Source organism: Actinomycetospora straminea, assembly GCF_028737255.1.
Taxonomy (GTDB): Bacteria; Actinomycetota; Actinomycetes; order Mycobacteriales; family Pseudonocardiaceae; genus Actinomycetospora; species Actinomycetospora straminea.
Map to the genome: position 1 here is coordinate 113,795 of NZ_JAQZAN010000006.1, position 56,294 is coordinate 170,088.

Here is a 56,294-nt window from a genome sequence, read left to right on the forward strand (position 1 = left end):
GGCTCGGTGTTGTCGGCGAACGTCTCCGCGCAGTCGCCGCCCTGGAGCAGGAACGCCTCACCCCGGGCGACGGCGGCGAGCTGCGTCTGCAGCCGGTCGACCTCCGCGGGCACCGTGATCGGCGGCACGTGCTCGAGCACGGTGCGCACGTCGGTCACGGCCTGCGGGTCGGGCCAGTCCGGCTGCTGCGCCGCAGGGCGCGCGAGCGCGTCGTCGAGCCGCTCTCGGAGGTGCGAGGGCAGCGGGGGCAGGCCGGGCAGGGCCTCCACGGGAAGGTCGACGGACCACACGGGTCACAAGCCTACTGGTGCGGTTGTGGCCCACCGACGTGTTCCCCGTGACGGCCGTCGGGGCTCGGGCGCTCAGCCCGTCGCGGACGGACCAGCGGAGTGCAGACGCCGCCAGTGCTCGTCGATGACGCGCCAGCGGGCGAGGTTGTGGCGGGCGTCGGCGAGGGCGTCGTGGGCGTCGGCCGGGGGCGTGGGCAGCTCCGGGCGACCGACGTCGTCCCAGCGCTGGCGCAGGTCACGGGTGAACCGCGGCAGCGCGCGCGGGAGGTCGGGCATGGCGCCCCAGAGCTGGGCGATCGCCACGTGGTCGTAGGCCGCGTACCAGGCCCAGAGCTCCACCGGGCCCTCGCCGGCGGTCACGAACTCGTAGAACTCCTCGCGGATCCGCAGGCGGCTGCGCCACGCCGGGTCGGACATCGAGGGCAGCTTGTCCAGCACGTTCCTGCGGACCCACGGCCCGGCGCGCATCGGGTCGAACTGGGTCGAGATCGCGTAGAACTCGCGGCCGTGCTCGTCCACCACGCCCACCGAGACCAGTTCGATCGTGGTCCCGTCCTCGATGAACTCGCAGTCGTAGAAGTACCGGGCCACGGGTCCATCCTGTCGCGGACGACCGGTCAGGCGGCCTGCGGGGTGCCGCGGTCCTTGACGGTGCTGGCGTAGACGTCGACGTACTCCTGCCCGGAGAGCACGCGCAGGGCGTCCATGATCTCGTCGGTCATGGCCCGCTCGACCTGCCGGTCGTCGGTGATGCCGTGGTAGCGCGAGAAGTCCAGCGGCTCCCCGATGCGGATGCCGATGCGGCACGGGCGCCAGAACCGGGAGCCGACGGGGTTGGCCCGGTCCGTGTCGATCATCGCCACCGGGACGACCGGCACCCCCGCCTCGAGCGCCATCCGGGCGACGCCGGTGCGCCCCTTGTACAGGCGGCCGTCGGGCGAGCGGGTGCCCTCGGGGTAGATGCCGAACAGCCGGCCCTCGCGCAGGATCCCGATGCCGGTGTCGAGCGCGGCGCGCGCGGCCCGCCCGCTGCCCCGCTCGATGGGCACCTGGCCCATGCCGGTGAAGAACCAGCGCTTGAGCGTGCCGACCACCCCGGGCTGGGTGAAGTACTCGGACTTCGCGGGGAACGCCATCCGACGGGGCACCATCAGCGGCAGCACGAACGAGTCGAGCACCGCGAGGTGGTTCGACGCCACGAGCGCCCCGCCGCGGCGGGGCAGGTGGTGCGCCCCCTCGACCCGCGGGCGGAACGCCACGCGCATCAACGGCCCGAGCAGGACGTACTTCATGATCCAGTACAGCACCCGGGGCCTCCCGTCCCTCGCCGCCCGCCGCGCCGGAGCCTAGGGGCCCGTCCGCGTGCGCGGCACCGTCGCGCGGCGGCGTCACACCGGTGACGTGGGCGTCTCTCCCGGCGCCCGATCACCCGATTACGAGCGTCCTCTCGGGGGCGTCCGGTACCCCTCGGACCCCTCGACGGAACCGTCCGGCGCGACACGACCCCCACCGCGTGACCCGACCGTGTGGGACGTGCCACGATGGGGTTCCCGAGTCCGCTCTCCCCCGCCTCACCACGAGGCGGGCCTGACGCGGCGCCACCCGCGCCCCGGAGGACCCCGTGCCCGTGCTGCCCGGCGCCGAGCCCTTCGCCTCGGATCCCGAGGAGGGCTCGCGGGAGATCGGCGTCGTGCTCAGCCACGGGCTGACCGGCACGCCGCAGAGCATGCGGGCCTGGGGCGAGCACCTGGCCGCGGAGGGCATCGGCGTGCGCGGGCCCCGCCTGCCCGGGCACGGCACCCGCTGGCAGGACCTCAACCGCACCCGCTGGCCCGACTGGTACGGCGAGGTCGAGCGCGCGGTCGACGACCTGCGCCGCGACTACCGCTCGGTGTTCGTCTTCGGCCAGTCGATGGGCGGCACGCTGACGCTGCGCCTCGCCGAGGAGCGCGGTGACGACCTCGCGGGGATCGCGCTGGTCAACCCCTCGGTGACGACGCTGCGCAAGGACGCCCTGGTCGCGCCGTACATCCAGTGGGTCGTGCCCTGGGTGCCCGGCGTCGCGAACGACATCAAGAAGCCCGGCTCCGTCGAGCTCGCCTACGACCGCCTGCCCACCCGCGCGGCCGTGTCGCTGACCGCGCTGTGGCGGCTCGTGCGCGCCGACCTCGGGCGGGTCCGCTGCCCCGTCCTGCTGTTCCGGTCCCCCACCGACCACGTGGTGGAGCCCGTGAACAGCGAGCTCGTCCTCGACGGCGTGGGCTCCGACGACGTCACCGACGTGGTGCTCCACGAGAGCCACCACGTCGCCACGCTCGACAACGACGCTCCCCGGATCTTCGCCGACAGCACGGCGTTCGTCCGCCGCGTGCACGCCGCGCGCGCCGACCGTTCCGGCGCCGCCCGCTCGACCCCAGGGACCCCCGCATGACCGCGCCCGATCCGGACCCCGTCGACCCGGCCCGCCCCGACCCGGCGCGACCCGACACGGCGGGCCCCACCGGTCCCGCCGGTCAGGGACCCGACGCGACCCGCCGTCCCGACCTGCCCGACGACGTCGACGCCGCCTTCGCCTCGATCGTCGCCGACTGGGCCGCGGAAGGCGCCCCGCGCTGGCCCGACGAGGAGGCTCCGGAGGCGCCCGAGGCGCGCACGGACGGGCCGTCCTCGGGGCTCGGCACGGCCACCCCGCCCCACGACGCCCGTCCGCCGGCCCCCGAGACCCCCAGCCCGGGCGTGCGCCGACGTCCCGAGCCGCCGGCCGGGCCGGCTGCCGGGCCGCCCGCCGGGCCCCCGCGGGGTCAGCGCCCCACCCCGCCGCGCCCGGCCGAGGACGAGCACTTCGTGCCGCCGGAGCCGCCGCCCCTGCCGCGCCTGGGGCTGAGCAGCCTGCTCGGGCTGGCGCTGCTGGTGGTCGGGGTCGTGCTACTCGCGGTGCCCGGGCTGCTGGGCGGGCCCGTGGGCCTCGGGATCATCCCGGGCCTGCTGGCGATGACCGCCGGCCTGGGCTGGCTGGTGTTCGGGCTGCGCCGGGGCCGCGAGCCCGAGGGCCCGGACGACGGCGCGGTGCTCTAGGGGGCCCGACTCCCCGGCCGCCCCGTGTCCTCGGGACACGGGTCGTCGTCGGCGGTCCCGTCGTCGGTCGGGAAGGGCGTCGCCGGGGGGCCGAGCAGTTCCTGACCCGTGTCCTCGGGACACGGTCGTCGTCGGCGGCCCCGACGTCGGTCGGGGAAGGCGTCGCCGCGGGAGCCGAGCAGAGCCCGACCCGTGTCCTCGGGACACGGGTCGTCGTCGGCGGTCCCGCTGTCGGGTCGGCCCGAGGCGCCCGGAAAAGCCTCAGCCCTGGACCCCGGCCCGCTCCCGCGCGTCGAGCGCGGCGCCGACCATGCCGGCGTGCCCGCCGAGCACCGCCGGGCGGATCTCGGCGAGGCGACGGTGGCCGCCGCCGGTGACCTCGTCGGCGTACCGGCGCCGCGCGCCGTCGAGGTAGAGCGACGCCGACGCCGACACCTCCCCGCCGATCACCACCACGTCCGGGTCGAACACGTCGGCGACCAGCGCCAGCCCCTGGCCCAGCCACTCGGCGAACTCGTCGACGACCCGCCGGGCCAGCCCGTCGCCGGCCTCGGCGGCGCGGGCGACGTCGCGCCCGGTGACCGGTTCGGCGCGCTCCCACGCGGCCCGGAGCAGCGAGAAGTCCTCGGACGCCGCGATCAGTTCCTCCGCCGAGCGCCCGAGCGCCGTCCCGCTGCAGTAGCGCTCGAGGCACCCGCGCTTGCCGCAGGGGCAGGGACGCCCGCCCCGGACGACGGTGAGGTGGCCGAGCTCGGGGGCGACGCCGTACGCGCCGCGGAACACCGCGCCGTCGACGAGCAGCGCCGCGCCGATGCCGGTGCCGAGCGCCACGAGGACCGCCACCGACGCGCCCGCCGCCGCCCCGACGCGGTGCTCGGCGAGCCCCGCGGCGTTCGCGTCGTGCTCGAGGACGACGGGCAGCCCGAGGCGCTCGGTGAGGCGGTCGACGACGTGGTCGTCGCGCCAGGGCACGTGGGCGCCGAAGGCGACGGTGCGCCGGTCGGGGTCGACGAAGCCCGCCACCGCCAGGCCGACCGCCGTCACGGGGTGCGCTGCGGCGAGGCCGCCGACGAGCTCGGCGACGGTGTCGTCGAGGACCGCCGCGCGGTCGGGGGTCGGGGCGGCCCGCACCTCGGCCACGATCGAGCCGTCGGGGTGCACGACGGCGGCGCGCACCGAGGTCCCCCCGATGTCGACGCCGACGGTCAGCACGACGCGTCGCCGCCGGGCCCGTCCGCCCCGTGCTCGCGCCCGCGCGCGGGGCGGCGGATGGCGATGCGCTGGACCGACGGCCGCGCCGCGCTGCCCGTCGTCGCCGGGCCGGGCGGGGCCGCGGGCTCGGCGGCGGGACGGGGCGCGCCGGCCACGGGTGAGGTCGGCGAGGCGGTCGGAGCGGGTCCCGGAGACCCGGCCGGCTCGGCCGAGGCCGCGGACCCCGCGGTGCCGGGCGTCGCGTCGCGGAAGGTCGCGGAGCGGGGCGAGGCGCGGCGGATCGGGACACGCCGGCCGCCGGGCGGGCCACCGGCCGCGGGTCGCCGGGGTCGGGGCCCGCGCGCGCCCGCCGGCGGGCCCGGCTCGCGCTCCACCCGACCGGCACCGCGACCAGCCGGCCGATCGGCGCGCTCGGCCCCGTGCTCGGCCTCGTGCTCGGCCTCGTGCTCGGCAACGTGCTCGCCCCCGCCGACCTCGTCGACGGACGGGGACTCCGGTGTGGGGCCGGCCGCGCTCGCCGGCGCCACAGGGACAGCGGGGTCCGTGGGGACGCCGTCCTCGCGATCCCGTCCACCCCGGGGCGGGTCGGCGCGGGAGGGCTCGGGCCCGTCCGGCGGGATGCCGCCCCACCCGTCCCACGGACCCCACTCCCGGGGCCACCCGGGCGGCGGGCCGTCGTCGGCCCGCCGCGCCGCCCCGCCCGGTGGCGGCGGGGCGTGGTGCGCGTGGGTGTGGCCCGGCTCCTGGTGCGCCTGCACCATCAGCCGCAGCAGCATCATCAGCCCCGAGGCCTGCTCGGCGAGCCGCGCGGTGAGCTCGGGCTGCTCGCCGCGCAGCGCCGCCACCAGCGCGCAGACCGGACACCACGAGCACGGTCCGGGGCTCTGCGGCGGCCGCATCCCGAGCCGGGAGCGACGGGAGCCAGCACCGGCAGGCGGCGTCGCCCGCGGCGCCTCCACGCGCGTGCCCAGCCAGTCGATCAGCGCCGACGCCGTCGCGCGCGCCTCCTCGGTGAGCCGTTCCTGGGCGGCACGCCCGGCCGAGAAGTCTCTTCCCGCCCCTCCCCCCGGCGTGCTCATCGCATCCACACCGCGGGGTCGGGCCGGAAGACGACCGAGAGCAGGTCGTCGTCGAGGTCGGCGCCCGTCACCTCGCACCGGCGCAGCACCGGCGGCAGCGCGACCGCGCGGCGGCGGCCGTCGACGGTGACGGCGAGTTCGTCGCCGATGCGTGCGAGGTCGACGTCGGCGTCACCGATGCCCGCGATGTGCAGGTCGAGCACGAACTCGGAGTCGGTCGCGGTCCCGACGCCGGCGGTCCGCCGGACCGCGATGAGGGCGCGGCCGACCGGCCCGTCGAGCGGGTCGTCGTCGCCGTAGAGGGTGTCGGCGAGGTCGGCGAGGCCCTCGACCCCCACCGGCTCGCCGGCCCGGTGGGGCACCCGGCGTACCGGCACGTCGCCGCCGGCCCCGGTGAGCTCGGCGAGCACCGCCTCCTGCTCGGCGCGGCGGGCGCGCACCCACGTCGCCGCCTCGCCCCGGCCCTTGCCGGCGTCGGGCACGAGCCGGTTGGCGACCATCCCGTCCACGTGCAGCCCGTGCAGCGCCAGCGCGGTGAGGGTCCGCCGGGTCTCGGCCGCGACCATCCGCTCGGGGGTGAGCACGAGGCGAATGGTGGTGGTGCGGTGGTCGGCGAGGAGGTCGCGCAGGCCCGCGAGCTGCTCGGCGAGCCGGGAGAGCGACGCGGCCGCGGCGTCCCACTTCGCCACCGTGGCGCTGCTGCCCGCGAGGCCCGCGAGCACGCCGCGGACCGCACGGCGGTGGGTCGGGAACAGGCGCTCGAGGTAGGAGCCGAGCGCCTCGGGCAGCGCGAGCAGGCGCAGGGTCTCAGCCGTCGGGCCGCAGTCGACGACGACGACCTCCCACGGCCCGTCGACGGTCGCGCGGCGCACGTCCTCGAGGGCGAGCAGCTCCTCGACGCCGGGCAGGACGGTCAGCTCGTCGGCGACCATCTCGTCGACGCCGGCGCCCGCGAGCAGCGTGCGGAGCTGGGCGCGCAGCGGCTCCCAGGCGTCGTCCACCAGCGCGCGGGTGTCGATGTGCGCCGCGAACAGCCCCGGGTACGACTCGGGCGCGACCTCGCGCGCGGTGCCGTCGAGGCGGGCGGCGAACGCGTCACCCAGCGAGTGCGCGGGGTCGGCGGACAGGACGAGCACCTTGCGCCCGCCACGGGCCAGCGCCACGGCGGTCGCCGCCGCCGTCGTCGTCTTCCCGACCCCGCCCTTGCCGGTGAACAGCAGGACCCGCACTCAGCCCTCCACGCGACGCTTCAGCCCGGTCAGCGCCTGGTCCATGATGCGCTTCTCGGCCCGCCGCTTGAGGAGGCCGGGCAGCGGCACGGCGAGATCCACCGAGAGGGTGTACGTGACCTCGGTGCGGTCGCCGGCCTCGGCCAGCCGGTAGCGGCCCCGCTGCTGACGCTGCATCTGCCCGGACACGAGGTCCCAGGTGACGCCGTCGTCCACCCAGTCGTAGGCCAGCACGTAGTTGTCCTTGATGGGCCCGGCGTCGAGGTTGAACCGGACCTGCTCGGGGCGTCCCTCGTCGTCGTGGGTCAGCACCGTGGCCGCGGTGATCGAGTCCGCCCACTCGGGGTAGGAGTCGAAGTCCGCGATGACCCCCAGGACGTCCGAGGCCGGCGCCGCGATCGTGATGGACTGGGTCGACTCGTCGGCCATGGCGCGGAAGGTTACCGCCGCCCCCGGCGTGGGCGGCACGCCCGGTGCTCCCCCCGACGACCCGCCGTGACCGGGCCCTCACGTGCCGGCGCCGGCGTGACCGGGCGCTCAGATCCGCCGGGTGCCCGACCGGTCCCCCGACCACTGCTCCGGCGGCACCCCCGGGGGGCGCCCGGCCTCGAGCCGGTCCTTGAGCGCGAACGCGACGGCCTTGGCGGCTCGCTGACGGCGGACCGCCTCCCGCGTCGCCGCGCGCCGCGAGAGGGCGGCGCCGACGGGGTCGACCCGCAGGAACCAGTGCAGCACCGTGCCGTCGCCGACGGCCTCGAGCCACACCTCCATGCTGCCCCGCCACGCGTCGCCGACGACGTTCCAGCGCACGCCCTGCACCCCGCGGTCGGTGAACACCTGCAGCGCGAGGTCGGGCCAGAGGCGACGCCAGGCCGCCGGGTCGGCGAACTCGGCCGCGAGCCGCTCGGGCGGCACCGCGAGGAAGGTCTCGTCCACCACGTCGACGCTCGCCACCCACCCAGCGTGGCAGGGCCCGCCCGTGACCCCTCCCGGGCGGTCCGGTGGGCGGATTGTCCGGCTACCGAGAGGTAGACCCCGCGACTATGGTCACAGCCGACGCAGCGAGGCGCGGGCAGGAGTGTGGGACGAGATGCAGCAGTACACGGAGCCGGCGACCGCCAAGGTGGCCGACGACGACAACCTCACCGCCGCGCCGTGGGGCAACGCCGAGGCCCACGGCAGCGACGTCGCCTACCGCCGCCTGGTGGGCGACGACTGGCAGGACGTCACCTTCGCCGCCTTCCGCGACGAGGTCGCCGCGGTCGCGAAGGGCTTCCTCGCCGCGGGGCTGCAGCCGGGCGACCGTGTCGGGCTCATCTCGCAGACCCGCTACGAGTGGACGCTGATCGACTACGCGCTCTGGGCGGCCGGCGCGGTGACCCTGCCGATCTACGAGACGTCGTCGGCGGACCAGGTCGAGTGGTGCCTCTCGGACTCGGGCGCGCGCGGCGTCGTCGTCGAGTCCGACGAGCACCGGTCCATCGTCGAGGACCTGCGCGAGAAGCTGCCCGACCTCGGGCACGTGTGGCAGATCGACGGCTCGGGCGGCACGGGCGGTGCTGGCGGTGCCGTCGACGCGCTGCGCGAGGCGGGCGCCGGGGTCGACGACGCGACGCTCGAGCAGCGGCGCACGTCGGTGCACGCCGACGACCTCGCCACGCTGATCTACACGTCGGGCACCACGGGCCGCCCCAAGGGCTGCGAGATCACCCACCGCAACCTGCTCTTCGAGGTGCGCGCGGTGGCCGACACGTTCAGCGACCTCATGCAGCCGGGCAACTCGACGCTGCTGTTCCTGCCGCTCGCGCACATCTTCGCGCGCGTGATCCAGTGCGCCGCGATGGAGTACCGCTACGTCATCGGGCACTTCGCCGACACCAAGAAGCTGACCACCGAGCTGCCCCGGTTCCGGCCGGACTTCCTGCTCTCGGTGCCGCGGGTGTTCGAGAAGGTCTACAACGGCGCGAAGGCCAAGGCCCACAACGAGGGCAAGGGCCGGATCTTCGACATGGCCGAGGCCACCGCCGTCTCCTACAGCGAGTCCCTGGACACGGGCGGCCCGGGCATCGCGCTGCGCTTCCAGCACGCCCTGTTCGACAAGCTCGTCTACGGCAAGCTGCGGGCCGCGCTCGGCGGGCGCTGCGTCGGCGCCGTGTCCGGCGGGTCGGCGCTCGGGGCCCGGATCGGGCACTTCTTCCGCGGCGTCGGCGTCCCGATCCACGAGGGCTACGGGCTCACCGAGACCAGCGCGGCGATCACCGCCAACCCCAACCGGGCGGTCAGGATCGGCACGGTCGGCAAGCCGATCCCCGGCGTGACCATCGCGATCGCCGAGGACGGCGAGGTGCTCGCCAAGGGCGACGTCGTGTTCCGCGGCTACTGGAACAACCCGGAGGCGACGAAGTCGACGATCGTCGACGGCTGGTTCCACACCGGCGACCTCGGCAGCCTCGACGACGACGGCTACCTCTCGATCACCGGGCGCAAGAAGGAGCTCATCGTCACCGCCGGCGGCAAGAACGTCGCCCCCGCGGTGCTCGAGGACCGCGTGCGCGCCCACCGTCTCGTCAGCCAGGCCCTCGTCGTCGGCGACAACCGGCCCTACATCGGCGCGCTGATCACCCTCGACCCCGAGGCCCTGCCCGGCTGGAGCTCCGAGCACGGCAAGGACGCCTCCGACGCGGCCTCCCTCGCCGAGGACCCCGACGTCCAAGCGGAGATCTCCGGCGCCATCGAGGAGGCGAACAAGGCGGTCTCGCGCGCCGAGGCCATCCGCCAGTGGCGCATCCTGGCCAGCGACTTCACCGAGGAGAGCGGCGAGCTGACCCCCACGATGAAGCTCAAGCGCAACGTCATCGCCGAGAAGCGGGCCGACGACATCGAGGCGGTCTACCAGGGCTGAACTCGACGCGCGTGGAGGCAGCGAACGTGCTGTTCGCTGCTTCTACGCGCGCGAACTCCCCGTTGATCTAGCCGGCGGCGAGGGCGCGCAGGCGGGCGGCGCGGGAATCCCAGGTCCAGTCGGCGCGCATCCACCGCCGCCCGGCCTCGCCCATGGCGGCGGCGCTGTCGGGGTCGGCGAGGAGGTCCGCGAGGGTGTCGGCGACGTCGGCGGGGTCGCGGCCGTCGACGAGGCGCCCGGTCTCGCCCGGCCGCACGGTCTCGGGGGCACCGCCCGCGCGCCCGGCGACCACGGGGACGCCGCACGCCTGCGCCTCGAGCAGCACGATGCCCAGGCCCTCGACGTCCAGTCCCCCGCCGAGCGTGCGGCAGGGCAGCGCGGACACGTCGGCGGCGGCGTGGTGGGCCGGGACCTCGTCGGGGGTCATGGGCCCGGTGAGGACGACGTGGTCGGCGACGTCGTGGGTGCGGGCGAGCCGCCGGAGGCGATCGCGGTCGGGGCCGTCGCCGGCGATGAGCAGGGCGGCGCCGGGAACCGCGCGGCGCAGCCGTGGGAGCGCCGCGATCAGGACGTCCTGCCCCTTGCGGCGCACCAGGCGGGACACGCAGCCCACGACCGGCCGCTCGCCCAGCCCGTAGCGCCGCCGGATCGCCTTTCGCCCGGCCGGGTCGGGACGGAACCACGCGGTGTCGATGCCCGAGGGCAGCGGCTCCAGGGCGACGTCCGGGCCGAGCGCCGCGGCGATCCGCCCGCGCGTGTAGCGGCTGACGGTGGTGACGACGTCGCTGTCGCGCCCGATGCGCTGCAGCGCCTGGCGGCTGCCCGGCAGCATCGACCAGCCCACCTCGTGCCCGTGGGTGCTCGCCAGCACCCGCGCCGCGCCGGCCCGCCGCAGCGCCGGCGCCATGAGGCCCAGCGGTGCGGCCGCCCCGAACCAGACGGTGTGGGCGTCGTGGGCGCGCACCAGCTCCGCGGCCCGCCGCGTCGCCCCGCGCGTCGGCAGCATCATCGTCGTCGGCAGGCGGTGGACCTCGAACGGCTGCTCGGCGTCGAAATGCCGGCACGCCGCGCGCCCCTCGTCGGTGTCCCGCCACGTCGACGCGAGGACGACGAGCTCGTCGGCCGGCAGGTGGGTGGCGAGCGCGTGGAGGTAGGACTGGATGCCCCCGGGCCGGGGCGGGAAGTCGTTGGTGACCAGCAGCGTGCGCGCCACCGCGGGAGCCTTGCACGCGGCCCGGCGGGGCCCCGCGACCGGCCCGTCAGCCCCAGCGCCGCACGAACTCCACGGTCGCGGCGTCGACGGCGGCGGGGTCCGAGGCACTGAGGAAGTGCTGCCCGCCGTCGACGACCTGCAGCTCCGCGTGCGGCGAGCTCGTGAAGCGGCCGATCTCGTCCTGCGCGTTGGCCACGGAGTACACGCGGTCCTCGGTGCCGTGCAGCCACAGCACCGGGCAGCGGACCTCGTCGAGGCGTCCGTGCAGCCCGTCGCGGTCGCGCAGGTTGATCGTGCTCGTGCGCAGCCGGCGGCGCCCGTCGTCGCCGGTGTAGTGCTGCTGGTGGGTCGCGTGCCAGAACGCGCGGGTCTCCTCGTCCACCTGGTCGCCGAGGCCCTCCGCGAGCACGGCGTCGACGAGGTCGGTCGGGATCACCCAGTCGTCGCCGACGGGCGTCGCGAGCGCGTCGATCGCCGGGGTGCAGAAGGTGACCCCGTCCCAGCACCCCAGCTCGCGGCTGCGGGGGCTCTCGGAGTCCATCGACGTACCGAGCGCGACGACGCCCTGCACGACGTCCGGGGCCAGCAGCGCCATCCGCACCGCGATCCACCCGCCCTGCGAGGTGCCCAGCACGAAGGCCCGCCGGACGTCGCGGGCGTCGAGGACCTGCAGCGCCGCGATCGCGGTGTCCCAGTAGGTGAAGTCGGCGTACCGGGCGCGCGTGCGGCCGTGGCCGTAGGGCTCGATCGCGAGGAGGTTCGCGGTCCGCGCGAGCTCCTCGTCGGCGAACTGTGGCCGGTAGAGATCCGCCGACGTGGTGAAGGAGTTGACCATGACGAGCGTCGGGCGCGAGGCGTCGACCGGCCCGCTGGTGGCGTACCCGATGGTCGAACCGCCGAGGTGGGGCACGCTGATCGTCTGCGGGGAGGTCATGCCCCGATCGTGTGATCGGGGCCACGATCCTGTCAACGGCGCTCGAGGACGATCCGACGGACCCCGCTGATGTTGCTGCGGACCTGGGAGACCTTGACGACGTCGCCGGACTGCGGGGCCTCGAGGAACTGGCCGCCGCCGACGTAGATGCCGACGTGGCTGACCGGCTGGTTGAAGAACAGCAGGTCGCCGGGGCGGGCGTCCTGGTAGGGCACCGGGATGCCGACGAGCGCCTGCTGCCGCGAGACCCGGGGCATGCCGACACCGACCTGGCGGTAGGCCCACTGCACGAGGCCCGAGCAGTCGTAGGTGCTCGGACCGGTGGCGCCCCAGAGGTAGGGCTTGCCCTGCTGGGTGAGCGCCACCCGCAGCGCCTCGATCGCGATGCCGGCGCCGGGGATGTTCGTCGGGAAGTCGGTGGTGCCGCCGCGGCGCAGCGCGGCGAGCGTCGCCGGCGAGGCGTCGGCGAGGGCCTCCTCGGCCGCGGCGACCTCACGGTCGGCGTCGGCCTTGCGCCGCTCCGCGTCGTCGGCGGTGCGCTGGGCGTCGGAGGCCGCACGGTCGGCGTCGCGGGCGCGGGCGTCGGCGTCGCGCTCGGCGGTCTCGGCGACCGCGGTGGCGTCGAGGAAGCGCTGCACGAAGCGCTGGTTCTCGGTGGAGATGGTGTCGAGCAGCGAGGTGCGGTCGAGGTAGGCCTGCGGGGACTCGCTGCCCAGCAGCGCGGCGAGCGCGTCGAGCTGGCCGCCCTGGTAGGCCGCGCGCGAGACCTGGTCGATGTCGACGAACGCCCGGTCGCGCTCGGCGCGCGCCCCGTCGGCGGCCTCACGGGCGCCCTCGGCCTCGCGGCGCGTGCGGTCGGCCTCCGTGCGCCGGACCCCGAGCTGCTCCTCGGCGTCCAGCGACGCCTCCGTGGCGTCGGCCGCGCGGGCGTTGGCCTCGGCGAGCTCGGTGACGGCGTCGGGGGCTCCGGGCGGGACGATGGGGTCGGCCCACGCGGCCGGGCCCCCGAGGCCCGCGACCCCGGCGAGCAGGGCGCCCACCACCGGCGTGACCAGCACCGTGACGAGCCGGGCCGTCCACCCGGGACCGGGACGCACACCAGCGGCTCGGGGCGACACCACGTCCTCGTCGGGTCCTCTCTGCGCAGCCCGGCCCCGCCGCACCCCCGGACCCGCGGGCGGGCCTCGGGCGCCGCCCCCGCGCCGGACGCGTCGGCCCCCGACGGCCTCCATCCGGTGTCCGACGCGGCCTCGCCGCCCCGGCGAGCGCACCCTACTAAGCCGTAACCGACGGCCCCGACCGACCCGTGCCGGACGGTCGGCGCCCGGGCGGCGGAGGGCCCGGCGCGCGGTGGGCGGTGCGCGCTCACCCGACGCCCCGGGCCCGGCGCGGCCGCTCGGCCCGCCCGTCCCGCTGACGGGGCGGCGCCCCGGGCGCTGTGGGCGGCACCAGCCGGAGCCGCGGGATGAGCCCGTGGTCGGCCAGCACCTCGAGCGCCCGCTGCTCGACCGGCCCGAACTCCAGCGGCAGCGGGCCGCCGGGCGCGGCGTCGGAGGGGCGCACCCCGGCACCGGCGCCGGCCGGGACGCCGGGCGTGCCGAGGAGCACCCCGACGACGCAGTCGTGGCAGGCGACGTCGCGGACGGCGCAGGTGTCGCAATCGATGAGCACGGGGGCCTCCGGGGCCTCGCTCCCCGGCCGGTCCGGGGTCGTGGCACGCACGCTAGGAGCGACCCCCGACAACGTCGGGCCGACGACGGTGGTTCCGCAGGTCAGATGCGGGACAGGCGCGCCAGCAGCACGCTCGACGGGACCGGGTGCGCAGCCCGGCGCACCGATTCCACGACCGCGCGGTCCGAGGTGACGACCACCAACGGGCGACCCTCGGGCTCCGCGCCCACCAGCGAACGGATGAGGTCGTCGGCGAGCACCCCGGGGTCGCTGAAGAGCACCCGCACCCCGCGCACCGAGTGCGTCGGCACCCCCGTGATCCCGGCGCCGTCGAACACGAGGGTGGTCTCGGCGCCGGTCCGCGCCGTCAGTGGCGCCAGGGCGGCCACGAGGCGCTCCCGCTGGGCGGCGAGCGAGAGCTCCGGCCAGCCCGTCTTCGTGACGTTGTAGCCGTCGACGACGAGGTGCACCTCGGGCAGCGCGAGCAGCCGGTCGAGCGCCGCGGGGTCGGTGACGCGGGCCTTCGGCGACGTCCCGGACCCGGCGCCGACCAGCTCGGCGGGCCGCGCACCGGCGTCGACGCGGCGCAGCCCGAGCTCCTGGCGCAGGCCCTCGGCGGCGCCCGCGACGGTGTCGACGAGCAGCGCGAGCCGGGCGTCGTCGGCGCGCCGGGCCTCCACCGACGCGCGGCGGGCGCTCGCGAGGTCGTCGGCGGCGCGCCGGGCCCGGTCGTCGGCGGCCGCGGCGAGCTCGCGCTGGCGGTCGCGGTCGCGGCGCAGCTCCTCGAGCTCGGCGCGCAGCCCGCCGTGGCCGGCCTCCTGGGCGTCCCGCAGCGCGGCGGCCTCGTCCTCGGCCCGGCGGACCCGCACGCCCTGCTCGCGCAGGCGCGCGCGCAGCTTGGCGACCTCCTCGCGACCCTCCTCGGCCGCGGCGTCGACGGCGGCGCGCGCCGCGTCCCGCTCGGCGGTCAGGCGCTCCACGTCGGCCTCGAGACGGTCGGCGCGCGCGACCGCCGCGTCGCGCTCCGCCCGCGCGCGTCCCGCGTCCGCGCGCTCGCCCACGTCGCGGACCAGCCCCGAGCCCTCCTCCCGGCCCTCGAGGACGGCGACGGCGGCGGCGTGAACCGGGTCGGGCACGGGCGGCTGCCAGTCCCCCGGGCGCTCCTCGGCCCACCACTCGACGACCTGGGCCGCGAACCCCCCGGCCGAGCCCAGCGCCCCGAGCAGCGGGCCGGCGCCGACGCGGGCGCGCTTGGCCGGCGCGAAGCGCGCGACCGGACGCACGGGCGGCGGGAGCTCCGAGACCGGCAGGTTCCCGACGGCCACGGCCACCAGCTCCGCGACCTTCGCCCGCACCGCCTCCGGCGCGGCCTCGAGCAGCCGGACCCGCACCGCGGCGCGGGCCGCGTCGTCCCCCGTGTCCCCCGGCTCCCCCGACTCCCCCGGCTCCGGGACGTCCACGGCGACGGGCGGTTCGACCTCCGCGTCGCCGCCGCCCTCGTCCATGACCGGTGAGGCTAGACCCGTGGCGCGCGACGGACCGGGCGTCGGCCGCGCACGGACGGGGCGCACGGGAACGGACTGTCGGGGGTCGCCCCTAGCGTCCGACGGCGATGGACGCCCCCGCCCGTCCGGTCACCGGCCCGGACCCCCAGCTCTCGTTCGGCGAGCTCGGCACGCCGCTGTCCGCGGTGACGTTCGTGGTGCTCGACCTCGAGACCACGGGCGGCCCGCCGGACTCGGACGCGATCACCGAGATCGGGGCGGTCAAGGTGCGCGGCGGGGAGGTGATCGGGGAGTTCGCGACGCTGGTCGACCCGGGGGTCGCGGTGCCCCCGCAGATCGTCCAGCTCACCGGCATCACCACGGCGATGGTGCGCGACGCCCCGCGCCTGCCGGCGGTCCTCGGCGCGTTCCTGGAGTTCTGCGCGGGCGCGGTGCTCGTGGCCCACAACGCCCCGTTCGACATCGGGCACCTGCGCGCCGCCTGCCGGCGCCACGGCCCCTCCTGGGCGCGCCCCGCCGTCGTGTGCACGGCGCGGCTCGGGCGGCGGGTGCTCAGCCGCGACGAGGCGCCGTCCTGCCGCCTCTCCGCGCTCGCGACCCTGTTCCGCGCGCGGACCCGCCCGGTCCACCGCGCCCTCGACGACGCGAAGGCCACCGTCGACGTCCTGCACGGGCTGCTCGAACGCGTCGGCGGGCGGGGGGTCTCGACGCTCGAGGACCTCCTGGCGCTCCAGGTCGAGGTCAGCCCCGCCCAGCGCGCCAAGCGCCACCTCGCCGACGCCGTCCCCGAGGAGCCCGGGGTGTACCTGTTCCGCGGCCCCGGCGACGAGGTGCTCTACGTCGGGACCAGCGCCGACCTGCGCCGCCGCGTGCGCTCCTACTTCACCGGCGGCGACAAGCGGGCGCGCATGAAGGAGATGATCGGCCTCGTCGAGCGCATTGACTGGGTCGTCTGCGCGACCTCGCTGGAGGCCGAGGTCCGCGAGCTGCGCCTGCTCGCCGGGCACGCGCCGCGCTACAACCGCCGCTCGCGCTTCCCCCACCGCGGCTGGTGGGTCGCGCTCACCGACGAGCCGTTCCCGCGCCTGTCGGTGGTGCGCACCCCCCGCGCCGACGCCGTCGGGCCGTTCGGGCGGCGACCGGACGCCGTCCGCGCGGTCGAGGCGCTGCAGGACGCGCTGCCGCTGCGCCCGTGCACCCAGCGGATCCCGGCGCGCGGGGCGGCGGGCACGCCCTGCGCGCTGCACGAGATGGGCCGCTGCGCCGCGCCGTGCGCCGGGCACCTCGACGTGGAGGCCTACCGGCCGGTGGTCGCCGACGCCCGGGCCCTGGTCCGAGGCGCCGACGACGCCGGGCTGCGCCGCCTGTCCACGACGGTCGGCGAGCTCGCGGCGGCCGAGCGTTTCGAGGACGCCGCCGCCCACCGCGACCGCCTCGCCGACCTCGCCGCCGCGCTCGGCCGGGTCCAGCGGCTCTCCGCGGTGGCCGCGGCGCCGGAGATGATCGCGGCGCGGCCCGATGGCGCGCGCGGGTGGGACCTCGCCGTCGTGCGCCACGGCCGCCTCGCGAGCGCCGGGCGCGCTCGGCGGGGGACGCCGCCGATGCCGGTGGTCGAGGCCCTCGTCGCCTCGGCCGAGACCGTGCTGCCCGGCGACGGGCCGCTGCGGGGCGCGCCGCCCGAGGAGGTCGCCGTCGTCACCCGGTGGCTCGAGCGGCCCGGCACGCGCATGGTCCGCACCACCACGCCCTGGGCGATGCCCGCCGCCGGCGCCGGGGCGTGGGCGGGCTGGGTCGGCCGCGCCCGGGAGGCGCGCCGCGGTGCGGGCGAGGCGGTGAACGCTCCGGGCGAGCCGCCCTAGACTCCGCGGAGCCGGGGACCACAGGTCCCGTCGAACGCTCCCGCCGCGACGAGGAGGACCCGTGATCACGGCCTTCGTGCTGGTCCACGCCGACGCCGACCGCATCCCCGAGACCGCGCAGGCCATCGCCGACCTCGACGGCGTGGCCGAGGTCTACTCCTGCGCGGGGGACGTCGACCTCGTCGCCGTGGTCCGCGTCCGGGAGCACGAGCAGCTCGCCGACGCCATCGCCGGCGGCCTGTCGAAGGTCGAGGGCGTGCAGAGCACCACCACCCACATCGCCTTCCGGTCCTACTCGTCCCGGGACGAGGCGTCGGCGTTCGCGGTGGGGCTCGACTGACTCCGGTGACGACCGGCCGTGGTCGTCAACTCTCGAGGGCGCGTCGGACTAGTCGCGGAGGGCGCGGGCCACGGCCGACCAGCGCTCCAGCAGTGCGGTCGCCGCGCCCGAGTCCACGGCCTCGGCCGCCCGGCGCCGCCCGGCCGCCACGCCCTCGTGCAGATCGGTCATCGCCGTCCCGGTGACGGCCTCCTCGTAGGCGGCGAGCGCCGCGCCGGCGTTGAGCAGCACCGCGTCGCGCACGGGCCCCGGCTCGCCGGCGAACACCGCCCGGGCCACCGTGGCGTTGTGGGCGGCGTCGCCGCCGCGCAGGTCGCCCGGCCCGGAGACGGGGACGTCGAGCGCGGTCGGGTCCAGGGTCTCCACCCGGACCCCGCCCGGCCCGGCGTGCCAGACGGTGGTGGTCGTGGCGGTGGTGACCTCGTCGAGCCCGTCGTCGCCGCGCACCACCACCGCGCGGTCGCCGCGCGCGGCGAGCACCTCGGCGAGGATCGGCGCGAAGCGCTCGTCGGCGCACCCGATCAGCGCCGCGCCCGGGCGTGCCGGGTTGGTCAGCGGTCCGAGCAGGTTGAACGCGGTGGGGACGCCGAGCTGCCCGCGCACGGGGCCGGCGTGGCGCATCGCGGGGTGGAACACCTGCGCGAAGCAGAAGCCGATCCCCACCTCGTCCACGCAGCGCGCGACGGCGTCCGGCCCGAGGTCCACCGGCACGCCGAGCGCCTCGAGCACGTCCACCGACCCGCTCTGCGACGACGCCGCGCGCCCGCCGTGCTTGACCACCCGCGCGCCCGCGGCGGCCATCACCACGGCGGACATCGTCGAGATGTTGACCGTGTGCGCCCCGTCGCCGCCGGTGCCGACGATGTCGACGACCGGCCCCGGCACGTCGACCCGCCGGGCGTGGGCGAGCATCGCCGTCGCGAGCCCGGCGATCTCCGGGGCCGTCTCGCCCTTCGCCCGCAGCGCGACGACGAACCCGGCGACCTGCGCGGGCGAGGCCTCGCCGGACATCACCTGGTCCATCGCCCACTCGGTCTCGTCCGCCGCGAGGTCCCGGCCCGCGAGCAGGCGCCCGAGGAGCCCGGGCCAGCTCGGTGCGGTCACCCGCGGACGACGGGACGAGCGCGCTCGCGCAGCACGGTGGCGACCGTCTCGGCCGCGGTCACCGGGTCGAGCGGCTGTACCAGGACGGCATCGGCCTGTGACCACGTCGCGAGCCAGTGGTCGTCCCGACGGCGCACGACGACGATCACCGGCGGCGGGTCGTCGCTCTCGTTCTTGAGCTGGCGGCACACACCCATCCCGCCCGTGGGCTGCGCCTCGCCGTCGAGCACCGCGAGGTCGATCTCGCCCGCGTCGGCGGCGCCGAGCACCTCCGCCACGTTGCTCGCCTCCACGAACCGCAGCCGCGGCAGGTCCGGGGCGGGGCGGCGGCCGACGGCGCCGGTGATCGCCTCGCGGACCTCCGGGCGGTGGCTCATCACCACGACGGTGAGCGTGGTCGCCGGGGCGGTCATCGCGTGGCTCCGTCGCGCTCGGTGTCCTGCATGCGCCGGATGTTAGCGGTCGGCACGGGACGTCGGCACGGAACGTCACGACCACCGGGCGCCCCCGCCACGGCCCGCCCGCCGACGGTTCACGGATCGGTACGACGGCCCGACGTACGACGGCGGGTAGGAGAACCCGCAGGTGAGGGGCGGTGCAGGTCGGCGCGGGTCCGCACCCCGTCGCGACGACGGCCGCGGATCGACGCGCCGGGGTCCGTGCGACGCCGCGCCCCAGCGGGCTGGTGTCGGCCGGAGGTGTCATCATGACGCCCGTGACGACCGCCCAGGGTGCGCCGGCGCCTTCCTTCAGCGCGAGGATTCACTCCCTCAACCGGCCCAACGTCGTGAGCGTGGGGACCATCATCTGGCTCTCCAGCGAGCTGATGTTCTTCGCCGGGCTGTTCGCCATGTACTTCGTCGCGCGCGCGAACGCCGAGGAGTGGCCCCCGCCGCCCACCGAGCTCGACGTCCCGTACGCGCTGGTGAACACCATCATCCTGGTGGCCTCGTCGTTCACCTGTCAGTACGGCGTGTTCGCGGCCGAGCGGGGTGACGTCTTCGGCCTGCGGCGCTGGTACGCCATCACCTTCGTGATGGGTCTGATCTTCGTGCTCGGCCAGGTCGTCGAGTACCACACGCTCGTCACCGAGCACGCCACCACGATCGCGAGCAGCTCCTACGGCTCGGTCTTCTACATCACGACCGGTTTCCACGCGCTGCACGTCACAGGTGGCCTGATCGCCTTCGTCCTGTTGGTGGCGAGGACGTTCCTGAGCCGGTTCACCCCGGCGCAGGCGACCGCCGCCATCGTCGTCTCGTACTACTGGCACTTCGTGGACGTGGTCTGGATCGGCCTGTTCGCCGTCATCTACTTCATCCGCTGATGGCCACCACGGGCGACACCCCGCACCACCGCCAGGACCACCACCCACGGCGAGGAGAGCTCGAGGTTGGGCACCCCATGACTGACGAGAAGCCCCGCCCCGCCCGTCCGCGGGCACGGCGCGGGTCGAAGATGCGCCGGCGCCTGTCCGGGCTGCTCGCGCTGGGCGTCGCGCTGGTCGCCGTCGGCGGCCTCTACACGGTGTTCACCCCGCAGCCCGACCAGGCCGTCGCCGCGGACCCCGCGATCGTCCGCGAGGGCCAGCAGATCTACGACAACTCCTGCATCACCTGCCACGGCACCAACCTGCAGGGCGTCCAGGGGCGCGGTCCCAGCCTCATCGGCGTCGGCGAGGCCTCGGTCTACTACCAGGTCTCGACCGGCCGCATGCCGCTCGCCGCCCAGGGCGCGGCCGCGGAGCGCAAGCCCCCGCGGTTCGACGAGGCCCAGATCGACGCCCTCGGGGCGTTCATCCAGGCCAACGGCGGCGGGCCGCAGACGCCCGTGGTCGCCAACGGCGAGGAGCTGCGCGGCGAGGACGTCGGTCGCGGCGGCGAGCTCTTCCGCCTCAACTGCGCCTCCTGCCACAACTTCACCGGCCGCGGCGGCGCGCTGTCCTCGGGCAAGTTCGCCCCGAACCTCGACCCCGCGTCCGAGGAGCAGATCTACGCGGCGATGCTGTCGGGCCCGGCGAACATGCCCACGTTCGCCGACTCCCAGCTCTCCCCCGAGGAGAAGCGGGACATCATCGGCTACATCAAGTCGGTCTCCAGCAACAACACCGGCGTCAACCCGGGCGGCAACGGCCTCGGCGGCTTCGGCCCGGTGCCCGAGGGCATCGTGGCCTTCTTCGTCGGTCTCGCGGCCCTCATCGGTATCTCCCTCTGGATCGGATCCCGCCAGTGAGCACGCGCCCTGCCGACCACGGCGCCAACGCCCCCACCGAGCCCCACCCGTCGGACGCGACGCCGCGCATCCCCTCGGACGAGGAGCTCGCGCGGATGAGCACCGACGACCTCGTCCGCCTGGGCAACCAGATCGACGACCTCGAGGTCGTCTCGTCGCGCGAGCGCTTCCCGGTGCCCGGCACGCGCGCCGAGAAGCGCGCCGAGCGCCAGGTCGCCGGCTGGTTCATCCTGGCGGTCATCGCGGGGATCGCCTTCCTCGTCGCCTTCATCTGGTGGCCGTGGGAGTACCGGTCGCCCGAGGAGGAGGGCGCGTGGGTGTACGCGCTCTACACGCCGATCATCGGGGTCACCTTCGGCCTGTCGGTCTTCGGCGTGGGCATGGGCGTCATCGCCTACTCGAAGAAGCTCCTGCCCGAGGACCTCACCATCCAGCAGCGCCACGACGGGCGCTCCAAAGAGATCGACCGCCGCACCGCCGCGGCCCGGCTCGTGCAGACCGGGCAGCAGAGCGGGATCGCCCGCCGCAAGCTCATCTACCGGTCGCTCGGGGCCGCCGGCGGCGTGCTCGGCCTGGGTGTCCTCGTCGCCGCGTTCGGCGGCCTGGTCAAGAACCCGTGGAAGGAGGGCCCGGAGTCCGCGCTGCTCGTCACCGAGTGGAAGTCGAAGCACGGTGAGCGGGTCTACCTGCGGAAGAACTCCGGCGTCCCGAGCGACGTGGTCCTCGTCAAGGCCGGCGACCTCGAGCCCGGCTCCATGGAGACGGTCTTCCCCTTCCGCGAGGAGGAGCGCGAGGACCCCGAGCACCTCGCCGAGGTCCTGCGGTCGGCCGACTCGCCGGTCATGCTCATCCGGCTGCGCCCGAACGTCGCGGTCATCAAGCGCGAGGGCCAGGAGGACTTCAACTACGGCACGCTGTTCGCCTACTCGAAGATCTGCAGCCACATGGGGTGCCCCACGTCGCTGTACGAGGACCAGACGAACCGCATCCTCTGCCCCTGCCACCAGTCGCAGTTCCAGGCCAACGAGTACGCCAAGCCCGTCTTCGGCCCGGCTGCCCGTCCACTGGCGCAACTGCCGATCGCGGTGGACGATCAGGGTTACCTGTACGCACGCAGTGACTTCATCGAACCGGTGGGTCCGGCGTTCTGGGAGCGGAACTCATGAGCTCGATCACCACACCGACCCGCAAGGGCGGCGGCCTGGCGATGAAGCTGGCCGGGACGGCCGCGGACGAGGCGGACAGCCGTTTCCACCCGGCCGGACCGCTGCGGCGACAGATCAACAAGGTCTTCCCGACGCACTGGTCGTTCATGCTCGGCGAGATCAACATGTACGCGTTCATCGTGCTGCTGCTGTCGGGCACGTGGCTCGCGGTGTTCTACGACCCGTCAATGGCCGAGACGACCTACGAGGGCGTCTACCCCGGTCTGCGCGGCGTGACGGTGTCGATGGCGTACGAGTCGACCGTCAACATCTCGATGGACGTCCGCGGCGGCCTGTTCATCCGCCAGGTGCACCACTGGGCGGCGCTGCTGTTCGTCGCGGCGATGATCGCGCACATGATGCGGACGTTCTTCACCGGAGCGTTCCGCCGCCCCCGTGAGACGAACTGGGTGCTCGGCGTCGTCCTGCTGCTCACCGGCATGATCGAGGGCTTCATCGGCTACTCGCTGCCCGACGACCTGCTCTCCGGCACCGGGCTGCGCACCGGCCTCTCGGCGATCATCATGTCGATCCCCGTGATCGGCACCTGGTTGCACTGGGCGATCCTCGGTGGCGAGTTCCCGGGCGACATCATCATCCCGCGCCTCTACATCGTCCACGTCTTCCTGCTGCCCGGGATCATCCTGGCGGTGATCGCGCTGCACGTGGCGCTGGTGTGGTTCCAGAAGCACACCCAGTTCCCCGGCCCGGGGCGGACCGAGCGCAACGTCGTGGGCGTCCGCATCCTGCCGACGTTCGCGGCGAAGGCCAGCGGCTTCACCATCGTCTCGGTCGGCGTCATGGCGATCATGGGTGGCGCGTTCCAGATCAACCCGATCTGGAAGCTCGGCCCGTACGACCCGACGCAGGTGTCGGCAGGGTCGCAGCCCGACTTCTACATGGGCATCTTCGACGGGGCGGTCCGCCTGTGGCCGTCGTGGGAGATGTACCTGTTCGGCCAGTACACGATCCCGGCGATCTTCTTCCCGGCCGTGATCGGGATGGGCATCCTCACCACGCTGCTCGCGCTCTACCCGCTGATCGAGCGCAAGCTGACCGGCGACGAGGCGCACCACAACCTGCTGCAGCGCCCGCGTGACGTGCCCGTGCGCACCGCCACCGGCATGATGGCCATGTTCTTCTACTTCTGGCTGCTGCTGGCGTGCGGCAACGACATCTTCGCCTACACGTTCGACATCTCCCTGAACGTGATGACGTGGGTCGGGCGCATCGGCCTGCTCGTCGGACCGCCGATCGTGTACTTCGCGACCTACCGGATCTGCCTGGGCCTCCAGCGCAGCGACCGCGAGGTGCTCGAGCACGGCATCGAGACCGGCCACATCAAGCGCTTGCCGCACGGCGAGTTCGTCGAGGTGCACCAGCCCCTCGGCGGCGTGGACGACCACGGCCACGCGGTCCCGCTCGCCTACCAGGGCGCCAAGGTGCCGAAGCGCATGAACGACCTGGGCTCGGCAGGCTCGCCCCTCAAGGGCGGCTGGTTCCGCCCCGACCCGCCCGAGGAGCAGGACGCCCTCACCGGCGGGGCCCACGGCGGCGACCCGCTCCAGGTCGAGCCGGGCGAGACCCGCGAGCTCGCGGGCCGTCCGGACGCGGGACGTCCCCGCGACATCCAGGAGTAGGCAGCCAGCACGACCCTCGACGGGCCGGGAGCGTCAGCGCGACGCTCCCGGTCCGTCGTGGTTTCGGGGCCTATGCTTCGTCGCCGGCGCCGCACGGGCGCTCTGCGGCTCGACGGCGGGCCTCCGGGCGGGCGTTCTCGCAGGCCTCATCGGCGCACGGGGTGTGCCAGCGGTGCGTCCTTGCTGGCGTTCAACGCCAGGATCGCCACATCCTCGATCGCGCGACACGCCGTGTGCTGCGCCGAGCACCACCCGCGCCGCGCTCCTGCCCCACAGCGACTGGCGCACCCGACTCGATGCCGGGGCGCTGCGCCCAAGGGCCCGCGAACCGGACCGAGGGCGTCACCGGCTGCCTGGGACGCAGCGAGGGCGTCCCTCGCTCCCCCACCAGCCGCGCACGCGCACCCCGGCGACGCGGACCGAGGGCGCCACCAGCTGCCTCGGACGCAGCCAGGGCGTCCCTCGCTCCCCCGCCAGCCGCCCGCCACCCGCACCCACGCCGCCGTACGCCCCAGAACGCCGGACGATGGACACGAACGCGCCGTTCGCTCGCCTAGAAGCCACGAACAGCGCGTTCGCTGCCCCAGCACGCCGCCCCCACGCACGCCGCCCCACCACGCCACCACCCACGCACACCACGGCCCCGCCCCGGAGCACCGGGACGGGGCCGTGGAGGGCCTTGAGGAGGGCGGGAGGGCGAGCGGCGCCTAGTGCGCCTCGGGACCCGCGTGGTACTCGAACACGAGGCCGCAGATGGCGATGAGCAGCCCGATGCCGGCGAGGACGATCAGCCACCACTGCCACAGGGCGACCCCGAGGCCGGTCATCGCGGTGCCGCCCGCGACCGCGAGGGGCCAGTAGCTCCCGGGGCTGAAGAAGCCCACGTCGCCGGCGCCGTCGGACACCTCGGCCTCGGGGTTGTCCTCGGGGCGCTCCTCGAGGCGGCGGGCCACGAAGCGGAAGTACGTCCCGACGATGAGGGTGAGGCCACCGGTCAGCGTCAGGGCGACGATGCCGACCTCCTCCGCGGAGAGGATGCCGTACACGATCGCGCAGACGAAGCAGAAGACCGTGAGGATCTCGAAGATGCGGGATTCGACTCTCATCGGGTCCTCGCTGACGTCGGGGTGGTGCGGGCGAGCCAGGTCATCGGACGGCGAGCTGGGCCGTCGGGTCCGGGTTGATCACGCGGGTGGTGATCGACTCGGGGTTGCAGAGCTCGCCGCAGTTCAGCGTGGCGAGGGCCTCGTTGGTGGTGAAGCCCTGGCCGGTCTGCGGGTTGATCTGCGTGCGCAGCTGGAGGAACTGGTCGAACTGCGCCGGCGGCAGCGCGCGCACCTCGAAGTTCATCATCGAGTGGTAGGCGCCGCAGAACTCGGCGCAGCGGCCGACGAAGGCGCCGGGCCGTTCGATCCGGTCGATGACCCAGGTGTTCTTCTGGTCGTTCGCCGCGGGGTCGGGGATGACGTCCCGCTTGAACAGGAACTCCGGCACCCAGAAGGAGTGGATGACGTCCTTCGACTCCTGGGTGAACTGGATCGGCCGGTCGGTCGGTAGCACGAGGATCGGCACCGACTCCGTCGTGCCCACCACGGAGGCCGGCAGGCCGTTCGGTCCCGGCGTCTGGGGATAGGTGAACTCCCAGTTCCACTGGAACCCGGTGACCTGGATCTGCAGCTCGTTGCCCTGCGCGTTCCGGTCGACGACGTTCTGCACGACGACGGTGAAGTAGAACAGCACCGCGACGATGATCAGCGGGATCACCGTGAGCACGAGCTCGAGCGGCAGGTTGTACTGGAACTGGCGCGGCAGGTCCGACGCGCCGGCGCGGCGGCGGTGGAACGCCACGGTCCAGGCCGTCGCCCCCCACACCAGGACGCCGACGACGAGCGCGGCCACCGCGGACCAGGTCCAGAGCGTGCGCATCTGGGTGGCCTCGGGCGTCACGCCGACCGGCCAGCCGAAGCGGAGGACCTCGTCGACGGAGCAGCCGGAGGTGGTCACGGCCACGGCGACGGCCGCGAGGGCCAGGCCCACGGCCCGGCGCGCACGACCGGTGCGGCTCCGGACCGGCGTCCCATCTCGGCGCACTGCTGGCTGCCTTCCTCCTCGGGCGGTGCTCGCCGGTGTCCGCCCAGGTCATCGGACCCGGCGGCGACGCGGCGAGCGGCCCGGCGGACCCGGGCCCCGACGTCGCTGCGGAGACTATCCGAGCGAGCCACTACGCGCTGTCGGAGGGGCGCGGCGGGTCGGTCGGGAACGGCCCCCGGCCGGGCCCGGAGGGCGTCACCGGATCGATCCCGCCCGGTCGTCATACTGGGCCGGCCCGTCCCCGGAACCGGAGGTGTCAGCGGACGCGTGTGCGGCCTGATGGGATTGATCACGTCCGATGGTGCGGGCGCGGCCCGCGCCGGCGCGGTGCAGGAAAGCCTGACCTGCATGCGCCACCGCGGCCCGGACGAGTCCGGCGAGTGGCACGACGAGGACGTGGTGCTCGGGTTCAACCGGCTGTCCATCATCGACGTCGAGGGCTCGCACCAGCCGCTGACGTACGCGAGCGACCGCTACCGCATCGTCTTCAACGGCGAGATCTACAACTACCTCGAGCTGCGCGAGCAGCTCGCCCGCGACCACGGCGTGCAGTTCGTGACCGAGGGCGACACCGAGGCCATCGTCGCCGCCTACGACGTCTGGGGCGCCGACGCGGTGCGCCGGCTGCGCGGCATGTTCGCGTTCCTCATCTGGGACACCCACGAGAAGGTGCTCTTCGGCGCCCGCGACCCGTTCGGCATCAAGCCGCTCTTCGTCTCCGCGGGCCCGCACGGCGTCGCGTTCGCCAGCGAGAAGAAGAGCCTCCTCCAGCTGGCGAAGGCCCTCGACGAGCCGACCACCGCGCCCGACCCCACGGCTCTCCAGCACTACCTGCAGCTGCAGTACGTGCCCGAGCCGCTGACGCTGCACCGCGCCATCCGCCGCGTCGAGTCGGGGACCAGCTTCACGGTCTCCCCCGGCGAGACGGTGTTCGCCGAGCGCTACTTCGAGCCGCAGTTCGACGCCAAGCCCGTCGACGACGAGACGCGACTGCACGCCGAGATCGCCGAGGTGCTGCGCGACTCGGTGGCCAAGCACATGCGCGCCGACGTCACCGTGGGCTCGTTCCTCTCCGGCGGCATCGACTCGACGGTCATCGCGGCGCTCGCCCGGGAGCACAACCCCGACCTCATGACCTTCACCAGCGAGTTCGCCCGCGAGGGCTACTCCGAGGCCGACGTCGCCCGCGAGTCGGCCGAGGCGATCGGGGTGCGGCACATCGTCCGCACGGTCAGCGCGCAGGAGATGATGGACGCGCTGCCGCTCATCGTCTGGTACCTCGACGACCCGGTCGCCGACCCAGCGCTGGTGCCCCTGTGGTTCGTGGCCCGCGAGGCGCGCCAACACGTCAAGGTCGTGCTCTCCGGCGAGGGCGCCGACGAGCTGTTCGGCGGCTACACGATCTACCGGGAGCCGCTCTCCCTCGCGCCGTTCGAGAAGCTGCCCGGCGCCGTCCGCAAGCTGGCGGGGGCGCTGTCGACGCGGCTGCCCGACGGGGTGCGCGGGAAGGACCTGCTGCGGCGCGGCGCGCTGCCCCTCGAGGAGCGCTACTACGGCAACGCGCGGATCTTCCGGAACGACCAGCTCGCCGCGGTGCTGCGGGGCCACGACCCCGAGCTCTCCTACACCGACGTCACCGCGCCGATCTACGCCGACTCGGGCAGCTGGGACCCGGTGGCGCGCATGCAGCACGTCGACCTCTTCACCTGGCTGCGCGGCGACATCCTCGTCAAGGCCGACAAGATGACGATGGCCAACTCGCTCGAGCTGCGCGTGCCGTTCCTCGACCGCGAGGTCTTCGAGGTCGCGTCGCACCTGCCCACCGAGCAGAAGGTCGCGCACGGCACGACGAAGTACGCGCTGCGCCGGGCCATCGACGGCATCGTCCCGCCGCACGTGCTCCACCGGCGCAAGCTCGGCTTCCCGGTGCCGATCCGCTACTGGCTCGCCCACGACATGCTCGACTGGGCGCGGCAGATCGTCCGCGAGTCGCAGACCGACGCGATCCTCGACAAGGCGGCGGTCCTGCGGCTCATCGACGAGCACCGCGTCGGCCCCGTCGACCACTCGCGGCGCATCTGGACACTGCTCGTGTTCATGCTCTGGCACGGCATCTTCGTCGAGGAGCGCATCCGCCCGGAGATCCCGGAGCCCGACTACCCGGTGTATGCCTGAACGTGCGCCACGCAACGGTTCGGTCCCGGTGACGCCCCGAGTCACCTAGTCTCGACCGCTGGTCCGAAGGACGTAGCGCGATTCGAGAGGCATCCATGGACGTACTGGGGATCGGCAACGCCATCGTCGACGTGCTGTTCCGCACGGACGACGACACCATCCGCGCGCACGAGCTGCCCAAGGGCGGCATGACGCTCATCGACGAGGCCCAGGCGGAGAAGCTCTACACCGAGGCCGGCGAGACGACGGAGCGCTCGGGCGGCAGCGTCGCCAACACGATCGCCATCGCCGCGGCCCTGGGCGCCGACGCCGGCTACGTCGGCAAGGTGTCCGACGACCGGCTCGGCACCTCGTTCACCGAGTCGATCCGGTCGCACGGGGTGCACTTCACGACCCCGGCCCTCTCGGGCAGCCCCGCCACCGCGCGGTGCCTGGTGATGGTCACGCCCGACGGCGAGCGAACCATGTCGACCTTCCTCGGCGCGTGCACCGCGCTCGGCCCCGACGACATCGAGCAGGACGACGTCGCGGGCTCCACGGTCAGCCTCATCGAGGGCTACCTCGCCGACACCGAGCACGCCCGCCGGACGATCGGCAAGGTCGTCGACGCGGCCGCGAAGAGCGAGGCCCGCGTGGGCATGACGCTGTCCGACGCCGGGTGCGTCGAGCGCCACCGCGAGTACTTCCGCGAGCTGGCCCGCGAGAACGTCGAGATCATCATCGCCGACGAGGACGAGGTCGCGGCCCTGGTCGGCGACGACCCGGTCACCTCGCTCCTGCGCGGCCGGGGTGGCAACTGCGAGGTCGTCGTCGTCACCCACGGGCCGAAGGGCTCGACGGTGTACGACGCGGACGACAGCGTCGAGGAGGTCGGGATCCGCGACGCCGACGAGCTCGTCGACACCACCGGCGCCGGCGACGCCTACGCGGGCGGCTTCCTCTACGGGTGGACCCGCGGCCTCGACCACGCGACGTCCGGGCGCATCGGCGCCGTCGCCGCGTCGCACGTCGTGGCCCAGCTCGGCGCGCAGCCGCCGGAGGGCCTGCGCGACAAGGTCGCCGCCGAGGTGCCCGCCCTGAGGTGACCCGCCGACGACGAAGGGCCCCGGACCTGCTGGTCCGGGGCCCTTCGTCGTGTCAGCTCAGTTGAAGCTGTCGCCGCAGGCGCACGAGCCGCCCGCGTTCGGGTTGTCGATCGTGAAGCCCTGCTTCTCGATGGTGTCGACGAAGTCGATGACCGCACCCTGCAGGTACGGCGCGCTCATGCGGTCGACCGCGACGGTCAGGCCGTTGAAGTCGCGCTCGAGGTCGCCGTCGAGGCTGCGGTCGTCGAAGAACAGCTGGTAGCGCAGGCCCGCGCAGCCACCGGGCTGCACGGCGATGCGCAGGGACATGTCGGTGCGGCCCTCCTGGTCGAGCAGGGCCTTCGCCTTGCCGGCCGCGGAGTCCGTCAGCTCGACGCCGTGCGGCTGCGCGGACGGAGCCTCGACGTCGGTCGGCGCGGCAGGGTTCTCGACGGTCATGGTTCTCCCTTGAGCTCCCGGGACGCTGTGCACTCACTCGGCACAACTGGTCGCGGTGCCGTGTATTCCCGTGGGACCGGTGTACCCGCCCCGCGGCGTGCCTCCATGCTCGCACACCGCGGCCGGTGCCTCACGCGTGCGCGAGATCACCCGTACCGGCGGGTCACCTCACGCGGGGCGGGCGCCCCACCGCCGGGCCACGCCCTCGGCGAGGTCGGCCAGCCGCGCCGCCGGCTCGGCCAGCGCCGCCTCCACCGACCCCGCGTCCGCCGCCACCGAGTACGCGCCCTCGATGCCGGCCCCCAGCGCCTCGCCGGCGGTCATGTCGACCTGCCCGGCCAACGCGATGCACGGCACCTCGTGCTCCCGGGCCCGCGCCGCCACCACCGTGACGAGCTTGCCGTGCAGCGACTGGCCGTCGAGGCGTCCCTCGCCGGTGACGACCAGGTCGGCCCGGTCCAGCGCGGCGTCCAGCCCGGCGACGTCGCGGACGAGCTCGCCGCCGGGCACCCGCCGCGCGCCGAGGGCCAGCAGGGCCGCCCCGAGCCCGCCCGCCGCCCCGGCGCCGTGCTGCTCGGCGAGGTCCGGACGCCCGCACGCCGCCCCCAGCACGGCGCCCCACGTCGTCAGCGCCGCGTCGAGGGCGGTGACGGTGTCCGCGTCGGCGCCCTTCTGCGGCCCGAACACCGCGGCGGCCCCCTCCGGGCCGGTGAGGACGTGGTCGACGTCGGCGGCGACGACGAGGTCGACGCCGTCCAGCCGCGTCACGACCTCGTCCAGGCCCTCGAGGCCGGCGACCGCCGCCAGCGCGCCGCCGCCGTCGGCCACCGCCGCGCCGTCACCGTCCCGGGGGATCGCCCCGAGCGCGGCCAGCATGCCGGCGCCGCCGTCGGTGCACGCCGAGCCGCCGAGCCCGACCACCAGGCGCGCCGGGCCCGTCGCGACCGCCGCCGCGACCAGCTCGCCCACCCCCCGGCTCGTCGCGGCCGCCGCCGTGGCCGGCGTGCGCTCGGCCACCAGGTGCAGCCCGCACGCCGACGCCGACTCGACGTAGGCGCCGTCGTCCAGCTCCAGCCACGTCGCCGTGGTCGGGAGCCCGAGCGGACCGGTGACCTCGAGGTCGTGGCGGGTCCCGCCGCGCGCGGTGTGCAGGACCTCCACGAACCCGGTCCCCCCGTCGGCCAGCGGCAGCAGGACCGTGGTGTCGGCCGGGACGGCACGCGCCCAGCCCTCCGCCATCGCGGTGGCGGCCTCGGCGGCGGTGAGACTGCCGCCGAAGGAGTCGGGAGCGAACAGGACGCGCATGCGGATCACGGTAGGGGGTGGGCGCGGTGCCCTATCCTGGTCGGCGTGAAGTTCCTGCGCCGCGGTTCCGCCACCTCCCCCGAGTCCGTCGACGGCCCGTCGGACGAGGCCGCGGAGCGCGAGGCCGTGGTGGTCGGCGAGCGGGGCCGCTCGCAGACCGCCGGCAAGGGCCGCCCGACGCCGTCGCGCCGCGACGCGGAGGGCCGCCGCCGCGGGCCCGTGGCGCCGGCGCCGAAGACGCAGCGCGAGGCGATCAAGCGCGCGCGGGCGCTGCGCGGGAGCAAGGAGGACCGCCGCAAGTCCTCCGCCGACCGCAAGCAGGCCGCGGCCGACCGTCGCAAGCGGATGATGGCCGGGGACGACTCGGTGCTCCTCCCCCGCGACCGGGGTCCCGCCCGGGCCTACGCCCGCGACCTCGTCGACGCCCGCCGCAACCTCATGGGCCTGTTCATGCCGCTCGCGGTGGTCATCTTCGTGACGGTGATCGTCCCGGTGCCCGCGGTGCAGACGGCCGGCAGCCTGATCTGCCTGGTGATGCTCGTGATGATGGCGCTCGAGGGCGTCCTGCTCGGGCGGTACGTGGTGACGCGGGTGCGGTCGAGGTTCCCGAAGGAGCAGATCGGCGGACTGTCGTACGGCTGGTACGCGTTCACCCGCGCGACCCAGCTGCGGCGCCTGCGGATGCCCGCCCCGCGCGTCGCGCGCGGCACCACCATCGACTGAGGCGCGCCGATCCCCCGCACCCTCGTCCTCGGCGGCACGCGCTCGGGCAAGTCCGCGCACGCCGAGGCCCTGCTCGACGCCGAGGCGCCCGCGCTGTACGTGGCGACGGCCCGCGGCGTCGACCCGGCGACCGACCCGGAGTGGGCCGACCGGGTCGCGACGCACCGGCAGCGCCGTCCCGCGACCTGGCGCACCGTCGAGGACGCCGACCTCCCCGCGGTGCTCGCCGGCGCACCCGCCGAGCCGGTGCTCGTCGACGACCTCGCCACCTGGGTGACCGGCCTCCTCGACGACGCCGGGTGGGCCCGCGACGCCCCGTCGGTCGCGGCGGCGCGGAACGACCTCGTCGCCGCGGTGGCGGGCCACGACGGGACGCTCGTGCTCGTGTCCGCCGAGGTGGGGCTGGGCGTCGTGCCGTCGACGAGCGCGGGCCGGCGGTTCCGCGACGAGCTCGGCGCGCTCAACCAGGAGCTCGCGGCCGTCTGCGACGAGGTGTGGCTGCTCGTGGCCGGGCTGCCCCTGCGCCTGCGGTGAGCCCCACCGGATACCGTCACCGCGACCCCGTCGAGCCCGTCCCGGGAGGACCGCGCGTGCACCCCGTCGCCTCCGCGTCCGGTGTCGCGCCCCCCGACGAGACGGCCCGGCGCGAGGCCCTCGCGGCCCTGCCGGGCGGGACCTACGGGCGGCTCGAGGATCTCGCCGCCTGGCTCGCCGCCTGCCAGGGCCGCGCGCCGGCCCGCGCGCCGCGCCGGGTGCGGGCGGTCCTCTTCGCCGCCGACCACGGGATCGCCGCGGCCGGGGTGTCGGCGCACGCCCCGGGCGAGACCCAGGTGCGGGTGGCCGCCGTCCGGGACGGGTCGGCGCCGGTGTGCCGGTTCGCCGAGACCGCGGACGCCGGGCTGCGGGTCATCGACGTCGGGCTCGGCGCCCCGGTCGAGGGCGACGCGCGCGACGACCGCGCCGCGCTGCGGGGCGGCGGGCGGCTCGACGTCGAGGACGTCATGACCGCCGAGCAGGCCGCGGCGGCGGTCCGCGCGGGCCGTGAGGTGGCCGACGAGGAGGTCGACGAGGGCGCCGACCTGCTCGTGGCCGGCGAGCTCGCCGTCGGCGTCAGCACCCCGACCGCCGTCCTCGCCGCGGCCATGACCGGTCGCGAGCCGGTGGCCGTCGTGGGCCGCGGGAGCGGGATCGACGACCGCGTGTGGATGGTCAAGGCGGCCGCGGTCCGCGACGCGCTGTGGCGGGCCCGGTCGCTGGGCCGCGACCCGATGGCCCTGCTGCGGGTCGCCGGCGGCGCCGACCTGGCCGCGCTCACGGGCTTCCTGGCCCAGGCCGCGCGGCGGCGGACCCCGGTGGTCCTCGACGGCGCCGCCACCGCCGTCGCCGCGCTGCTCGCCGACACCGACGCCCCCGGCGCCCGCGCCTGGTGGGTGGCCGGGTCCCGGTGCACCGAGCCCGCGCAGGCCGTCGCCCTCGAGCTGCTCGGGCTGGACCCGCTGCTCGACCTGCAGATGCGCGCCGGTCAGGGCACCGGCGCGCTCACGGCCGTCGGGCTGGTGCGGGCGGCCGTGCACGCCGCCGGGTGAGGGCCGGCCTGGCGCTCGCGGTCGCCATGTTCACCGTCGTGCCGGTGCGCGCCCCGCGGATCGACCGGCCGGCGGCGCGGGTGGCGCTCGCGGTGGTGCCGCTGCTCGGGGTGGTGCTCGGCGCGCTGCTCGGGGCCGTCGCGGCGGGGCTGGTCGCGGCCGGCGCGCCGGGCCTGCTCGGGGGGCTCGTGGCTGTGGGGCTCGGGGCGGCGGCGACACGGGGGCTGCACCTCGACGGGCTGGCGGACCTCGCCGACGGCCTCGGGAGCCACGGTGACGCCGCGCGCACGCTGGCGATCATGAAGGACCCCGGGGTCGGCGCCTTCGCGGTCGTCTGGTTGGTCGTCGTGCTCGGGGTGCAGGCCGCGGCGTTCGGGGCGCTGGCCGAGCGGGGCCTGCTCGTGGCCGTCGTGGGCGGCGCGCTCGCCCTGGGCCTCGGGCGGGCGGCGTTCGCGTGGGTGGCGCGGCGCGGGGTGCCCGCGGCGTCGCCGGACGGCCTCGGCGCGCTGGTCGCGGGCACCCAGCCGGCGTGGGTGGCGCCCGTGTGGGCGGTGGTGCTCGGCGCGGCCGCGATCCCGGTGCTGGGCTGGCGCGCCGGGGTGGCCGCGGTGCTCGCCGCCCTCGTCGTCGTGCTCGTCGCCGCCCACGCCCGCCGGCGCCTCGGCGGCGTGTCGGGCGACGTGTTCGGGGCGTGCGCGGAGCTCGCCGTCGCTGCCGGCCTGGTCGTGCTGGCGACGGGGTAGCAGCGAACGCGCTGTTCGCTGCTCCTACGCGCACGAACGGCGCGCGCGCGGCAGGCACCGCGAGCGCGCCGTCGTGATCAACGGGGACTTCGCTCGCCTAGAGGCAGCGAGCAGCGCGTTCGCTGCATCAGGCGCTGGCACCCGGCGCGCCGGCCTCAGGCCAGCCGCCACATCCAGCCGCGGGTGTCGGGCGCCGCGCCGCGCTGGATGGCGGTGAGGCGATCGCGCAGCCGGTGGGTCACCGGGCCCGGGGTGCCGTCGCCGATGTCGTAGCCGCCGCCCTCGTGCTTGACGGTGCCCACGGGCGTGATCACCGCGGCGGTGCCGCAGGCGAACACCTCGGTGAGGTGCCCGGACGCGACCTCCTTCTCCACCTCGTCGGTGGAGATGCGGCGCTCGGTGACCGTCGCCCCCTCCTCGGCCGCGAGCTCGAGCAGCGAGCGGCGGGTGACGCCGGGCAGCAGCGAGCCGGTGAGCTCCGGGGTGACGACCTCCGTCGCCCCCGAGGAGTCGGTGAACACGAAGAAGAGGTTCATGCCCCCCATCTCCTCGATCCACCGGTGCTCGAGGGCGTCGAGCCACACCACCTGGTCGCAGCCCTGGGCCGACGCCTGGGCCTGGGCCGCGAGCGAGGCCGCGTAGTTGCCGCCGCACTTGGCCTCGCCGGTGCCGCCGGGGACGGCGCGCACGTAGTCGGTCGAGAGCCACACCGTCACCGGGGCCAGCCCCCGCGGGAAGTACGCGCCGGCCGGGGAGGCGATGAGCAGGTAGAGGTACTCCTCGCTCGGCCGCACACCGAGCCCCGACGACGACCCGAACATGAAGGGCCGCAGGTAGAGCGAGTCCTCGCCGCCGGCGGCCGGCACCCACCGCTTGTCGACCGCGACGAGCTCGCGCAGCGAGTCGACGAACAGCTCCTCGGGCAGCGGCGGCATCGCGAGGCGCTCGGCCGAGCGTTGCATGCGCGCGGCGTTGGCCTGCGGGCGGAACGCGTGCACCGAGTCGTCGGCCCAGCGGTAGGCCTTGAGCCCCTCGAAGATCGTCTGGCTGTAGTGCAGCACGACGGAGGCCGGGTCCATGGCCAGCGGCTGGTACGGGCCGACCTGGGCGTCGTGCCACCCGCGGGCGGCGTCCCAGGAGATGGTCACCATGTGGTCGGTGAAGAACTTCCCGAACCCGGGCGCGGCGAGTACCTCCGCCACACGCTCCGCGGTCGCCGGGGCGGGGTGCGGGGTGTGGGCGAAGGTCGTACTCATGGCGCCAGACTAGTCCGCCGGGCGGGTCGGACGCGCCCCCGACACCGGCGGGCGGAGGCGCCTCCGGGGTCTCAGGCCCGCCGGCGACGGGTGATCGACCAGTGGTTGGTCCCCGCCTCGAGGGCGTAGCTGACGTCGTCCACGGCGGCGCGGGCGAGCGCGAGGCCCCGGCCCCTCTCGGCCAGCGCGTCCGGGAGGACGGCCGCCCCCGGGTCGACGTCGACGGGCGGTCCGTCGTCGTACAGGTCGGCGGTGAGGTCGGCCGGTCCGGCGCCGAGCTCGACGGTCAGGCCGACCGCGCCGTGGGCCCCCGCGTGCTCCACGACGTTGGCGACCAGCTCGGCGAGGGCGATCTCGAAACTGGTCCGGTCGGCGTCGGCGACGCCGTCGACGTCGACGAGGAGATCGGCGAGCAGGGCATGGACCTGCTCGAGGCACTCCGGGGTGGCCGGGACCCGGAGCCTGCGGTGGTGGACTCCGTCAGCGCTCACCGACGGCCTGCTCGACGGTGCCGTGCGGGCGCAGCACCCGGTCGAGGTTCGTCAGCGACAGCACGGTCTGCACCTGCTCGGGGACGCTCGCGATCCGCAGGTCCCCGCCGGCCTGCCGCGCGGTCTTCAGCCCCGCGATGAGGGCGCCCAGCCCCGACGAGTCCATGAAGTCGGTGCTGCTGAGGTCGACGACGACGCGCGACCGGCCGCCCTGCACCGTCGTGGCCACCACCTCGCGCAGCCGCGGTGCCAGCACCATGTTCAGCCGCCCGTGCGGCCGCAGGACCGCGGTGTCCGGGGCGACGCCCTCCGTCTCCACGTCGATCACGTGCTCTCCTCCTCGCTGACCTCCGCGTCCGATCCGCGGAATCGCACGGCCTGGACGACGACGCTGAGCACCACGAGGTCGTAGATCACCCAGGCGACGTTGACGACGGTGCCCTGGACGGTCGGGGCGAACCCCAGGACCGCCCGGACGGTGCCGATGACGGCGGCGGCGACGAGCAGGCCCATCGCGATGAGCTGCGGACGGATCAGGCCCCAGGACGGGCCACCGGTCCGTCGTTCCTTCGACGTGACGACGAAGCCCAGGCTCCGCCCGAAGAGCACGTTCGCCACCGCGGTCGTGGTCGCGCGGATCCACAGCGGGAACAGCGCGAGGCTGTACTGCTGGCCGCGCCACGTCTTGATCCCCCAGCCGACGACCAGGAACAGCAGCTGGTTGACGACGAGGAACGGGATGAGGCGGGAGAGGAAGTCGCCGCCGAAGCTCTGGACCGGCTTCACCCCGAAGCACAGGTAGATCACCGGTGCCGCGATGTAGACGAGGGCCGCGAACCCGGAGAGGTAGCTCCACATGGTCGCGAAGTACATGAGGCGCTGGCCCCAGCTCAGGCCCCGCTGGACCAGCGGGTTCTCGCGCAGCATCACCTGCAGCGTGCCCTGGGCCCACCGCAGCCGTTGGTGGAGCATCGTCCCCAGGTCCTCGGGGGCCAGGCCCGAGGCGAGGATCTCGTGGTGGAACACGGACCGCCACCCGAACGCGTGCAGACGCATCGCGGTCGCCATGTCCTCCGTCACCGAGATGGTCGCCATCGGCATCACCGGCTGGGCCTCGTCGCCGCGGTCGACGTCGACCGACCCGACGAGCGCGCGCACCGACTCGATCGCCCCGAGCGGGGACCACTCCCGGGCGCTCAGCTGGTCGAGCACCTCGTCGTCGACGGCGGCGACGTCGAGCCCGTGGCGACCGGTGGGCAGCTCGCCGATGGCCGCGAGGTCCGCGCGCATCCGGTCGACGTCGGAGGCGACCAGCCCGCGCGCGGCGTCGTCGACCGTGCGCTGGAACCGGTAGGTGACCTCGGCGACCGGGTGACCGGCGTCGAGGGCGGCCATGGCGTCGTCGACGGCGACCCGCACGCGGTCGAGCGCGGCCACGGCGTCCGAGCCGGCGGCGAGGGCGTCGCGACGGGCCTGGCGCAGCAGGTCTCGCCCGCTGCGCAGCGCCCGCCGCACGCCGCGCTCGACCTCGCGGACGTAGCCGACGATGCCGAGCTGCATGAGCGCCTCACGGCGGACCACGGCGTTCGAGCCGCAGAAGAACGCGGCGTTCCACCCGTCCTTGCCCTGCTGGATCGGCCCGTAGAACAACGGCGCCTGGCTGCCCAAGGGGTCGGCCTCGGTGACGTTCGAGAACCACTGCGGGGTCTGGACGAGGGCGACGTCGTGGTCGTCGAAGTACCCCAGGGTCCGGTCGAGGATGCGCGGGTCGGGGATCTGGTCGGCGTCCAGGATCAGCAGGAACTCGCCCTCCGTGGCGAACAGGGCGTTGTTGAGGTTGCCGGCCTTCGCGTGACGGGGACGGTCGGCCCAGTCGTCGCTGCGGGTGAGGTAGCCGACGCCGAGGGCCTCGGCCGCCTCGCGCATCTCGGGACGGGCGCCGTCGTCGAGGATCCAGGTGCGGTGCGGGTACCGGATCGCCGCGGCCGCGCGCGCCGTCGTGGCCACGAGGTCGATCGGTTCGTTGTAGGTGGTGATGAGGACGTCGACGGTCGCGTCCGGTGGTGGCGGGGGCGGCTCACCGCGGTCCCGGATGCGCCACATGGCGAGGCCGAACAGGAAGCCGTCGATGAGGCTGTAGGTCTCGGCCAGCACGAGGGGAACGGCGATCCACCAGTTCTCCCAGTTCACCGAGTACAGGTAGCGCCAGACGATGTAGTTCCCGCCGAGGACCAGCGTGGCCAGGATCAGGAGACGGATCAGGGCCTGCTTGCTCCACAGCGGCACGCGCGTGCCGTGCCTGCTCACCCGGCCTCCTGTCGGCGGACGACCTGCACGGTGACGTCGTCGCCCAGGTCGTCCGCGGCGGCGAGGGCCTCGACGCGCCGGACCACCTCCTGGGCCGATCGCGCACCGCGCAGCAGATCGGCGACCTGCTCGAGTCCGGTGAGCGGGTCGCCCAGCAGGTCGAGGACGCCGTCGCTGACGACGACGAAGAGGTCGCCCGGCGCGAGCTCGACCTCCACCGTGTCCCAGGTCTGCTGCGGGAGGACCCCGAGGGGCATGCCCCCTCCCCGGCTCGGTGTCCAGGTCCCGTCGGCGTGCAGGACGAGGACGAGCCCGTGTCCGGCGTCCACGTGGCGCAGGCGCGCCCGATCGGGGTCGAGGCGGGCGTGGAGCAGGGTGACCAGCGTGTTGGTGGGTCCGAGGTCGGCCTCGAGGGCCGTGGCCGCCGTGGCGACCGTCGCGGCGGGGTCCGGCGACGACGCCGCCGTGCGCAGGGCCGCGCGGACCGTGGCCATGAGGATGGCGGCGCCGATGCCCTTGCCCATGACGTCGCCGAGCGCGAACCCGATGCCCCCGGGCGTGGGGTACCAGTCGTAGAAGTCGCCGCCGACCGCGCGCGCCGGGCGGCAGCGCGCGGCGAACTCGTACCCCGGCACCTGCGGCGGTGAGGTGGGCAGCAGGGAGCGCTGGACCTCGGCGGCCCGGTCGAGCTCCTCGGAGCGGGTCAGCTCGTCACGGGCCCACCCGGCGAGCTCCGCGAGCAGCGCCCGGTCGGCGTCGGAGAACGGTCGCGCCTGCTCGTCGAGGAGGCACAGGGTGCCCACCGGTCGGTCCGCCCCGGAGGTGGTGATCGGGTGGCCGGCGTAGAAGCGCAGGTGGGGGTCGCCCGCCACCATCGGGTGCCCGGCGAACCGGGCGTCGGTGCTGAGGTCCTCGAGCACGTAGGTGTCGGCCTCGGCGATGGTGGCGTTGCACGGCGAGTGGGTGCGCGGCGCCGCGTCGGCGTCGAACCCCGCACGGGCGAGGAACCACTGCGTGTCGCGGTCGAGCATCGTCACCGTCGCGACGGACACGTCGAACAGTCGCCGCGCGAGCCGGATCAGGCGGTCGAGCTGCGCCGTCCCGCGAGCCGAGGCCAGCTCCACGACGTCCTCCGCCGCGCGGACCCGGCGCGCTTCCACATCCATCTCGTCCGTCTCCAACAGTCCCCCCGTACAGACCTGTCCGCTACATCGTATGGCCCAGTATTTGGCGCCGGGTTACCCGGTACGGCGGCGAGAACGCACCTGGGTGCCCGGCACTGGTCACCGGACGGGCTCTGCGACAGGGTCGAGCGGTGTCCCTCGCCTTCGGCCTGACGGCCGACGACCCCGCGGCGCTCGGCGCCTTCACGGCGGCGACGGGGGTCACGCCCTCGATCTCGGCGTGGTTCCGCGACTGGTCGGGCGAGCCGGCGTTCGACGCGGCTCGAGCCGACGCCGCGCGGCGGTGCGGTGCCCTGCCCCTGGTGACGTGGGAGCCGTGGACCGCCGGCCGGGGTCCCGACCAGCCGGAGTACGCGCTCGCCCGGATCGCCGCGGGCGACCACGACGACCGTGTCACCGCCGTCGCCGAACAGGTCCGGGACTGGGGCGGGCACCTCGCGCTGCGCTTCCTGCACGAGCTCGACGCCCCGCACTACCCGTGGGGTGCCGGCGTGAACGGCAACACTCCCGACCACGCCGTCGCCGCCTGGCGCCACGTCCGCCGGCTCTTCCGGGCGGTCGGCGCCCACGACGTCACCTGGATCTGGTGTGTGAACGCGCCCGGGAGCGTCCCGTACCGCCCGCTCTACCCGGGCGACGAGTGGGTGGACTGGGTGGCCGTCGACGGCTACAACGGCGGCTCCGCCATGCCGTGGGGAGGCTGGCGCAGCCCCGACGACGTCTTCCTGCCCGCGCTCACGGACCTCCGCCGCACGTCCGGCCGGCCCCTGGTCATCGCCGAGGTCGCCTGCGCCGAGCAGGGCGGCGACAAGGCCCGGTGGATCCACCGGCTGTTCGAGCTGGCCGTCGAGCACGACGTGCGGGCGTTGGTCTGGTTCGACCACGACAAGGAGACCGACTGGCGGGTCGCGTCCTCGCCGGCGGCGTTCGAGGCCGTGCGCCGCGAGGTCCGGGTGGCCGGCCGGCTCGGTCCGCCGCCGTGAGCTGACGGCGTCAGGACTCCCGACCGTCCGGGCCGACCGGGGCCGGGCGCTCCGGCGCCAGGACCGCCCGCGTCACCAGCCCCGCCACCCGCCCGTCCCGCACCAGCCACGCGGCGGGCGCGTCCCCGAGCGCCGCGCGGGCGTCCGCGGGCGTCTCCCCCGCCCCGACGCTCGGCGGCGCGGGACGCACGTGGGCGACGACCGGGTCGCCGTCGGGCAGGCCGTCGAGGTCGGTCGCCGTGAGGGCGCCCAGGATCTCCGAGGGCGCCGCGGGACCGGACTCGCGGTCGCGGGCCACCGGCGCGGGCCCCGGCACGCCGTCGAGCACCTCCCGGGCCCGGGCGACGGTCCACGACGCGCGGAGCACCGGCACGTCGGCGACGTCCAGCTCCCCGACCGACCCGGGCTCCTCGAGGAACCCGAGCCGGCGCAACCAGCCGTCGTCGTGGTACTTCGACAGGTAGGCCCGGCCCGAGTCCGGCGCGACGACCACGACGACGTCGTCGGGGCCGAGGTCGGCCGCGACGCGCAGCGCGCCGGCGACCGCCGTCGCCGACGACCCGCCCAGCAGCAGCCCCTCCTCGCGGGCCAGGCGACGCGCGGTCGCCATGGTGGTGCGGTCGTCGACGCGCACGACCTCGTCGGCCACCGCCCGGTCCCAGTTGGCGGGCCAGGGGTCGTCGACGGTGTCGGGGTGGCGGTAGTGCCCGATCGCCTCGACGTAGTACGGGCTGCCGTCCCCGCCGCCGTAGGCCGAGGTCAGGGGGTCGACGCCGACGACGCGCACCGGGCCCCGCTCCTTGAGCGCCGCGCCGGTGCCGGACAGCGTGCCGCCGGTCCCGATGGCGGCGACGAAGCAGGTGACCGCGCCGCCGGTCTGCTCCCAGATCTCCGGCGCGGTGGTGTCGCGGTGGGCCTGCGGGTTGGCGGGGTTGCCGTACTGGTCGGCGAGCCAGCCGCCCGGCGTCCCGTCGGCGATCCGCGCGGCGAGGTTGGTGACGTGGCGCGGGTCCTCGCGGGTCAGCCCGCCCGGGGTCAGCACCACCTCGGCCCCGTACGCCCGCAGCGCGGCGACCTTCTCGGCGGCCGTCGTGTCGGGGACGACGATGATCGTCCGGTAGCCCAGCACCCCGCCGACCAGCGCGAGCCCGATGCCGGTGTTGCCCGACGTGCCCTCGACGATCACCCCGCCCGGCCCCAGCGCCCCGGAGCGCTCGGCGGCGCGCACCATCGCGAGCGCCGCGCGGTCCTTGACGCTGCCGCCCGCGTTCTGCCACTCGGCCTTGACGTAGACGCGCGGCGCCAGCCCCTCGGTGACCCGGCGCAGCCGGATCAGGGGCGTGGCGCCGATGGCGTCGAGCACCGACTCGTGCACCGCTCCGGACACGCCTCCTCTCTACACGTCAGGATGGCGCCGTGACGTTCCCGGGCTTCGGCGACGCGGTCGTCGACTTCTACGAGGGTCTCGAGGCCGACAACACCAAGGCCTACTGGACCGACAACAAGGCGGTCTACGACGAGCAGGTGCGGGCGCCGATGCTGGCGCTGCTCGCCGACCTCGAGGCGGAGTTCGGCGCGGGCAAGGTCTTCCGCCCCTACCGCGACGTGCGGTTCTCCGCCGACAAGACGCCGTACAAGGTCCAGTGCGGGGCCACCGCGGGCGGGCGGTACGTGCAGGTCTCCGCCGACGGGCTGATGGCCGCCGGCGGCTACTACCGGATGTCCTCGGCGCAGGTGGCGCGCTACCGGGCGGCGGTCGACGACGAGCGCCTCGGCCCCGAGCTGGTGGGGATCGTCGACGACCTGCGCGCCGACGGCTTCACCATCGCGGGCGAGCAGCTGAAGTCGCGGCCCCGCGGCGTCGACCCCGACCACCCGCGCCTCGAGCTGATGCGCCACAAGAGCCTGTTCGCCTGGCGCTCCTGGCCGCCGTCGGACGAGCTGCACGAGCCGGGCCTCGCCGACCGGGTCGCGGCGACCTGGCGCCGCCTCGACCCCCTCAACCGCTGGCTCGACGACCACGTCGGGGTCGACCTCGACGACGCCGCCGAGCGCCCCGGTCGCCGCTGACTCACCGTCACCACGCGTCCCCGCCCGTACCGTGATCACCGTGCGGACGGGGACGCGGGCCGCCGTCACGGTGGGCGTGCTGCTGGTGCTCGCGCTGCTCGGGGGCCTGCTCTGGTACGCCGCGGCGGAGCGGGTGCCGCGCGCGTTCTGGGAGGTCGTCGACCCGCCGCCGCCGGAGCCGTGCTCCCAGGAGGACCCGACGACGTCCGGCTGCCTCACCCCGACGGCGCTGCGCCTGCACGACGCCGCGGTCGCCCGGTTCGGGGAGCCGGGCCGCGGCGCCCCGATCCGCTCGATCACGTGCTGGTCGGAGCACGCGTGGAACCCGTCGAGCGACCACCCCGAGGGCCGGGCCTGCGACTTCTTCCCCGCCGCGTACGGCGCCTTCGCCGAGGGCGACGACCTCGCCGACGGCTGGGCCGTGGCGCAGTGGACCCGCGAGCACGCCGACGAGCTCGGCGTCCGGTACGTCATCTGGCAGGGCCGCATCTGGTACCGGGGCAGCGCCGACGCGGGTGACGGCTGGGGCCGGGCCTACGGCGGGGGCGGCGTCTACGACCCCGACGACGCCACCGGCGGCCACTTCGACCACGTGCACGTCAGCGTCGCGTCCTCACGTGAGTGATGTTCGGAGCCATAGCTCAGAACTTCACTCACGTGGGACCGGGTCGTGCGACCAGTCGCGGAGGTTGACCTGGTCGCAGGTGAGGGCGAACGCGTCGATCTCCTCGGGCGGGGCGCCGCGGGCGAAGAGCTCGGCGAGGCCGCGGAAGTAGTGCTCCCGGGGTGCGCCGGGGACGAAGAGGATGAGGAACCGGGCGGGCTCGTCCCCGACCGCGTGGAAACCGTGCACGCCGTTCACCGGCACGTGCGCGAAGTCGCCCTCGCCCAGCACACCCCACTCCCGCCCGCTCATGACCGCGAGCCGTCCGGAGATCACCCAGAACGCCTCGGTGAAGCCCGTGTGGTAATGCGGGATGGCACCCCAGCGGCCGGGCTGGGCGGAGGTCTCGAAGAGGCCGTAGCCGCCGCCGACGACGTGGCCAGGCGCGGTGAAGATGGCCGGTCCCGCCTGTTCGGTGTCGGCCCGGAAGCGGTAGGTGCCGGGGTCGGCGTCGGGGACCTCGGTGGGGAAGCTCATCGCACGTGCGACGGGACGAACGGCGGGCTGACGACCTCGCACTCCAGCGTCCGGCCGCGCACGTCGACCGCGACGGTGTCGCCCTCGTCGAGCCCGGCGGCGGTGTCGAGCAGCGCCAGCGCGATGCCGGTCTTCAGCGTCGGGGAGAACGTGCCGGACGTGGTCTCGCCCACGGTGTCGTCGCCCCGACGCACCGTCATGTGCCCCCGCGGGACCCCGCGCCCGGTCGCCCGCAGCCCCCACGAGCGGCGCCGCGGCCCGGCCTCGCGCTCGGCCAGCAGCGCCTCGCGACCCCAGAACTCCGGCTTCTTCCAGCCCACCGCGAACCCGCACCGCGCCTGCAGCGGCGTGATGTCCGGGCCCAGGTCCTGGCCGTGCAGCGGCAGCCCGGCCTCGGTGCGCAGCGTGTCGCGGGCCCCGAGCCCGGCGGGCAGCCCGCCCCGCTCGGTGACGACGGCGGCCAGCGCGTCCCACAGCTCGCCGGCTCCCGCGACCGGCGCGATGAGCTCGTAGCCCCGCTCGCCGGTGTAGCCCGTGCGGCACACGCGCACGAAGCCGCCCTGCCACTCGGCGTCGACGAAGGCCATGTAGTCCAGCTCGGCATCCTCTGCGAGCAGCCCCACCTCCGCGAGCACCGCGGGCGACGCCGGGCCCTGCACCGCGAGCACCACGTGCGCGTCGTGCTCGTCGTCGACGGCGATCCCGTCCGGCGCGACCTCGGCCAGCCGCCGGCCCACGCCCGCGGAGTTCGCGGCGTTGGGGACGGCGAACACCTCGTCCGGCCCGACGAGGTAGAGGATCAGGTCGTCGACGACCCCGCCGTCCTCGGCGCAGCACAGCGTGTACTGCGCCTTGCCGGGGACGATGCGCTCCAGCGAGTTCGTCAGGCACCGGTCGACGAACGCCGCCGCGCCCGGCCCGTGGACGCGGACCTTGCCGAGGTGGCTGACGTCGAAGAGCCCGACGGCCTCGCGCGTGGCGGTGTGCTCGGCCACCGTGCCCCCACGACCGTCACGGCTGTACTGGACCGGCATCTCCCACCCGCCGAAGGGGGCGAACGAGGCCCCGAGGGCGACGTGGTGATCGTGCAGCGGGCTGCGTCTGGTCTCGCTCACGGTCTCCGACACCCGCGGCACGGTAGTGGAGGGCGGCCGGTCCTAGCATGTGATCGACACCGTTGACAGGGAGAGACGCGACGTGAGCAGCACCCCCCACCTCGAGGTCCTCGGCGCGCAGCCCGGCGCCGACTCCCTCGCCGACGCGGACGCCCTCGTCGTCGGCGTCCGGCCCGGCGCCGGCGGTGGGGACGGCGGTGGGGACCCGGTCCTCGCCGGCGACACGGCCGTCCTCGGCGACCTCGCCGGCGAGCTCCCGGGCCTGGTCACCCTGCTGGGCGGCACCGGGAAGGCCGAGGAGGTCACCCGGGTGCCGACGCGCGGGGCGATCGGGGTGCCGCTGGTCGTCGCGGTGGGTCTCGGCGCGGAGCCGGCCGAGGCGGCGGCGTCGGCGGGCGAGGCCCCCGACCTCGCCGAGCAGGTCCGCCGGGCGGCCGGGGCGGCGGCGCGCGCCCTGCACGGGCACGCCGCGCACGTCGTCACCACGCTCGCGACGATCGACCTCGCGGCCGCCGTCGAGGGCACGCTGCTGGGCGACTACGCCTTCACCGCCTACAAGAAGACCCCGGAGACCGCCCCGACCGAGCTCACGCGGGTCGGGCTCGTCGGCGACGGCGACGGCGACGTCGTCACCCGCGCCACCGCGGTCGCCCGCTGGGTCGCCGCCGCGCGCGACCTCGTCAACACCCCGCCCAACGACCTCCACCCCGACGCCTTCGCGCAGCGCGCGAAGGGCCTCGCCGAGTCCGCCGGCGTGACGGTGGAGATCCTCGACGAGGACCAGCTCGCCGACGGCGGGTACGGCGGGGTGCTGGGCGTCGGCGGCGGGTCGTCGCGCCCGCCGCGCCTGGTCCGCCTCACCTACTCCCCCGCGAACCCGGCGAAGAAGGTCGCGCTCGTCGGCAAGGGCATCACGTTCGACACCGGCGGCATCTCGATCAAGCCGGCCGCGAACATGGACCACATGACCTCGGACATGTCGGGGGCCGCGGGCGTCGTCGCCGCCACCTGCCTGGCCGCCGAGCTGGGCCTCGACGTCGAGGTCGTCGCCACCGTGCCGATGGCCGAGAACATGCCGTCGGGCACGGCCTACCGCCCCGGCGACGTGCTGACGATGTACGGCGGGACGACGGTCGAGGTCCTCAACACCGACGCCGAGGGCCGCCTGATCCTGGGCGACGCCATCGCGCGCGCCTGCGAGGACTCCCCCGACTACCTGCTCGAGACCTCGACGCTCACCGGCGCCCAGCTCGTCGCCCTCGGGTCGCGGACGCCCGGCGTCATGGGCACCGACGACTTCCGCGACCGCGTCGCCGGCCGGGCCCGGGCCGCGGGCGACGGCGGGTGGGCGATGCCGCTGCCCGAGGAGCTGCGCTCCGACCTCGACTCGCGGGTCGCCGACCTCGCCAACGTCACCAACCACCGCTTCGGCGGCATGCTCGTCGGGGGGATCTTCCTGCGCGAGTTCGTCGCCGAGGGCGTGCCGTGGGTGCACCTCGACATCGCCGGGCCCGCCTTCAACACCGGCGGCCCGCACGGGTACACGCCCAAGGGCGGAACCGGTGTGCCCGTCCGGACCATCGCCGCCGTGCTGGACGACATCGCGCGTCACGGATAGGACACAGGTGATGACACGGGTGGAAGGATGAACCCGACATCGCCTCCCCGGGGCCAGGAGCCCCGGGCCGGGGACACCGCACGCCACACGCCGACGCGGGAGTAGCAGCAGTGAGCGACACGTACGACGTCATCATCCTGGGAGCCGGATCGGGCGGCTACGCCTGCGCGTTCCGGGCCGCCGAGCTCGGCCTGTCGGTCGCGCTGGTGGAGAAGGACAAGGTCGGCGGGACCTGCCTGCACCGCGGCTGCATCCCCACGAAAGCGCTCCTGCACGCGGCGGAGGTGGCCGACTCGGCGCGCGAGGGCGAGCAGTTCGGCGTGAAGAGCTCGCTGTCGGGCATCGACATGAGCGGCGTGAACTCCTACAAGGACAACGTCGTCGCCCGCCTCTACAAGGGCCTGCAGGGCCTGGTGAAGGCGAACAAGGTCACGCTGATCGAGGGCGCGGGCAAGCTCGTCGGGCAGGACACCGTCGAGGTCGACGGGCAGCGCTACCAGGGCCGCAACATCGTGCTGGCCTCCGGCTCGTACTCGAAGACGCTGCCCGGGCTCGAGCTCGGCGGCCGGGTGCTGACCTCCACCGAGGCGATCAACCTCGACTACGTCCCCGACCGCGTGGTCGTGCTCGGCGGCGGTGTCATCGGTGTCGAGTTCGCCAGCGTCTGGAAGAGCTTCGGCTCCGAGGTGACGATCGTCGAGGCGCTGCCCCACCTCGTGCCCAACGAGGACGAGTTCCTCTCCAAGCAGCTCGAGCGCCAGTTCCGCAAGCGGAAGATCGCGTTCAAGACCGGCACGAAGTTCACCGGCGTCTCGCAGACCGCCGACTCGGTGACGATCTCGCTGGAGACCGGCGAGCAGATCGAGGCCGACCTGCTGCTCGTCGCCGTCGGCCGCGGCCCGAACACCGCCGACCTCGGCTACGAGGAGAACGGCGTCACGCTCGACCGCGGCTTCGTCCCGACGAACGACCGCCTGCACACCGGCGTCGGCAACATCTACGCCGTCGGCGACATCGTCCCCGGCCTGCAGCTGGCCCACCGCGGCTTCCAGCAGGGCATCTTCGTGGCCGAGGAGATCGCGGGCCTGCACCCGCCGGTGATCGACGAGAAGGGCATCCCGCGGGTCACCTACTGCGAGCCCGAGGTCGCGTCGGTCGGGCTCACCGAGGCCCAGGCCAAGGAGCTCTACGGCGACGTGCAGACGATGACCTACGACCTCGCCGGCAACGGCAAGTCGCAGATCCTCAAGACCGCCGGGGCGATCAAGCTCGTCAAGGGCGGCACCGCTGACGACGCCCCCGTCGTCGGCGTCCACATGATCGGCTCCCGGATGGGCGAGCAGGTCGGCGAGGCCCAGTTGATCTACAACTGGGAGGCGCTGCCCGCCGACGTGGCCAACCTGGTCCACGCCCACCCGACGCAGAACGAGGCCCTCGGGGAGGCGCACCTCGCGCTCGCCGGCAAGCCCCTGCACAGCCACAGCTGACCCCGAGAACCCGGCGCGAGGAGTACGAGCACGATGGCCTACACCGTCCAGATGCCTGCTCTCGGGGAGAGCGTCACCGAGGGCACGGTGACGCGGTGGCTCAAGCAGGAGGGCGACCACGTCGACGTCGACGAGCCCCTGCTCGAGGTCTCGACCGACAAGGTCGACACCGAGATCCCCTCGCCCCAGGCGGGCGTGCTGCAGCGGATCGTGGCGCAGGAGGACGACACCGTCGAGGTCGGCGGCGAGCTCGCCGTGATCGGCGACGAGGGCGAGTCCGCCGGCGCGTCCGGGGGTGACGGCGGCGGCGCGGCCGAGCCGGCGCAGGCCGCTCAGCCCGAGCCCCAGGCGTCCCAGCCGGAGCCGGAGCCGACCCCGGAGCCCGAGCCGCAGGAGCCGGCGCAACCGGCGGCCTCGTCGGGCGGGTCGTCGGGGGGCACCACCGTCGAGATGCCGGCGCTGGGCGAGTCGGTCACCGAGGGCACGGTGACGCGCTGGCTCAAGCAGGTCGGCGACACCGTCGAGGTCGACGAGCCGCTGCTGGAGGTGTCCACCGACAAGGTCGACACCGAGATCCCGTCGCCGGTGGCCGGCACGGTGCTCGAGCTGCGCGCCGGCGAGGACGACACCGTCGAGGTCGGCGGGGCGCTCGCCGTCATCGGCGACGCGTCGCAGGCCGGGGGCGGCGGCGGGTCGCCGGAGCCGCAGCCCGAGCCGCAGCAGGCCCAGCCCCAGCAGCAGACCCAGCAGGACCCGCGCCCCGAGCCCGAGCGCCCGGCCGAGCCGGAGCCCGCCGAGGCGCCGAGCGGTGCGCAGGCGGCGTCCGGGGCCGGCGACTACGTCTCCACCGAGACCGAGCAGCCCACGACGGCCAGCGGCCCGGCCAACGCCGGCGCCCTGCAGCCCCGCGAGGACACCTCGCAGGGCAACGGCGCCTCGGCGCCGAGCACCGGCGGGACGACCGAGACCGGCTCGCCGTACGTGACGCCGCTGGTGCGCAAGCTCGCGGCCGAGCGCGGCGTCGACCTGTCGTCGCTGACCGGCACCGGCGTCGGCGGGCGCATCCGCAAGCAGGACGTCGTCAAGGCCGCCGACGAGCAGGACGCCGCCGCGTCGGCCGCGTCGGCCGCGCCCGCCGCGGCCGGCTCGTCCGACGTCCCGGCCCAGGCCGCCCCGACGGGCGGTTCGGGCGGCGGCGCGGTGCACGGCGGCGAGGTGCAGAAGCCGTCGGCGTCGGGGTCGCGCGGCTCGTCGGGCGCGCCCGCCCCGGACACCTCGGGGCTGCGCGGCACCACGCAGAAGATGTCGCGGCGCCGGCAGACGATCGCCAAGCGCATGGTGGAGTCGCTGCAGATCTCCGCGCAGCTCACGACGGTCGTCGAGGCCGACGTCACGCGCATCGCCCGCCTGCGCGACCGCGCGAAGGCCGACTTCGCCAAGCGCGAGGGCGTCAAGCTCTCGTTCCTGCCGTTCATGGCGCTGGCGACGGTCGAGGCGCTCAAGGCGCACCCCGCGGTGAACGCCTCGATCGACACCGAGAAGAGCGAGGTCACCTACCACGGTGCCGAGCACCTGGGCATCGCCGTCGACTCGCCGGCGGGGCTGATCGTGCCGGTCGTGCACGACGCCGGGGACCTCAACCTGGCCGGGCTCGCCCGCAAGATCGCCGACGTGGCCGACCGCACCCGGGCGAACAAGATCACGCCGGACGAGCTCTCGGGCGGCACGTTCACGATCACCAACACCGGCTCGCGGGGCGCGCTGATCGACACGCCGATCATCAACCAGCCCCAGGTCGGCATCCTCGGCACCGGCGCCGTGGTGAAGAAGCCGATGGTGCTCCAGGACGACTCGGGCGGCGACGTCATCGCGGTGCGCTCGACGGCGTACCTGTGCCTGTCGTACGACCACCGCATCGTCGACGGCGCCGACGCCGCCCGCTTCCTCACGACGATGAAGGACCGCCTCGAGGGCGGCGCCTTCGAGGGTGAGCTGGGCCTGTAGAGCCCGGACCACCTCGCCTGACCGAAGGGCCCCTCCGCGCGACGAGACGGCGCGGAGGGGCCCTTCGCTCGGGACGGGCGCCCCACCCCGGGTCGCGGCGAGCAGGACACTCCGCGACGATCACCCCATGCGCGTCGTCATCGCCGGGTCCTCCGGGCTCATCGGCACCGCCCTGGTCCCCCGGCTGCGGGAGGCCGGCCACGACGTCGTCCGGCTGGTGCGGCGCACCCCGCAGGCCCCGGACGAGCGCGGCTGGGACCCCGCCGCCGGGCACCTCGCGCCCGGCGCGCTCGAGGGTGCCGACGCCGTCGTCAACCTGTCCGGGGCGGGCATCGGTGACAAGCGCTGGACCGGCGCGCGCAAGCAGGAGCTGCGCGACAGCCGCATGATCCCCACCGACGTGCTCGCCCGGGCGGTCGCCGACCACGGGATCCCGACCATGGTCAGCGGGTCGGCGGTCGGCTGGTACGGCGACACCGGGGCGATGGCCGTCGACGAGACCGCCCGCCGCGGCTCCGGCTTCCTCTCGGACCTCTGCCGCGACTGGGAGGCCGCGACCCGCCCGGCCGACGACGCGGGCGCGCGGGTCGTGCTGCTGCGCACGGGCCTGGTGCTCGCCCCGAACGGCGGACTGATGGGCCAGCTCAAGCCGCTGTTCCGGTTCGGGCTGGGCGGGAAGCTGGGCTCGGGCACGCAGTACATGCCGTGGATCTCGATCGACGACGAGGTCGACGCGATCCTCCACGCCCTCGAGCACGACAGCGTCGCCGGCCCGATGAACGCCACCGGCCCCGACCCGGTGACCAACGACGAGTTCACCCGCGTCCTCGCCGAGCAGATGCACCGGCCCGCGCCGTGGCTGGTGCCCGGGTTCGCGATGCGCACGGTGCTCGGCGAGTTCGCCGACGAGGGCGTGCTGGTCAGCCAGCGGGTGCTGCCGGGGGTGCTGGAGCGCGAGGGGTTCCGCTTCCGCCACCGCACCCTGTCCGAGGCGCTGCACGCGGTCCTCGACGGCTCATGACCGCGGAAGACCCCGCCGAGCTGCCCGACGCCGTCGACGTCGTCGTGGTCGGCGCCGGGCTCGCCGGCCTGCGCGCGGCCCAGGTCGTCGCGCGCGCCGGGCGCTCGGTCGTGGTGTGCGAGGCCGGCGACGGGGTCGGCGGGCGGGTGCGCACCGACGTGGTCGACGGCTTCCTCGTCGACCGCGGGTTCCAGATCCTCAACACCTCGTACCCGGCGCTGCGCGCGGCGATCGACCTCGACGCCCTCGACCTGCGCCGCTTCGTGCCCGGCGCCGCGGTCCGGGACGCCGACGGGCGCCTGCACCGCCTCGCCGACCCGCGCCGCGTGCCCACCTGGGCGCCGCGCACCGCCGTCGACCCGTTGCTCGGGCCGGGCGAGAAGGCCCGCGTCGCCGCGGTGACGCTGCGCTCGCTGCTCGTGCCGCCGTCGCGCCAGGCCCGGGCCCCGGAGCGCTCGACGGCCGACGAGCTCGCGCGCTGGGGCCTCGGCGGGCGGCCGACCGAGACGTTCCTGCGGCCCTTCCTCAACGGGGTGCTGGGCGACCGCGACCTCGAGACCTCCTCGCGGGTGTTCTCCCTGTTCTGGCGCAGCTTCGCCCTCGGCGACCTGACGCTGCCCTCGCGCGGCATCGGCGCCGTGCCCGCCCAGCTCGCGGCCCGGCTGCCCGCGGGGACCGTGCACCTCGGGACGCCCGTCGAGCGGGTGGCGCCCGGCGTCGTCGAGACGGCGCGCGGGCGGGTCCGCGCCGGCGTCGTGGTCGTGGCCACCGAGGGCACCGCCGCCGCCGGGCTCCTCGCCGGGCGCGTGCCGCCGCCGCGCACCTTCGCCCTGACCACGCACTACCACGTCACCGCCGAGCCCCCGACCCGCCAGGCGCTGCTGCACCTCGACGGGGCGGGCGGGCCGGTGGTCAACACGACGGTGCTCACCGCCGGCGCGCCCTCCTACTCCCCCGACCACCGGCACCTCGTCGCGAGCACCGTGCTCGGCCCCGACCCCCTGCCCGAGCGCGAGCTGCGCGGCGAGCTCGCCCGCCTCTGGGGCACGCCGGTCGGCGCGTGGGACGAGCTCGCGACCGTCCGGGTCCCGCGCGCGCTGCCCGCCGCCGTGCCGCCCACCCCGGTCGGCCTGCGCCGCCCCGTGGACCTCGGCGACGGCCTCTTCGTCGCCGGCGACCACCGCGACACCCCGTCGACCCAGGGCGCGCTGGTCAGCGGGCGGCGGACCGCGCAGGAGGCGCTGGCGCACCTCCGGCAGGGGTAGCGTCGGCCCCGTGAGCCGCTCCAGCCGCGCCGCCAGCGAGCCCGTCGAGGTCCACGAGCTCGGCACCGTCGACTACCTCGAGGCCTGGGAGCGCCAGCGCGCGCACGCCGACGCGCGGGTCGCGGGCGGCCCGGACACGCTGCTGCTGCTCGAGCACCCGTCGGTCTACACGGCGGGGCGTCGCACGCGGCCCGAGGAGCGGCCGGTCGACGGCACGCCGGTGATCGACGTCGACCGCGGCGGCAAGATCACCTGGCACGGCCCGGGGCAGCTCGTCGGCTACCCGATCATCGGGCTCGCGCAGCCCGTGGACGTCGTCGACCACGTGCGGCGGCTCGAACAGGCGCTCATCGCGGTGTGCGACGCCTACGGCCTCGCGGTGGGCCGCATCGACGGCCGCAGCGGCGTCTGGCTGCCCGCCGACGACCGCGGCCCCGCCCGCAAGATCGCCGCGATCGGCGTGCGCGTGGCCCGCGGCGTGACGCTGCACGGGTTCGCCCTCAACGCCGACCCGGACCTCGCGGCGTTCGGCGCCATCGTCCCGTGCGGCATCCGCGATGCCGGCGTCACCAGCCTCACCGCCGAGCTCGGGCGCCACGTGGGTGTCGACGACGTCCGCGACGCGACCCGGGAGGCCGTCCTCGCGGCCCTCGACGGCTCGCTCGCGCTGACCGAGCGCACGCTGCCCGCGCCGCCCGACGCGGCGCCCGACGCCGCGCAGGACGTCACGGTCGGCGGGCTGACGGTGCGGGTCGGCGCCGCGCGCTGATCGCTTGACACCCTCTCCTCGACGACGCGACGGTGCGCTGGATCACATCGCCGCCCCGAGGAGCTCGCCGTGGACGTGTCCGTCGCCTTCCCCACCGCGCTGAGCACACCCGAGGACATCGCCGTCGCCGAGCACCTGGGTGGGCTACGAGCGGGCGTGGATCTACGACACCCCGCAGCAGAGCCCCGACGTGTGGATGACGCTGGCTCTCGCCGCGGCGCGTACCGAGCGGATCGGGCTCGGTCCCGGCGTCCTCGTCCCCACCCTGCGCCACCCGATGGTCAACGCCGCCGCCACCGCGACCCTGGCCGCGCTCGCCCCGGGGCGCGTCGCGATCTCCTTCGGCACGGGCTTCACCGGGCGGCGCGCGATGGGCTACCGCGCGATCCCGTGGTCTTTCATGGACGCCTACATCCGCGCCTACCGGGGTCTCCTGCGCGGCGAGGTCGTCGAGTGGGAGGGCGCGTCGATGCGGATGCTCCACCCCGACGGCCACGCGCCGGCGCGGCCGATCGAGGTGCCCGTGCTGGTCGGGGCCCTCGGCCCGAAGGGTGACGCCGTCGCCCGCGAGCTCGGCGACGGCCTGTTCGTGACGCTCGCGCAGCCGGAGTTCATGTCGGCGTACTCCTGGGTGCCCTACCTCGCGTGGGGCACGGTGCTCGACGAGGACGAGGAGCAGGACTCCGACCACGCGCGTGAGGCCGCGGGCCCCGGGTGGGCGCTCGCCTACCACGGCGCCTACGAGTTCGGCGGCCCCGACGCCGCGCGCGGGCTCGTCGGCGGCGACGTGTGGATGGACACCGTCGAGCAGACGCCGGAGAAGCAGCGGCACCTCGCGGTGCACGTCGGGCACTGCGTCGAGCTCAACGACGCCGACGAGGCGGCCTGGCGGGCCGGCGGGTACGCCATGGTGCGCGAGGCGACCCTGACCGGGACCCGCCACGAGATCCGCGACCGGCTCCACGATCTCGCCGCCCGCGGCGTCACCGAGATCGTCTTCCTGCCCTGCGGCCCGGACACCCGTGGTGAGCTGGAGCGCTTCCTCGACGCCGCCCGCTGACCTACACCTGCGGCGCGATCGCCGAGGCCACCAGCTCGAGGTGGTCGAGGTCGGAGAGGTCGAGGATCTGCAGGTAGACGCGCTGCAGCCCGGCCTCCTCGCGGAACGCCCCGAGCTTGTCGACGACCTCGGCGGGCGTGCCCGCGAGCCCGTTCGCGCGCAGCTCGTCGGGCGCGCGGCCGATGGCGGCGGCGCGGCGGGCGACCTCGGCGTCGTCCTTGCCGGTGCAGACGACCTGGGCGGTCGAGCGGCCGAGCGTCGCGGGGTCGCGCCCGCGCTCGCGGCAGGCGTCGTCGACGCGCTCTCGGCCGGCGACGAGGTCGTCGAGCCCGGCGAAGGGCATGTTGAACTCGGTCGCGTAGGTCGCGGCGAGCTGCGGCGTCCGCCGCGCGCCGTTGCCGCCGACGATGATCGGCGGGTAGGGCGTCTGCAGCGGCTTGGGCAGGCCGGGGCTGTCGGCGAAGGTGTAGTGCTCGCCGTGGTGGGTGTACGGGACGCCGACCGGGGTGAGCCAGGACCCGGTGAGGATCTCCAGCTGCTCGGCGAGCATCCCGAAGCGCTCCGACGTCGACGGGAACGGGATGCCGTAGGCGCGGTGCTCGGCCTCGTACCAGCCGGTCCCGAGCCCGAGCTCGACGCGCCCGCCAGACATCTGGTCGACCTGCGCGACGGCCACCCCGAGCGGGCCGGGCAGGCGGAACGTCGCGGCGGTCATGAGGGTGCCGAGCCGGATGGTGGTGGTCTCGCGGGCGAGCGCCCCGAGCGTCACCCACGCGTCGGTCGGCCCGGGCAGGCCGTTGGCCTCCCCCATCGCCAGGTAGTGGTCCGACCGGAAGAACGCGTCGAACCCCGCGTCCTCCGCCGCACGAGCCACACGGAGCAGGTCATCGTACGCGGCGCCCTGCTGCGGCTCGGTGAAGATCCGGAGGTCCACACGATCAGGGTAGTCCGGCGGTGCACATCCGAACCGTCCCCCGGGGGTCACATCCGCCCGACGCCGTCGCCCGTGCGGCGTAGGGTCGGGGGGGTGACGGTCGCCCCCAGCCAAGATCCGTCGGGCCCGCGGAAGATGTTGCGGCTCGAGGTCCGCAACTCCCAGACGCCCATCGAGCGCAAGCCGGAGTGGATCCGCACGCGTGTGGCCACCGGACCGAACTTCACCGAGCTGAAGGGCCTGGTGAAGGGCTCGGGCCTCGCCACCGTGTGCGAGGAGGCCGGCTGCCCCAACATCTTCGAGTGCTGGGAGGACCGCGAGGCGACGTTCCTCATCGGCGGCGAGCAGTGCACCCGCCGGTGCGACTTCTGCCAGATCGACACGGGCAAGCCCTCGCCGCTCGACACGATGGAGCCGCGGAAGGTCGCAGAGTCGGTCCGCCAGATGGGCCTGCGGTACTCGACCATCACCGGCGTCGCCCGCGACGACCTCGACGACGGCGGCTCGTGGCTCTACGCCGAGACCGTCCGCCAGGTGCACGAGCTCAACCCCGGCACGGGCGTCGAGCTGCTCATCCCCGACTTCGACGGGCGCGCCGACCAGCTCGGGCCGGTGTTCGACGCCGCCCCCGAGGTGCTCGCGCACAACCTCGAGACCGTGCCGCGCATCTTCCGGCGCATCCGCCCGGGGTTCCGCTACGAGCGCTCGCTCGACGTCATCCGCCAGGCCCGCGACGCCGGGCTGGTCACCAAGTCGAACCTGATCCTCGGCATGGGCGAGACCCCCGAGGAGGTCACCGGCGCGATGCAGGACCTCGTCGACGCAGGCTGCGAGCTGCTGACGCTCACGCAGTACCTGCGCCCGAGCCTGCGCCACCACCCCGTGGAGCGCTGGGTCAAGCCCGAGGAGTTCGTCGAGCACCGCGACGCCGCCCTGGCCATGGGCTTCCCCGGCGTGATGGCCGGCCCGCTCGTGCGCTCGTCGTACCGCGCGGGACGGCTCTACGCGCAGGCCAAGCTCGCGCGCGGCGAGGCGCTGCCCGAGGGCATGGCCGAGCTCGCCGAGGAGGGCCCGGCCCGCCAGGAGGTCGGCGAGGTGCTCGCACGGTTGCGGTGACGAGCACGTGAACCCATAGGGCAGGATGGGGGCATGGCGAAGCAGGGCTCCGGCGCGGCGAGCAAGGAAGAGAAGAAGGCCGCCAAGCAGGCCGCGAGGGCGGCGCGTCGCGAGCGCTTCAGCCAGATCTGGCAGGCGTTCCAGATGCAGCGCCGCGAGGACAAGCTGCTCCTGCCGCTGATGATCGGCGCGGTGCTCGGCACCGGCCTCGTGCTGTTCCTGGTCGGCCTGCTCATCGGCCAGCAGTGGTTCCTGCTGCCCACCGGCATCCTGCTCGGCGTCCTGCTGGCGGTGATCATCTTCGGTCGCCGGGTGCAGCGGAACGTCTACGCCAAGGCGAGCGGCCAGCCCGGCGCCGCCGGCTGGGCGCTCGACACCATGCGCGGCCAGTGGCGGGTCAGCCAGGCCGTCGCGGGCACGACGCAGCTCGACGCCGTGCACCGGGTGATCGGCCGCCCCGGCGTCGTCCTCGTGGCCGAGGGCGCCCCGCACCGCACGAAGAGCCTCGTCGCGCAGGAGAAGAAGCGCGTCGCCCGGATCGTCGGCCAGGTGCCGATCTACGAGGTCATGGTCGGCGAGGACGAGGGCCAGGTCCCGCTGGCGAAGCTGCAGCGGCACATGACGAAGCTGCCGCGCAACATCGACAAGAAGCAGATGGAGACGGTGGAGAAGCGCCTCGCCGCGCTCGCCAACCGCAGCGGCCCGGCCATGCCCAAGGGCCCGGTGCCGAAGAACGCGCAGCAGCTCAAGGGCATGCAGCGCACCGCCCGCCGGCGCTGAGCGCGCCCACCGACCGCATCCGCCTACCGTGTCCGGACCACCACCGTCCGGCTCGCG

The 56,294-nt window shown here is 75.1% G+C and carries 56 protein-coding genes (2 of these 56 running past the window's edge); 27 read left to right on the plus strand and 29 right to left on the minus strand.

Features of this window, described 5'->3' with window-relative positions; all coding sequences use genetic code 11:
- The 3 genes from PH190_RS10760 to PH190_RS10770 all read right to left on the minus strand — a co-directional run.
- Positions 1-290, minus strand: partial view of a class II 3-deoxy-7-phosphoheptulonate synthase gene (locus tag PH190_RS10760; protein WP_274231499.1) — the 5' end (the start) only. It extends 1,111 nt beyond the left edge of the window; the window shows 290 of its 1,401 coding nt (coding positions 1-290); it begins with the start codon at positions 288-290; the stop codon falls past the left edge of the window.
- Between the two features lie 72 nt (positions 291-362).
- Positions 363-881 (minus strand): polyadenylate-specific 3'-exoribonuclease AS, encoded by a 519-nt coding sequence (locus tag PH190_RS10765; RefSeq protein WP_274231500.1) that lies wholly within the window; start codon positions 879-881, stop codon positions 363-365.
- 26 nt (positions 882-907) lie between these two features.
- Positions 908-1,597, minus strand: coding sequence for a lysophospholipid acyltransferase family protein (locus PH190_RS10770; RefSeq protein WP_274231501.1), 690 nt, complete (start codon positions 1,595-1,597; stop codon positions 908-910).
- A gap of 314 nt (positions 1,598-1,911) precedes the next feature.
- Between PH190_RS10770 and PH190_RS10775 the strand changes: the two genes are divergently transcribed.
- Together PH190_RS10775 and PH190_RS10780 are read left to right on the plus strand one after the other, a co-directional pair.
- Positions 1,912-2,721 carry an alpha/beta hydrolase gene (locus tag PH190_RS10775; RefSeq protein ID WP_274231502.1) on the plus strand — a complete coding sequence of 270 codons (810 nt, stop codon included), beginning with the start codon at positions 1,912-1,914 and terminating at the stop codon, positions 2,719-2,721.
- Positions 2,718-3,365 (plus strand): hypothetical protein, encoded by a 648-nt coding sequence (locus tag PH190_RS10780; protein WP_274231503.1) that lies wholly within the window; start codon positions 2,718-2,720, stop codon positions 3,363-3,365. The genes PH190_RS10775 and PH190_RS10780 overlap by 4 nt, the downstream gene beginning before the upstream one ends.
- Positions 3,366-3,626: 261 nt before the next feature.
- On the opposite strand, the gene PH190_RS10785 is transcribed toward PH190_RS10780, so the two are convergent.
- From PH190_RS10785 to PH190_RS10805, 5 genes are all read right to left on the minus strand, one after another.
- Positions 3,627-4,577, minus strand: a complete 951-nt coding sequence (locus PH190_RS10785) for an ROK family protein (RefSeq protein ID WP_274231504.1) — start codon at positions 4,575-4,577, stop codon at positions 3,627-3,629.
- Positions 4,571-5,656: a hypothetical protein gene (locus PH190_RS10790; RefSeq protein WP_274231505.1), complete on the minus strand. Its 1,086-nt coding sequence runs from the start codon at positions 5,654-5,656 to the stop codon at positions 4,571-4,573. Before PH190_RS10790 ends, PH190_RS10785 begins: the two co-directional genes overlap by 7 nt.
- Positions 5,653-6,885 carry an ArsA family ATPase gene (locus PH190_RS10795; RefSeq protein ID WP_274231506.1) on the minus strand — a complete coding sequence of 411 codons (1,233 nt, stop codon included), beginning with the start codon at positions 6,883-6,885 and terminating at the stop codon, positions 5,653-5,655. Before PH190_RS10795 ends, PH190_RS10790 begins: the two co-directional genes overlap by 4 nt.
- A complete protein-coding gene (locus tag PH190_RS10800) occupies positions 6,886-7,314 on the minus strand; it encodes an SRPBCC family protein (protein WP_274231507.1) in 429 nt (142 codons plus the stop codon).
- Positions 7,315-7,422: 108 nt separating this feature from the next.
- Positions 7,423-7,839 carry a polyketide cyclase / dehydrase and lipid transport gene (locus tag PH190_RS10805; protein WP_274231508.1) on the minus strand — a complete coding sequence of 139 codons (417 nt, stop codon included), beginning with the start codon at positions 7,837-7,839 and terminating at the stop codon, positions 7,423-7,425.
- Positions 7,840-7,975: 136 nt separating this feature from the next.
- Here PH190_RS10805 and PH190_RS10810 point away from each other — a divergent pair, with 136 nt between their 5' ends.
- Positions 7,976-9,787, plus strand: a complete 1,812-nt coding sequence (locus PH190_RS10810; RefSeq protein WP_274231509.1) for an AMP-dependent synthetase/ligase — start codon at positions 7,976-7,978, stop codon at positions 9,785-9,787.
- Positions 9,788-9,854: 67 nt separating this feature from the next.
- Here PH190_RS10810 and PH190_RS10815 read toward each other — a convergent pair whose 3' ends face one another.
- The 5 genes from PH190_RS10815 to PH190_RS10835 all read right to left on the minus strand — a co-directional run bounded on the left by PH190_RS10815 (position 9,855) and on the right by PH190_RS10835 (position 15,110).
- Positions 9,855-11,000: a glycosyltransferase family 4 protein gene (locus PH190_RS10815; RefSeq protein WP_274231510.1), complete on the minus strand. Its 1,146-nt coding sequence runs from the start codon at positions 10,998-11,000 to the stop codon at positions 9,855-9,857.
- Between the two features lie 46 nt (positions 11,001-11,046).
- A complete protein-coding gene (locus PH190_RS10820; protein WP_274231511.1) occupies positions 11,047-11,934 on the minus strand; it encodes an alpha/beta fold hydrolase in 888 nt (295 codons plus the stop codon).
- Between the two features lie 32 nt (positions 11,935-11,966).
- Positions 11,967-13,055 carry a C40 family peptidase gene (locus PH190_RS10825; RefSeq protein WP_274231512.1) on the minus strand — a complete coding sequence of 363 codons (1,089 nt, stop codon included), beginning with the start codon at positions 13,053-13,055 and terminating at the stop codon, positions 11,967-11,969.
- 244 nt (positions 13,056-13,299) lie between these two features.
- Positions 13,300-13,605, minus strand: coding sequence for a hypothetical protein (locus PH190_RS10830; protein WP_274231513.1), 306 nt, complete (start codon positions 13,603-13,605; stop codon positions 13,300-13,302).
- A 101-nt stretch (positions 13,606-13,706) separates the two neighbouring features.
- Complete coding sequence (locus tag PH190_RS10835; protein ID WP_274231514.1) at positions 13,707-15,110, minus strand: NYN domain-containing protein; 1,404 nt, start codon at positions 15,108-15,110, stop codon at positions 13,707-13,709.
- Between the two features lie 107 nt (positions 15,111-15,217).
- Here PH190_RS10835 and PH190_RS10840 point away from each other — a divergent pair, with 107 nt between their 5' ends.
- Together PH190_RS10840 and PH190_RS10845 are read left to right on the plus strand one after the other, a co-directional pair.
- On the plus strand, positions 15,218-16,969 hold the full coding sequence (locus tag PH190_RS10840) for a DEDD exonuclease domain-containing protein (protein WP_274231515.1): 1,752 nt from the start codon (positions 15,218-15,220) through the stop codon (positions 16,967-16,969).
- Positions 16,970-17,030: 61 nt separating this feature from the next.
- Complete coding sequence (locus tag PH190_RS10845; RefSeq protein WP_274231516.1) at positions 17,031-17,309, plus strand: Lrp/AsnC family transcriptional regulator; 279 nt, start codon at positions 17,031-17,033, stop codon at positions 17,307-17,309.
- A 48-nt stretch (positions 17,310-17,357) separates the two neighbouring features.
- On the opposite strand, the gene trpD is transcribed toward PH190_RS10845, so the two are convergent.
- Both trpD and PH190_RS10855 read right to left on the minus strand, forming a co-directional pair.
- On the minus strand, positions 17,358-18,413 hold the full coding sequence (gene trpD, locus PH190_RS10850; RefSeq protein ID WP_274231517.1) for an anthranilate phosphoribosyltransferase: 1,056 nt from the start codon (positions 18,411-18,413) through the stop codon (positions 17,358-17,360).
- Entirely contained in the window at positions 18,410-18,826 is a 417-nt protein-coding gene (locus tag PH190_RS10855) for a response regulator (protein WP_274231518.1), read from the minus strand. Before PH190_RS10855 ends, trpD begins: the two co-directional genes overlap by 4 nt.
- A gap of 293 nt (positions 18,827-19,119) precedes the next feature.
- Between PH190_RS10855 and ctaE the strand changes: the two genes are divergently transcribed.
- The 4 genes from ctaE to qcrB all read left to right on the plus strand — a co-directional run bounded on the left by ctaE (position 19,120) and on the right by qcrB (position 23,490).
- A complete protein-coding gene (gene ctaE / locus PH190_RS10860; RefSeq protein ID WP_274231519.1) occupies positions 19,120-19,740 on the plus strand; it encodes an aa3-type cytochrome oxidase subunit III in 621 nt (206 codons plus the stop codon).
- A gap of 77 nt (positions 19,741-19,817) precedes the next feature.
- Positions 19,818-20,645 carry a cytochrome bc1 complex diheme cytochrome c subunit gene (gene qcrC / locus PH190_RS10865; RefSeq protein ID WP_274231520.1) on the plus strand — a complete coding sequence of 276 codons (828 nt, stop codon included), beginning with the start codon at positions 19,818-19,820 and terminating at the stop codon, positions 20,643-20,645.
- Between the two features lie 68 nt (positions 20,646-20,713).
- Positions 20,714-21,811 (plus strand): cytochrome bc1 complex Rieske iron-sulfur subunit, encoded by a 1,098-nt coding sequence (gene qcrA / locus PH190_RS10870; protein ID WP_274231648.1) that lies wholly within the window; start codon positions 20,714-20,716, stop codon positions 21,809-21,811.
- Positions 21,808-23,490: a cytochrome bc1 complex cytochrome b subunit gene (qcrB, locus tag PH190_RS10875; RefSeq protein WP_274231521.1), complete on the plus strand. Its 1,683-nt coding sequence runs from the start codon at positions 21,808-21,810 to the stop codon at positions 23,488-23,490. Before qcrA ends, qcrB begins: the two co-directional genes overlap by 4 nt.
- A gap of 707 nt (positions 23,491-24,197) precedes the next feature.
- On the opposite strand, the gene PH190_RS10880 is transcribed toward qcrB, so the two are convergent.
- Both PH190_RS10880 and ctaC read right to left on the minus strand, forming a co-directional pair.
- Entirely contained in the window at positions 24,198-24,596 is a 399-nt protein-coding gene (locus PH190_RS10880; RefSeq protein ID WP_274231522.1) for a cytochrome c oxidase subunit 4, read from the minus strand.
- A gap of 40 nt (positions 24,597-24,636) precedes the next feature.
- Complete coding sequence (gene ctaC, locus PH190_RS10885) at positions 24,637-25,527, minus strand: aa3-type cytochrome oxidase subunit II (protein ID WP_274231523.1); 891 nt, start codon at positions 25,525-25,527, stop codon at positions 24,637-24,639.
- Between the two features lie 321 nt (positions 25,528-25,848).
- Between ctaC and asnB the strand changes: the two genes are divergently transcribed.
- Positions 25,849-27,756: an asparagine synthase (glutamine-hydrolyzing) gene (gene asnB / locus PH190_RS10890; RefSeq protein ID WP_274231524.1), complete on the plus strand. Its 1,908-nt coding sequence runs from the start codon at positions 25,849-25,851 to the stop codon at positions 27,754-27,756.
- Positions 27,757-27,851: 95 nt separating this feature from the next.
- A complete protein-coding gene (locus tag PH190_RS10895) occupies positions 27,852-28,841 on the plus strand; it encodes an adenosine kinase (protein WP_274231525.1) in 990 nt (329 codons plus the stop codon).
- Positions 28,842-28,898: 57 nt separating this feature from the next.
- Here the strand turns inward: PH190_RS10895 and PH190_RS10900 are convergent, their stop codons facing one another.
- Complete coding sequence (locus tag PH190_RS10900; protein WP_274231526.1) at positions 28,899-29,279, minus strand: HesB/IscA family protein; 381 nt, start codon at positions 29,277-29,279, stop codon at positions 28,899-28,901.
- A gap of 168 nt (positions 29,280-29,447) precedes the next feature.
- The gene (locus PH190_RS10905) at positions 29,448-30,584 is read right to left on the minus strand and encodes a glycerate kinase family protein (protein WP_274231527.1); all 1,137 of its coding nucleotides are present in this window, start codon (positions 30,582-30,584) and stop codon (positions 29,448-29,450) included.
- 45 nt (positions 30,585-30,629) lie between these two features.
- On the opposite strand from PH190_RS10905, the gene PH190_RS10910 reads away from it, so the two are divergent.
- From PH190_RS10910 to PH190_RS10925, 4 genes are read left to right on the plus strand one after another with little or no spacing between them, the layout of a single operon-like run.
- The gene (locus tag PH190_RS10910) at positions 30,630-31,307 is read left to right on the plus strand and encodes a DUF3043 domain-containing protein (RefSeq protein ID WP_274231528.1); all 678 of its coding nucleotides are present in this window, start codon (positions 30,630-30,632) and stop codon (positions 31,305-31,307) included.
- 9 nt (positions 31,308-31,316) lie between these two features.
- Entirely contained in the window at positions 31,317-31,841 is a 525-nt protein-coding gene (gene cobU / locus PH190_RS10915) for a bifunctional adenosylcobinamide kinase/adenosylcobinamide-phosphate guanylyltransferase (protein ID WP_274231649.1), read from the plus strand.
- Positions 31,842-31,897: 56 nt separating this feature from the next.
- On the plus strand, positions 31,898-32,893 hold the full coding sequence (locus PH190_RS10920) for a nicotinate-nucleotide--dimethylbenzimidazole phosphoribosyltransferase (RefSeq protein ID WP_274231529.1): 996 nt from the start codon (positions 31,898-31,900) through the stop codon (positions 32,891-32,893).
- Positions 32,890-33,636 carry an adenosylcobinamide-GDP ribazoletransferase gene (locus PH190_RS10925; protein WP_274231530.1) on the plus strand — a complete coding sequence of 249 codons (747 nt, stop codon included), beginning with the start codon at positions 32,890-32,892 and terminating at the stop codon, positions 33,634-33,636. The genes PH190_RS10920 and PH190_RS10925 overlap by 4 nt, the downstream gene beginning before the upstream one ends.
- Positions 33,637-33,791: 155 nt before the next feature.
- Here the strand turns inward: PH190_RS10925 and PH190_RS10930 are convergent, their stop codons facing one another.
- From PH190_RS10930 to PH190_RS10950, 5 genes are all read right to left on the minus strand, one after another.
- Positions 33,792-34,892: a branched-chain amino acid aminotransferase gene (locus tag PH190_RS10930; protein ID WP_274231531.1), complete on the minus strand. Its 1,101-nt coding sequence runs from the start codon at positions 34,890-34,892 to the stop codon at positions 33,792-33,794.
- Between the two features lie 71 nt (positions 34,893-34,963).
- Positions 34,964-35,383, minus strand: a complete 420-nt coding sequence (locus PH190_RS10935) for an ATP-binding protein (protein WP_274231532.1) — start codon at positions 35,381-35,383, stop codon at positions 34,964-34,966.
- Complete coding sequence (locus PH190_RS10940; RefSeq protein WP_274231533.1) at positions 35,373-35,711, minus strand: STAS domain-containing protein; 339 nt, start codon at positions 35,709-35,711, stop codon at positions 35,373-35,375. The genes PH190_RS10935 and PH190_RS10940 overlap by 11 nt, the downstream gene beginning before the upstream one ends.
- On the minus strand, positions 35,708-37,690 hold the full coding sequence (locus PH190_RS10945) for a glycosyltransferase (protein ID WP_274231534.1): 1,983 nt from the start codon (positions 37,688-37,690) through the stop codon (positions 35,708-35,710). Before PH190_RS10945 ends, PH190_RS10940 begins: the two co-directional genes overlap by 4 nt.
- Positions 37,687-38,856, minus strand: coding sequence for a PP2C family protein-serine/threonine phosphatase (locus PH190_RS10950; RefSeq protein ID WP_274231535.1), 1,170 nt, complete (start codon positions 38,854-38,856; stop codon positions 37,687-37,689). The genes PH190_RS10945 and PH190_RS10950 overlap by 4 nt, the downstream gene beginning before the upstream one ends.
- A gap of 149 nt (positions 38,857-39,005) precedes the next feature.
- On the opposite strand from PH190_RS10950, the gene PH190_RS10955 reads away from it, so the two are divergent.
- Positions 39,006-39,857 (plus strand): glycoside hydrolase family 26 protein, encoded by an 852-nt coding sequence (locus PH190_RS10955; RefSeq protein ID WP_274231536.1) that lies wholly within the window; start codon positions 39,006-39,008, stop codon positions 39,855-39,857.
- A 10-nt stretch (positions 39,858-39,867) separates the two neighbouring features.
- Here the strand turns inward: PH190_RS10955 and PH190_RS10960 are convergent, their stop codons facing one another.
- Positions 39,868-41,244, minus strand: a complete 1,377-nt coding sequence (locus PH190_RS10960; RefSeq protein WP_274231537.1) for a PLP-dependent cysteine synthase family protein — start codon at positions 41,242-41,244, stop codon at positions 39,868-39,870.
- A 29-nt stretch (positions 41,245-41,273) separates the two neighbouring features.
- Between PH190_RS10960 and PH190_RS10965 the strand changes: the two genes are divergently transcribed.
- Positions 41,274-41,927 carry a DUF2461 domain-containing protein gene (locus PH190_RS10965; protein ID WP_274231538.1) on the plus strand — a complete coding sequence of 218 codons (654 nt, stop codon included), beginning with the start codon at positions 41,274-41,276 and terminating at the stop codon, positions 41,925-41,927.
- 40 nt (positions 41,928-41,967) lie between these two features.
- On the plus strand, positions 41,968-42,552 hold the full coding sequence (locus PH190_RS10970; protein WP_274231539.1) for a VldE C-terminal domain-containing protein: 585 nt from the start codon (positions 41,968-41,970) through the stop codon (positions 42,550-42,552).
- Between the two features lie 24 nt (positions 42,553-42,576).
- Here the strand turns inward: PH190_RS10970 and PH190_RS10975 are convergent, their stop codons facing one another.
- On the minus strand, positions 42,577-43,068 hold the full coding sequence (locus PH190_RS10975) for a cupin domain-containing protein (RefSeq protein WP_274231540.1): 492 nt from the start codon (positions 43,066-43,068) through the stop codon (positions 42,577-42,579).
- The gene (gcvT, locus tag PH190_RS10980) at positions 43,065-44,195 is read right to left on the minus strand and encodes a glycine cleavage system aminomethyltransferase GcvT (protein WP_274231541.1); all 1,131 of its coding nucleotides are present in this window, start codon (positions 44,193-44,195) and stop codon (positions 43,065-43,067) included. The genes PH190_RS10975 and gcvT overlap by 4 nt, the downstream gene beginning before the upstream one ends.
- A gap of 70 nt (positions 44,196-44,265) precedes the next feature.
- Here gcvT and PH190_RS10985 point away from each other — a divergent pair, with 70 nt between their 5' ends.
- The 7 genes from PH190_RS10985 to PH190_RS11015 all read left to right on the plus strand — a co-directional run bounded on the left by PH190_RS10985 (position 44,266) and on the right by PH190_RS11015 (position 53,407).
- Positions 44,266-45,801, plus strand: a complete 1,536-nt coding sequence (locus PH190_RS10985) for a leucyl aminopeptidase (RefSeq protein ID WP_274231542.1) — start codon at positions 44,266-44,268, stop codon at positions 45,799-45,801.
- Between the two features lie 110 nt (positions 45,802-45,911).
- Entirely contained in the window at positions 45,912-47,288 is a 1,377-nt protein-coding gene (lpdA, locus tag PH190_RS10990) for a dihydrolipoyl dehydrogenase (protein ID WP_274231543.1), read from the plus strand.
- A 33-nt stretch (positions 47,289-47,321) separates the two neighbouring features.
- Positions 47,322-49,292 carry a 2-oxoglutarate dehydrogenase, E2 component, dihydrolipoamide succinyltransferase gene (gene sucB / locus PH190_RS10995; RefSeq protein ID WP_274231544.1) on the plus strand — a complete coding sequence of 657 codons (1,971 nt, stop codon included), beginning with the start codon at positions 47,322-47,324 and terminating at the stop codon, positions 49,290-49,292.
- Between the two features lie 127 nt (positions 49,293-49,419).
- Positions 49,420-50,313: a TIGR01777 family oxidoreductase gene (locus tag PH190_RS11000; RefSeq protein WP_274231545.1), complete on the plus strand. Its 894-nt coding sequence runs from the start codon at positions 49,420-49,422 to the stop codon at positions 50,311-50,313.
- Positions 50,310-51,578 carry an FAD-dependent oxidoreductase gene (locus PH190_RS11005; protein ID WP_274231546.1) on the plus strand — a complete coding sequence of 423 codons (1,269 nt, stop codon included), beginning with the start codon at positions 50,310-50,312 and terminating at the stop codon, positions 51,576-51,578. The genes PH190_RS11000 and PH190_RS11005 overlap by 4 nt, the downstream gene beginning before the upstream one ends.
- Positions 51,579-51,588: 10 nt before the next feature.
- Entirely contained in the window at positions 51,589-52,347 is a 759-nt protein-coding gene (gene lipB / locus PH190_RS11010; protein ID WP_274231547.1) for a lipoyl(octanoyl) transferase LipB, read from the plus strand.
- Positions 52,348-52,486: 139 nt separating this feature from the next.
- Positions 52,487-53,407: an LLM class flavin-dependent oxidoreductase gene (locus PH190_RS11015; protein ID WP_274231548.1), complete on the plus strand. Its 921-nt coding sequence runs from the start codon at positions 52,487-52,489 to the stop codon at positions 53,405-53,407.
- Position 53,408: 1 nt separating this feature from the next.
- Here the strand turns inward: PH190_RS11015 and PH190_RS11020 are convergent, their stop codons facing one another.
- The gene (locus tag PH190_RS11020) at positions 53,409-54,341 is read right to left on the minus strand and encodes an LLM class F420-dependent oxidoreductase (protein ID WP_274231549.1); all 933 of its coding nucleotides are present in this window, start codon (positions 54,339-54,341) and stop codon (positions 53,409-53,411) included.
- Between the two features lie 135 nt (positions 54,342-54,476).
- Between PH190_RS11020 and lipA the strand changes: the two genes are divergently transcribed.
- Positions 54,477-55,457 (plus strand): lipoyl synthase, encoded by a 981-nt coding sequence (gene lipA / locus PH190_RS11025; RefSeq protein WP_274231650.1) that lies wholly within the window; start codon positions 54,477-54,479, stop codon positions 55,455-55,457.
- Between the two features lie 33 nt (positions 55,458-55,490).
- Positions 55,491-56,237 carry a DUF4191 domain-containing protein gene (locus PH190_RS11030; RefSeq protein WP_274231550.1) on the plus strand — a complete coding sequence of 249 codons (747 nt, stop codon included), beginning with the start codon at positions 55,491-55,493 and terminating at the stop codon, positions 56,235-56,237.
- A 23-nt stretch (positions 56,238-56,260) separates the two neighbouring features.
- Here PH190_RS11030 and PH190_RS11035 read toward each other — a convergent pair whose 3' ends face one another.
- A protein-coding gene (locus PH190_RS11035) for an RDD family protein (protein WP_274231551.1) crosses the window boundary here: on the minus strand, positions 56,261-56,294 show its end. 518 nt of this gene lie beyond the right edge of the window; only the last 34 of its 552 coding nucleotides appear in the window; the start codon falls outside the window, past its right edge — the gene reads right to left on this strand; it ends in the stop codon at positions 56,261-56,263.

Excerpts from the sequence above, each read along its gene's own strand:
- PH190_RS10780 (WP_274231503.1), top strand. The coding sequence starts at position 2,718 with ATGACCGCGCCCGATCCGGACCCCGTCGACCCGGCCCGCCCCGACCCG.
- PH190_RS10790 (WP_274231505.1), bottom strand. The coding sequence starts at position 5,656 with ATGAGCACGCCGGGGGGAGGGGCGGGAAGAGACTTCTCGGCCGGGCGT.
- PH190_RS10800 (WP_274231507.1), bottom strand. The coding sequence starts at position 7,314 with ATGGCCGACGAGTCGACCCAGTCCATCACGATCGCGGCGCCGGCCTCG.
- PH190_RS10810 (WP_274231509.1), top strand. The coding sequence starts at position 7,976 with ATGCAGCAGTACACGGAGCCGGCGACCGCCAAGGTGGCCGACGACGAC.
- PH190_RS10820 (WP_274231511.1), bottom strand. The coding sequence starts at position 11,934 with ATGACCTCCCCGCAGACGATCAGCGTGCCCCACCTCGGCGGTTCGACC.
- PH190_RS10835 (WP_274231514.1), bottom strand. The coding sequence starts at position 15,110 with ATGGACGAGGGCGGCGGCGACGCGGAGGTCGAACCGCCCGTCGCCGTG.
- PH190_RS10840 (WP_274231515.1), top strand. The coding sequence starts at position 15,218 with ATGGACGCCCCCGCCCGTCCGGTCACCGGCCCGGACCCCCAGCTCTCG.
- PH190_RS10855 (WP_274231518.1), bottom strand. The coding sequence starts at position 18,826 with ATGACCGCCCCGGCGACCACGCTCACCGTCGTGGTGATGAGCCACCGC.
- ctaE (WP_274231519.1), top strand. The coding sequence starts at position 19,120 with ATGACGCCCGTGACGACCGCCCAGGGTGCGCCGGCGCCTTCCTTCAGC.
- qcrC (WP_274231520.1), top strand. The coding sequence starts at position 19,818 with ATGACTGACGAGAAGCCCCGCCCCGCCCGTCCGCGGGCACGGCGCGGG.
- qcrB (WP_274231521.1), top strand. The coding sequence starts at position 21,808 with ATGAGCTCGATCACCACACCGACCCGCAAGGGCGGCGGCCTGGCGATG.
- PH190_RS10880 (WP_274231522.1), bottom strand. The coding sequence starts at position 24,596 with ATGAGAGTCGAATCCCGCATCTTCGAGATCCTCACGGTCTTCTGCTTC.
- PH190_RS10895 (WP_274231525.1), top strand. The coding sequence starts at position 27,852 with ATGGACGTACTGGGGATCGGCAACGCCATCGTCGACGTGCTGTTCCGC.
- PH190_RS10900 (WP_274231526.1), bottom strand. The coding sequence starts at position 29,279 with ATGACCGTCGAGAACCCTGCCGCGCCGACCGACGTCGAGGCTCCGTCC.
- PH190_RS10905 (WP_274231527.1), bottom strand. The coding sequence starts at position 30,584 with ATGCGCGTCCTGTTCGCTCCCGACTCCTTCGGCGGCAGTCTCACCGCC.
- PH190_RS10930 (WP_274231531.1), bottom strand. The coding sequence starts at position 34,892 with ATGAGTACGACCTTCGCCCACACCCCGCACCCCGCCCCGGCGACCGCG.
- PH190_RS10950 (WP_274231535.1), bottom strand. The coding sequence starts at position 38,856 with ATGGATGTGGAAGCGCGCCGGGTCCGCGCGGCGGAGGACGTCGTGGAG.
- PH190_RS10975 (WP_274231540.1), bottom strand. The coding sequence starts at position 43,068 with ATGAGCTTCCCCACCGAGGTCCCCGACGCCGACCCCGGCACCTACCGC.
- sucB (WP_274231544.1), top strand. The coding sequence starts at position 47,322 with ATGGCCTACACCGTCCAGATGCCTGCTCTCGGGGAGAGCGTCACCGAG.
- PH190_RS11000 (WP_274231545.1), top strand. The coding sequence starts at position 49,420 with ATGCGCGTCGTCATCGCCGGGTCCTCCGGGCTCATCGGCACCGCCCTG.
- PH190_RS11005 (WP_274231546.1), top strand. The coding sequence starts at position 50,310 with ATGACCGCGGAAGACCCCGCCGAGCTGCCCGACGCCGTCGACGTCGTC.
- lipA (WP_274231650.1), top strand. The coding sequence starts at position 54,477 with ATGTTGCGGCTCGAGGTCCGCAACTCCCAGACGCCCATCGAGCGCAAG.
- PH190_RS11030 (WP_274231550.1), top strand. The coding sequence starts at position 55,491 with ATGGCGAAGCAGGGCTCCGGCGCGGCGAGCAAGGAAGAGAAGAAGGCC.